Genomic DNA, 57,671 nt, shown 5'->3' with positions numbered 1-57,671 from the left:
AGATGCAATTAAGCAAAGTTGTTTTTCCTGAGCCTGATGCCCCCATAATTGCAACAAATTCTCCTTTTTCCACTTCAAAAGAAATCCCGTCAATTGCTTTTGTAAGACTTGATTTACTTCCGTAATATTTTTCGATTTTATCAATAGTTAAAATATTATCCATTGTTATCTCCCTTCCACATGTTTTATGTAATTCATAAAGCTTTATAATCTTCACATTACATAAACAGTGTATACTTTGCCTTGAGATTTGTCGCATTTCTAATATTACTAAACATTACAATTTTGTAATATTAGTTTTTTATGTTTATATTTTAATAATTCTCATATTTGCTCTTAATGTTAGATTTTTAATATTAATTTCTTAAATATTATTTTTTAGCATTATATTCTTAACATTATTTAAATCTAAAACCTATAATAATCATTCTTACCAAACACGATTTTTATTTCTGTATATTCATTTTGGATAAACCAGGCAGAAACCTGATGACCTAATTTGCTACATAGATTTTTTACTATGTACAGCCCCATGCCTGTAGACTTTTGTCCCAGTCTTCCATTCTCACCTGTAAATGATTTTTCAAAAATCTTTTTCAAATCCTGATTTGGAATTCCGATTCCGTTATCATAGATGGATAATATGACTTTTTCTTTTTCTTCTGTGGCACTTATTTTCAGCACAGCCTTTGTATCATTATGAGACATTGCAATATTTTTGCAGTATTTAATACTGTTATTTACTATCTGATTAATAATAAATTCCAGCCATTTTTTATCAGATTTTACTGTTATGTTTTTAATGTTTATTTGTGGTTCAATATTTTTTTCCAAAATATCGTCCTTGTTATTCATAAGAACTTTTCCAACAACCTCTTCCAAATTCACGTCTTTTATTATGTAATCTTTTTCACTGCAGCTACTTCTTACATAATACAAAACCTGTTCAACATAATTATCCAGACGTTTGATTTGCTTTATGTATTTTTCGTCCAACTCATTTTTGTGATTGTGACACATTAAAACAAGACTTGCTATAGGAATTTTCACTTCGTGAATCCACATTTCAACATATTCTTTAAAATCTTCCACGTTTTCCCTGTAATCACTTACGTTTTCAGTCATGGATTTATTAATTTTATAAAGACTTTCCCAAATAAGTTCCCCCTCATAAAAATCCGGTTTAGTTAAGGTTTCCAAAACTAAATATTTTTTGTCCAATCTTTCCACATTAAGAAGAAGTCTGTTATAGAATTTTCTTTTTCTTAAATAATTAATTAGTAATTGCAGCCCGCCTGTAAAAAAATACAAAAATGTAATTATTGCAACTATTTCAACAGGTAAAGCAAAAACTCTCATAACCATTAAAATAACAAAATAGCTGACAGCACTAATTGTTATTGTCAGCCATTTATCTTTTATGTATTTAATTAATTTCATAATAATATGTAACCCTGTCCCTTTCGAGTTTCTATTGCATCTGCGCATCCAAGAGATGCCAGTTTATTTCTCAATCTGCTAATATTGACAGTAAGCGCATTGTCATTAATATATTCCTCATTGTTCCACAAATCTGTCATTAACTGATCTCTTGAAACAATTCTGCCTTTGTTGTTTAACAGCAATGCAAAAATAATCATTTCATTCTTTGTTAAAACAACCTGCTTAGTCTCTGATTTTATTATGCCCCTGCTTAATTCCACATTAAGATTATTGTATTTAACATTGTCAGTTTTTACTTCCATTCTTTTAAAAATATTTTGGATTCTTAACAGAAGAACTGTAGGGTTATAAGGTTTTGTAATAAAATCATCAGCCCCGTAGGACATGGACAAAACTTCATCTACTTCACTTGTTCTGCTGGTAACCATAATTACCGGCACATCTGATTTTTTTCGTAGCTCTTTTAAAACCATTTCTCCATTTAGAATTGGTATATTTATATCAAGCAATATTAAATCTGCTTTGCTTTCTAAAATAAATTCTATTTGATTTTCAAAGTTATCCATTACTATTGTTTCATAGCCACTGTTTACAAGTAACTTCTGCAACTCATTCCTTATGGATACATCATCTTCAACAATTAATATTTTTTTCATTCTATTCCTTTTATCTGTTTACGGATATTATTGATTTTATGACTTTTTGCTTCAATCATTTTCTAAATTTTACTTACCCCGGTTCTTGCATAACTACTTTTTTCTTATACTAATTCTGCCTCAACTATTTTTTTATCAATTAATTTAACTTTATTTTTACTCAACTATCTACATAATTAGATTACTTTAGCAGCCATAACAAATTCTCTGATTTTCTCTCTGCTTTTGCCAACTCCGTTGTCGTTTTCAACTCCTGATGAAACATCTACGCCATCAGGTTGTACTGCTTTTATGCCATCTCTTACATTATCTCCGTTAAGTCCGCCGGCTAATATAAATAACTTATCGTCTCGTTTAATGTTATTTAATAAGCTCCAGTCAAAAGTTTCTCCACTGCCGTATGTTGGGGCATCAAAAACATAGCCTTTTATATTTCCTATGTTTTTGTACTTTCCAAGTTCTTCTAAATCGTTTACATTAAAAGCCTTTAAAACATCAATTAATGTTTCATTAAACAAACCATCCGGCAAGTCTTTATGAATCTGTACAAAGTCAAAGCCTGCATTTTCAATGCTTTTTACCTGCTCAATGCTAGGCGACACAACCACTGCAACTTTTTTTATATTTTCATTTAGAGAAGCCATGATTTCTTTTGCCTTCTCCAAAGTTATATTTCTTTTACTTTTTGGAAAATATAAAACCATGCCAGCCATGTCTACATTATTTTCATTTAAATATTCTGTTTCTTCAACATCTGTAATACCGCAAATTTTTACTATCATATTCCTATTACTTTTAATTTAAATATGGAAACACTTTTGTATGTTGTGTGTTTTTCCAAGTACCAATAAGTTAGCCCCTTCTTTTAGGACAGTATCAGGCATAACCTGCAAATTCATATCATTTTCCTTCTTAATTGCCAAGACATTTATTTTGTGTTTTCGTCTTAAATCTAAATCCTGTATTTCTTTTCCAATCCACTCTTTTGGAATCTCAACTTCAATTATTGAACAGCCTTCTCCCACGTCAATGTAATCTGAAATATGATTAGCTGTATATCTTATTGCTGTCCAGTTAGCAAGTTCACGTTCAGGATAAACTACCTGGTCTGCTCCATTTCTTACCAAAAACTTGGCGTGTACATCTCTTGCAGCTCTTGAGACAACCATCTTGGCACCTTTTTCTTTCAACAAAGATGTTGTCTCTAAAGAATTTTGAAAATCGTCTCCAATTGCCACAAAACAAACATCAAAATTATCCACACCTAATGTATCCAAAAATTCTTCATTTGTCGCGTCTCCTATTTGAGCACTTGTGACGTAAGGTAATACCGCATTAACCCTGTCTTCCTTTACGTCAATTGCCATTGTCTGATGACCTAATTCATCTAATGTTTTAGCAATATGTCTGCCAAATCTACCTAATCCAATTAATAAAACTGACTTCATTTTCCCTCCATACAATTTATATACATTTCTATTTCTTGTATTTTTACGCCTCATTCATTTTCATTCCTGATTCTTCATTTATCATGACGCATTATAATTCTTTACTATTTTACTTTATCCTACCATAATTTTCTCTTCAGGTAATCTAGATACATTATAATTCTTATTTGATAAAGTTGCAAAAATAACTGTTAAGCCACCAACTCTGCCTAAAAACATTAACACAATTAATACTATTTTGGAAACCATGGACAAAGATGGTGTAATTCCCAAGCTTAAACCTACTGTTCCAACTGCCGATGCTGTTTCAAACAAAGATTTCATTATAGGAATGTTATCTGCAATACTAATAACAATACCGCCAAACATAAACAAAAATGTGTACATTAACAGTGTTGCCGAAGCTGACCTTGCCACTTCATTGGACAGTCTTCTTTTAAATAAATGTGCATCCTGCCTTTTCCTAAAAACTGCTACGGCTGTTGAAAATAATACTGCCACTGTAGTAACTTTCATACCACCAGCTGTTGAACCGGGTGCTGCACCTATAAGCATTAAAATAATAGTAATTAACTGTCCCACACCTGATAATTGGTTTAAATCTACTGTGTTAAAGCCTGCTGTTCTAGGTGACACAGCCTGAAATAAAGATGCCAAAACCCTGTCTTTTTCTGAATCGAAATTCCAAGTTGATTTTCCAAATTCAAAAAAATAAAAATATAGCACCGGTACAATTATTAATATTGATGTTACTCCAAGAATAACTTTACTTTGCATTCTGTATCTTCCAAAATGAAGTTTGTGCTTTTTTATGTCATCCCATGTAACAAAGCCAATACCGCCAATTATAATTAAAAGCATTATTACAACATTAATTAAAACTGAAGATGAAAATGTTGTTAGTGAAGAATAATGCTCTCTTACACCCATTAAATCAAAACCTGCGTTACAAAAGGCTGATATTGAATGAAATAATGAATACCATATACCTTTTATAATGCCAAACTGTTTTGCAAATTCAGGATACATTAACACCGCGCCTGCCAATTCAAAAATAAGCATCATCTTCACAATAAAACCTGTTAGTCTTACTATACCACCCATTTTATGTGCTGATATTGCCTCCTGCATAAGTGTTCTCTGCCTTAAACCTATTTTTCTACCTGACATTCTTGTTAACAGTAGTGCTATTGTTATAACACCCATGCCGCCAATTTGAATTAAAACTATAATAACACCTTGACCAAAGGCTGACCAGTAAGTAGCCGTATCGTGAACTACAAGTCCTGTTACGCATGTAGCTGATGTTGCTGTAAATAAGGCATCCACTACAGATGTAAATTCTCCTGAGCTACTTGAAATTGGAAGTGTCAAAATGAAGGTTCCTAAAACTATAACGCCTAAAAACCCGAAAAATATAAATCTTGATGTTGATATATGTCTACTCTTCTTCATGTTATCTCTTTCTACTCCATGTGGTTTTTGACAATAAAATTAAGATTGGGAATATTTCCAATCTTCCTGCAAGCATGTCACCTATTAAAACCAGTTTAGACCAATCGCTAAACATTGAATAGTTTGATGCCGGACCAACCATATCCAGTCCCGGTCCTATATTGTTAAAGCATGATGCTACACTTGAAAAATTAGTAAGTATACTGTAACCATCAACGGAAATGAAAATGAAACTTAAGAAAACAATAACTATGTATGCAACAAAGTAACTATTAACCGCCGAAACAACTTCTTCTTTTACAACATTTCCACCCATTCTGATAACTTCAACTTTTCTTGGATTTAAAGTCTTTCTAATGTTTCTTTTTACACTTTTTAAAATAATAAGTAAACGGCCACATTTAAGACCACCGCCTGTACTTCCGCCGCAGGCACCAACAAACATAAGCATAAGTATTATTGTTTTTGAAAAATTAGGCCACAGATTAAAATCTTCTGTAGCAAAACCTGTTGTGGTAATAATACTTGATACTGTAAATGCCGCATGATGTAGTGCTTGTCCTACTGATGAAAACATACCCGAAATGTTTATTGTTATAAGAGCTACGCTTGATAAAATAAGAACAACGTATGTTCTAAGTTCACTATCCTTTATTATTGACTTGAATCTTCTTAATAATACTAAATAATAACAACTGAAGTTCACGCCAAATAACAGCATAAAGATGGTACAGACATTCTGTATGTATGGGCTGTAGCCTGCCATACTGTCTCCTTTAATACCAAAGCCACCTGTTCCTGCAGTACCAAATGCTGTACAGACTGCATCAAAAACAGGCATTTTACCAATAATTAAAAAGATAAAATTAAGTCCCGTAAGTCCTATATACATTAAATACAAAATAAGTGCTGTATCTCTCATTCTTGGAGCCAGCTTACCAACTGTTGGTCCCGGACTTTCTGCTCTTAACAAATGCATTGTGAATCTGTTGCTTTTTCCATCAGCCGGTGCAATGGCAAGTAAAAATACAAGGACACCCATCCCCCCAAGCCAATGACTAAAACTTCTCCAGTAAAGCATACCTTTTGACATAGCTTCAACATCTGTTAAAATTGAAGCTCCTGTTGTTGTAAAACCTGATACTGTCTCAAATAATGCATCTACAAATGAAGGAATTTCTCTTGAAATAAAAAATGGTAAACAGCCTAATATACTAAGAACAATCCAGCCTATACCCACTGAAACCAAACCTTCCTTTGCAAAAAATCGCTTATTTGCCTTTCTACATAATACATATAGCAACGAAGCAATACCTAATATAATTACAATAGAAACTATAAATCCTATAACTGCATTCAAATTCTGACATGCTGCACTAATAATTAATGCCGGAAGCATAAATGCCGCTTCTACAGCTAAAATCTGTGATACAAATTTTCCTACAACTTTATAATTCATAATTTCCTCTCAGTCATTGAAATATATCATTTAATTGATGTAATACTATATCCCCTGTTGCTACCACAATAACAGTATCTCCATTTTGGAAATATGATTCACCATTTGGAATTTCTGTTTTTCCTTTATGTGTTATACATGCAATAATAACATTATTTACTAATTTCATGTTTTTAAGTGGAACACCACAATTTTTTGTTTTCTCATCTGCAATGAACTCTACTGCTTCCGCCTGTCCATCTGCAATATTGTGAACTGATATAGCCATTCCTGTCTGTGCCCCTAAGGCTCTAACATAACTGACTATTGTATTACAACATAATTCCTTTGGGCATACTACACTACCTAAATTAAGGCTGTCCTGAATACTGCTTCTGTCAGTATGTCCTACTTTTGTAATAACTTTCTCCACGCCACATGCCTTAGCATACATGGAAATAATTATATTTAACTCATCCATTCCTGTTAAGGTAATAAAAGCGTCACAGTTACTTATGCCCTGGCTTTCAAGTAATGTTTTTCTACTTGCGTCACCATGAATTACAGTAACTTCAGGAAGAAGTTCAGCTAACTCCCTTGCTCTATCTTCGTCTTTTTCAATTACCTCTACGGCTACTCCCGAGTCAATTAATATCTTTGACAGATAATAGCTTACTTTTCCACCACCGCAAATAATTGCATGTTTTACCTTGTGAGATAAAAAGCCTAAGTTTTTCAATAAAATAGTAAGGTTCTGTGATGGTGCTGTAACGTAAATTCTATCTCCTTCTTTTAAGATAAAATCACCATTTGGAATATGCACTTCACCGTTTCTTCTAACGGCACAAACCAATACCTTGCATTTTACAATTCCATAAAGATCATTTAATGAAATATCTTTTATAATGCTGTCACTATTTATTCTAAGTTCTACTAATTCCACTCTTCCTTTTGCAAAAGTATCTCTCTGTAAAAATCCCGGATATTTTAACAATCTTTCAATTTCCACTGCTGACTGCTTTTCCGGATTAACTGTTAAAGATAAGCCAAAGGCATCGCGCATGGTATATATTTGTTCACTGTATTCAGGATTTCTGATTCTTGCAATAGTATGTAGTTCAGGATTCATCTTATGTGCTGTCATGCAACAAAGCAAATTAATTTCATCTGCACTTGTAGATGCAATTAAAACATCAGCTCTGTCAACTCTTGCTTCAGACAAAACAGACATTAAGGCACAATTTCCATTAACAGCCATAATATCGTATCTCTCCAAGCTTGCGTCTAATACTTCTCCATTAGTGTCTATTAAGGTTATGTCATAACCTTCCGCTGATAACTTCCTAGTAAGATTTGCACCTACTTTTCCATCTCCAGCAATAATAATCTTCATGAGATTTTCCTCCACATTCTTATCGTTAATGCAATGAATAACTTTATGGCAACATCTATAGTATAGCACTATTATTTATAATCTCAACAACTGTTAAAAAATAGTTACAACTTTTAAAAATAAGTTACAACCTTTGACAAGTCCTCAAAGATTTCTTCAGTCATTTTTCTGTATTCTTCCTCAGGATATTTCATGTCAGGTATACATATAACTTTAATTCCGCCGTCATGAGCCGCTTTTATGCCTGCCTCTGAGTCTTCTAAAACAAGTGCTTCCTCAGGCTGTACATTCACCTTCTTACATGCCTTTAAAAATACCTCAGGATTAGGTTTTCCATTAACAACCTCATCACCACAAATTTCGCCGTCAAAATACTGTGCAATTCCTGCCTGTTTTAAAATCACATCAACTCTGTCTCTATTACTGGAAGTTGCAACCATTGTTTTATAATTGTTTTCTTTAAGATATTTAAGTAACTGAACAATTCCTTTTTTTAATGGCACTCCCTTTGTTTCAAACTCTTCTGCCATTCCCTTATGAACATAATCTATACATTCCTCATAAGGGAAATCCTCGCCATATTCATTAGCTATAATGCTTTTGCAGACAGGTTGTATTTTTCCCAGTAGATTTTTGTAAAAATCCACTGTCATGTCTTCTCCTCTTTTTTGTAAATATCTTCGATGCCACTCATAAGTAACTCTCTCGCTGTCAATCATGAGCCCATCCATATCAAAAATTACTGCCTTAATCATTTATCTTCTCCTTCAAAAAAAGTCCTTAGTGTTCAACTATTTTAACACTAAAGACCTATTTTATTCAATGGTTTTATATTCTATTTTCAAAGCCTTCTTTAAAACTTTTCAAAATACGTCTGCCAATTTTTAACTCTCCGAAATCTTCCTTTAATTTAATAAGATAATTGGAATAATCTGCAAACTTAACATAGTCGCAATTAACTATTTCACTTTTGTTACACTTCAAAAATTTCGTTGAACCTAATTCAAGAATTAACTGTTTTGTCGACTTGTAAGGTGCTTCTACAATCTCTCCATTTTTGCAATAAATTGACAATGTAGAAATTTTGTTATCTATGTAAACAATATCATTTATTTTTACCGGGCATACAATACCATTTGTTTTAAAATAAATATATTCTCTTTCCTTTTTCGCTGTGTAATTTTTAAGAGTAAACTGAACTGCTTCTTTGAATTCATCTTCTCTGTAATATTTATCAAAATACTGATAGCAATGTAAATGTGCATAGGCGTGTAGTTTTGGATCCTCCAGCGATGTTGTAAAAATAATTGGCGTTGCCTTGTATCTTTCTATTTCTCTTATATTATCAGCAAAAGTCATACCTGACATATCACCGTTTTTTGTTTTTTCCAAAATTATGTCTACAATAAATAAATCGATACTATATTCCATGGCATATCTGTAGGCATCAGCACAATTATCTGCCTTAAAAATCACAACATCTTCAAGCTGTTCTAAAATATCGCAGGCTCTATCCATGTGTCTCTTGTTATCTTCCACTATCAATATTTGTTTATCTGTTGATTGCATTTGTTTTTCAATCCCCTTTTTCTTATTTTTTAGTTAATTATTCATTTTAAAAATTTCAAATTTAATTATTTTTATTTTCTATCAAAACCTAGTTATTTTGATTGAATTATTTTGATTTATTAAACTTAGCTATTTTGATTGAATTACTTCAATTTAGTTATTTAGCTTTAATTATTTACTAAATGTTTTGTTTAACAATATATCAAATTCTCTTTTCTTCTCTCTGCCACTGAGGCTTTCAAAATACAATTGAAACTCCCTACAGTCGCTAACCTCGCCTTTTAATATGTAATCTGTACTAACGTCAAAATACTTACTAAGTTTTATGCATCTGTCTATTTGTAAATCATTTTCACCTTTTTCAATATTCTGATAAAAAGGAACTGACTCAATCCCCAATATTGATGCCATTTTTTCCTGAGACAGATTATGCTCTCTTCTAAGTGCCTTAACACGCTGACCTATTTCAATATTTTCTTTCGTTATTTCCTTTTTCTTCATTTGTCATCTCCATAGTTATTCTATATGAATTTTATATGGTTTAAATGTTTTATTCTACATCCCTTGGTAGTTTTACTGCATACCTTAGGTGTGTATTTTTCTTTTATGGCAAGAATATTGTTTTGTTTTTATCTCTTTTTAAAGAATAAAAATAGCACTTCCATAATCCTATATAATAGGGTTATAAAAATGCTATTTTTTATGTTTTATATTCTTTTGTAAATTAAAGCGGGATTGAAATATTATCCCCAAACTTCTTCGGCAATTTCTTTTACTAATTTTATCTTTGCCCACTGCTGTTCTTCTGTTAATTTATTTCCAATTTCACAAGAAGCGCATCCGCACTGTGGACTTAAATATAATCTGTCTAAAGAAACATATTTAGATGCTTCCTTTATTCTGTTTATTACTGTTGTTTTGTTTTCTAATTCAGGAGATTTTGTTGTAATTAATCCAAGTACAACTTTCTTATTCTCACCAACTGACTTAAGTGGCAGGAATCCACCTGAACGTTCATCATCATATTCTAAATAATATGCATTAACATTTTCCTTTGCAAATAATGTTTCAGCTACACTGTCATAAGCTCCTGAGCTTGCGTAAGTTGAATGGAAATTTCCTCGGCAAACATGAGTATTTATTGTCAAATCTTCCGGAGCTGAATCAATTGCTAAATTATTTATATCTAATAACTGTTTCTTGATTTTTTCTAAGCCTTCCTCATCTGTATCAAAAATTGCACAGGCATTTGGATCAACAACCATTCCCCATGAGCAGTCATCTAACTGTAAATTTCTGCAGCCCTTGTCATATAAATCTTTAATGAATTTCTTATAACCATCTGCAATGTCCTTTACTAATTCTTCCTTGCTATCATAATACTTTTTAGTATTTTCCCATGCAAAAGGCATAATCATCTGTTCTAAGAACTGAGCCGGTGCAGGTATGGTAAGCTTTGCTACAGTGTTCTCATCTTCAAACTGTTTTAAAAATTCATAATGTTCAATAAAAGGATGCTTGCCACTTAACTTGATTTTTCCAACTACATAAGTGTCATCAATCATAGCATCTTCTCCATGGAATGGAAGACCATGTTCTGTCTTGCTGTGACCTACACCGTCAAAAGCCCACATGAAATCTAAATGCCATGTGGCTCTTCTAAATTCTCCATCTGTAATGGCATGTAAGCCAATTTCTTTTTCCTTGACTACAAGTTCAGTAATTGCCTTGTCTTCAACTTCTGTTAACTGTTCTTTTGTAATCTCACCCTGTTCGTACTGCTTTCTTGCTTCTTTTAAATATTCAGGTCTTAAAAAGCTACCAACGTGGTCGTATCTAAATGGTGTTTTATTATACATATTTTTCTCCTATTCGTTTATATATTGCTAATTGCTATGATGTTAATATATCAACGATAAAAAAAATTGTATAATACATTTTTCTTTTACTTGGTTATAGTTTTAAACTATGGCTGTGATATTTAAATTACTACTTTTCAATGCATGTTTTCTAATATCTTTCTTACCTGATTTAAAATATAATTTTGTTTTCTAATCTATTTACTACTTACTTTGAAATAAATTTTTGTTTTTTAATTTATTTACTACTTATTTTGAAATATATTTTCTTATTTACCAATATATTTCTTCAAAGCTTCCACATATATTTTTCCCAGTGGGCTTAAACCTGATTTTTTGTGGGTAATATATCCGATTCTCATGTTTTCATTCCCCTCAAGCGGTACTGCGATAATGTTTGCTCCATTTAATTCCTTATCAATTACTCCACTGCAAACAGTATAACCATTAAGACCAATCAAAAGATTAAACAAAGTAGCCCTGTCTCTTACACGAATATTTTTCTTTTTTTCCTCACTTGAAAAAATTTCTTCAGAATAATAAAAAGAGTTATGTTCACCCTGTTCAAAGGACAAATACGGATATTCTTCCAAATCTTTAAAAGTAACCTTTTTCTCTTTCGCCAAAGGATGTTTACTGCTTATAAAAACATGTGGTTTTGCAACTAAAAGTTCCGTAAACTTTAGCTCATTTGACTTCAACTCCTTATTTAAAATCACCTGATTAAAGTCATTTAAATAAAGAACGCCTATTTCACTTTTCATTTTTGCCACATCTTCTATGATTTCGTAAGTCTGTGTTTCCCTTAAACAAAAATCATATTTTTCTTTTCCATATTCCTTAATAAGTTCTACAAAAGCATTTACAGCAAAAGAATAATGCTGTGTAGAAACACAAAACTTTAATTTTCTGCCACTTGTGCCCTTGTATCTTTCCTCTAAAAGTTGTGACTGCTCTAAAACCTGTCTTGCATAGCCTAAAAACTCCTCACCCTCTTTTGAAATAACAATGCCTTTATTGGTTCTTCTGAAAATTTCAATGTTCATTTCTTTTTCAAGGGCATGTATGGAATTAGTCAAACTGGGCTGCGATATAAACAACTGTTTTGCAGCTTTTGTCAAAGTTCCCGTATCTGCAACTGCTATCACATATTTTAACTGCTGTAAAGTCATATTTGTAAATCCTTTCTTTTTCAATTATAAACGAAATTGTAACATATATCCAACCACGCCACCAATTACTGAACCAACCATCCAATAGCACCAGCTAAAAAGAGCCACAAAAAACATTACTTTACGACCTCTTTTGGTTTCACCGTCAACAGTACAGTTTACAGCATAAGTTTCATCTGTCATAGTCATCTAAGAAGTGATGTTTCTCCCCTGATTTCTTGTATGAAATAACTGTATCTAAATTTACATTTTCAACGCTTTTGAAAATATTGCTCTCCACATAAGGATTAACCTGTTTTAAGTTTTTAATAAGTTCTTTTATTTCCACACGCTTTGATCTGTTTTCTTCATTGTTACAGGTTGTGCAAGTGTCTGTAAACTTGCACGCACACTGTATGAAATGTAAGTCGTTATAGTCTCTCCATGACTTAATGTCATCTTCACGAATTAAATATAACGGTCTGATTAATTCCATGCCTTCGAAATTTGTACTGTGAAGTTTTGGCATCATTGTCTGAACCTGAGCACCGTACAACATACCCATTAATATTGTCTCAATAACATCATCATAATGGTGACCTAATGCGATTTTGTTGCAACCTAATTCCTGTGCGAAACTATATAAATGGCCTCTTCTCATTCTTGCACATAAATAACATGGTGACTTTTCCACATTAAATACTGACTCAAAAATATCTGACTCATATATATCAATTGGGATGTTTAGTTTCTTTGCATTGTCTTCAATGACTTTTCTATTTTCAGGACTATAACCTGGATCCATAACTAAAAACTTCACATCAAAATCAAATTTGTTATGTCTCTTTAATTCCTGAAAAAGTTTTGCCATAAGCATTGAATCTTTACCACCTGAAATACAGACAGCAATTTTGTCTCCCGGTTTTACCAGTTCGTAAGTGTTTATTGCCTTGGCAAACTTAGACCAGATAGTTTTCTTATATTTTTTTCTAATACTCTGCTCTACATCCTTTGCTTTGTTTTCTGCAATTTCTTCGTTCATTGTGTCCATAAGCCACGCAATGTAACCACCTTCAAGATTCACTGCATCATAGCCCTTTTCACAAAGATTCTCTGCTATTTCTAAACTGTTTTTTCCTCTTGCACAACATATAATTAATTTTTTTGAAAAATCTATATTCTCATTATTCTCTATGTTATCAGGGGAAACATGTATTGAACCAGGTATGGCACCATAAGAAATATCCAATTCACTTCTAATGTCTATAACCTGATATGAATCTTTATCCAATGCTTTCATTTCTTTTGCTGAAATGTTCATAATTTTCCTCCAAATATTATATAAGTATCATTTGATTACTAATAATCTTTTATAATTATCTTTATAACTACTTTTTTTGTAATTTTTTTCTACTTTGTCCAAAATATTTTTCTGTAGAAAACATGTGCTAAATAACCTACATCAAAATTATACCGATAAATCTTTGACAACTTCACCTGCAATAATCAAGCCAACTACTGATGGTACAAATGCCACACTACCCGGAATTGCTCGTCTTTCAGTGCATTTGTGTTTTGCTTCCGGTGGGCAGATGCAGTTTGCTCTACAACTAATTGCCATGTCTTCAACAGGTGTCATTGCAGGCTCTTCTGAATATACAACCTTTAATTTTTTTACACCACGTTTCTTTAACTCTCTTCTCATTACCTTGGCTAAAGGACATACCTTTGTCTTGTATATATCAGCCACCTTAAATGCACTAGCATCAAGTTTATTTCCTGCACCCATGCTACTGATGATTTTTACATTTTTCTCCTGGGCTTTCATAACTAATGAAATCTTTGCCGTAACAGTATCTACAGCATCTACAATGTAGTCATATTCATCAAAAGGGAACTCATCAGCATTTTCAGGTAAAAAGAAACACTTATAAGTGTTTACCTTTGCATCAGGATTAATTTCTAATATACGTTCCTTGCAAACATCTACCTTATATTTTCCTACAGTTTTTCTTGTAGCTATAATCTGTCTGTTTAAATTAGTTAAACAAACCTTATCGTCATCTATTAAGTCAAATGTTCCTACGCCACTTCTAACTAAAGCTTCTACAACGTAGCCGCCTACTCCACCTACTCCAAAAATAGCAACTCTTGAGTTTTTTAACTTCTCCATTGCTTCTTTTCCCAGTAATAATTCTGTTCTTGAAAATTGTGTTAGCATTATTTTCTCCTTACATATAAACAGCGGATGCACTGCACCCGCATTGTTATAATTCCTAGTAATAATATAGGTAAATATTATAAATGTGGTAATTATCTTTGTCAAACATTTTATTTTAAATGAGTTCCTTCGTGGTCTCTCAAGAAGAACATTAATTCAATTTTTGCTCTGTGATAAGCAATAAACTCATCTTTTTCAATTAAATCAAGAATTTCCTCTTTTGTAGCCCACCTTACAGCTTTAACTTCTCTTAGAGCAATTGTTACATCCTTAATGTCTACATCTTTTTCAACTAAGTAACAATCATCAAAGCCTCCATGGAAATTAATTGTAAAGGCCGGTCTGACTTCACTTAAGTCAAGCTCAATTCCAAGTTCCTCCATAGTTTCCCTGCTTGCAGCTTCACTACTTGTCTCTCCTGCAATCACACTGCCACCAACACTTACATCCCAAAGATTTGGCCACAACTTCTTATCTTCCTGTCTCTGTTGAATAAGCATTTCACCTTTACTGTTAAAAATAGAAACATGTACCACTGTTCTGTAAAAGCCTTCCGGTACCTCTTCGTTTTTGTTAATTGTGTTGCCTGTTCTAATTCTGTCCTTTGTGTACAAATCCCATTTTTCCATTTGCTTATAAACCTTTCCTAACTCATTTTTGTTATTAACAATTGATGATTTCTTCTGCAAGTTTTTCCATCTGTTCTATGTTTTCTTCCTTCATAACAGACTTAACTGTTACCATATTCTCGCATACTTTAACATCCTTCATTGGCTCTAACAGCCCCTTCATAACTTTTCCGGCTAATGGAGCCCAGGAGCCATTTTCAATAAGTCCTACTGTTCTCTTCTGGTAACTCTTATTAGCTAATCTGTTTAAGAAATCTTCCATAACCGGGAAAACTCCGCCGTCATAAGTAGCTGCTGCAAGAATCATTCTGTCATATCTGAAAGCATCTTCAATTGCTTCAGCCATGTCATCTCTTGATAAATCCATAACTGAAACTTTTTCAACACCCTTCTCTTTTAAGATTTCAGCCATTTTTTCACCGGCTTTAATAGTGTTTCCATGTATAGATGCACATGCAATTAGAACACCTTTGTCTTCTGGTTCATAACTACTCCATGTTGCGTATTTGCCAATGTAATATGAAAGATTCTCTTTTAAAATTGGTCCATGAAGTGGACAAATAGTATTAATTTCAAGGGCTGCTGCTTTTTTAAGTAAAGTCTGAACTGGCATACCGTACTTACCTACAATATTAAAGTAATATCTTCTTGCTTCACATGCCCAATCTTCATCCGCTGATAGGGCACCAAACTTTCCAAATCCGTCTGCTGAGAAAAGTACCTTCTCTGACATTTCGTATTCCACCATAACTTCCGGCCAGTGAACCATTGGTGCCATTACGAATTTAAGTGTATGAGATCCTAAATTAAGTTCTTCGCCTTCTTTTACAACAATGCTTCTTTCCTGTAAGTTTTCAATTTCAAAAAACTGTGGTAACATTGCCAACGCTTTTGCACTTAGTACAATTTTTGCTTCAGGATATTTTTCTGTAACTTCCTTAATACTTCCCGAATGGTCAGGCTCTAAATGTGAAACAATTAAATAATCTACACTTCTGCCTGCTAATGCATTAGATAGATTATCTAACCACTCACTTGTTTTTCTTTCATCAACAGTATCCATTACTGCTGTTTTCTCATCTATAATTACATAAGAATTGTATGAAACACCATTTGGAACTACATACTGACTTTCAAATAAATCTATGTCTGTGTCATCAACTCCTATGTACTTAATTGCATCTGAAATATATGTATCGCTCATATTCTTCCTCCTTTGAATTCAAAACTATTTTATAGTATATCACGTCACAATATATGTGAAAAGAAATTCTGAAGCAATTTTTATTACACAAAAAATGAGGTCTGACATTGTCATAACCTCATTATTTTAATTTTCTATTTTCTTCCACAACACTGTTTGTATTTCTTTCCTGAGCCGCATGGACATTTATCGTTAGGATAAATTTTCTTACCATGTGTAACACCTGTGTTCTTTGGTTTTGACTGATTACTCTGTGTATTCAAGTCAACTCTTCTTGGTGCTTCAAGTGGTGTAAAACCACGATTTAAAATCATTCTGCTGTTGTTCCAAAGATTCTGAACATACTGTGCCAAGGCACTAATCTGAAGGTCACTGTCTAAATGAACGCCCTCTTCGTTTTTAATCATTTCAAAAACTTCTCTAATTTCTGCCCCTGACATAATCTCAGACTGTACACGCTGGCATAAGTTAGTTGCATGTTCTTCTGTCATGTTCATCTTGCGAATCATATAATCTTCAAAGTTCTGGGCTTCCATTGTTTCAGGTAAAATACCGTATGTTCCAAGAGACATAATTTCCTTCTTTGTTGGAATATAATATGCTCTGTCACCCTGTGCCTTTATTAAACCTCTGTCATTTGGATAAAAGAAACTATAGTAAACTTTTCCATCGTGAACCTGGTATAAACTTAATTCATAAGGGATACTTTCAATTCTCTCAATAAGCTGTTCTTCTGTTTCATCGTACTTAACACCTTTTTTCATCATGTCAAGAATAACTGAAACAGGTGCTATACCGTGTAAAAAACCTGAAGTCTTTAAGCAACAGAAAAGAAAACTGTTAATTTTTCTTTTTGCTTCAAACTCTTCGTCTGAAATTTCTTCATATCTTTTAACTACATCTGCCGGTGCTGTATACTGTTTTTCAGAAATTCTACCCATGTATGAAGCACCATATAATTTACTATATAAAATCTTGCTTGTAGTATCATCTTCTTCGCTATTATCTCTATTTCTGAATGCTTCGATTTCCTCATCAGTCATATACTGGAAGTATTTCACCATTTCTTCAGCACTTAACATTTTTTCAATAATTGTTTCAATTAATGGACCTTTATTTAGTTTAGATATGCCTTTAATGCCTTTCATTTTTGCAATATCTTTTAAATCATCTTTATTAAAATCTTCAAAAATATCTTTTAATAATATTTCCTTACGATTTTCTGACTTAGCAACTTTCATATAAACTCCTTTTCTCTTAACTTTAGTATATTAATTATATTTAAAGTATTCTTACCATAAATATTTAATTTCTAAATCAGGTGCTATGCACCATAAAACAATTTCAATCCACACATTATATTACTTTGATTTTTTTATATTGTAAACTAAAAAATTTAAGTTTGAAAAAATTTTAAGTATTTTTCATAGATTTTCCTGTATTTTTCTCTTTGTTTTTGCACTTTTGACAATATACTTCTTACAATAAACCAAGTTTTTCAAAAGCATTATAAATGCCATCGTTGTTTATGTCTGTTGTTACCATGTCTGCTTTGTCTTTTAAATCAGGAATTGCATTACCCATTGCAATGCCTGTTCCTGCAAACTCAATCATTTCAAAATCATTTGGGCCGTCACCAACTGCAACTGAATTGACAACCGATACCTGAGCGGCTTTTAAAAATTCTCTCATGCCTATAGCCTTATTAACACCTGCAATGGTAATCTCACCACCGTTTTTCTGATTGTTATAACTAAGTGGTGTATTTTCAAAATCAGGTGCCAAATCAGCTGCCACCTTGTCTCCCGGAAAAGGTCCTGTCTGATAAACAGCTTTCTCCTGATTGTCCGGTGTCCAAACATCTTCTCTTATTTCCATTTTACCAAAAGTATTTTCTATATGTTTCTTACTTGCACCTGCCTTAACAAAACCTTCTGTTAATTTTTCCTTGCAGTTTTCCGTTGTAATAAGTCTTGTGTCCGTTTGAATACTGAAAATAAAATTGTTATCTTTTAAATAATGACCTAACTTTTCTCTCTGCTCTTTTGTCATACATTTGTGATAAACAACTTTTCCTTCATATTCCACATACGCTCCTGCTGCTGCAACTATACCGTCTATCCCTAAGTCCAGAACTTCCTTCGCTATCTGGAATTTACTTCTACCTGAGCAGACAACCATGTAATGTCCATTTTCTCTTGCTTTTCTAATGGCTGTTTTGGTTGATTCAGGTATGTTACCAAAGAAATCAACTATTGTTCCATCTATATCTAAAAATACAACTTTTTTGTCCATTTTCTACCTCATTCTATCTTTTACTTAAAAGCTTTCCTGTCTTTTTGCTGAATCTATAATATTTTTTCTTTATTTTCTGTTTACCTTTTAGCATGCCCTTTTTCTTTGAAAAATAGTAAGTAGCATTTTTGTAGGTTACCCAACCGTTTTTCTTATAACCTTTTGAGTTAAAATAGTAGCTGCTAACACCGTCATTATAAATTTTACTTCTTAATATAACTCCATTGCCTTTTGCCAGATATTTTTTGTTTTTAACTATAAACCAGCCTGTTTTTAAAACACCTGTTTTGGAGTTAAGATAAAACTTATTTTTTCCTACAGTTATGAAACCTTTATCCATTTTGGCATTTTTGCTGTTAAAATGATACCAGCTGCCATTTACCTTAACCCAGCCTGTAATCTTCTTACCGCTAGAGTTAATGTAATATGTAGATTTTCCCTTTTTATTTAAGGTGCCTGAAATGTTCTTTTTACTTAAAGTATAATAAGCAACTATACCTTTTGCGTCTGCTACACCTAATTTTTTTCGTTTTGCAGTTGTTTTCAAAAACTTTTTGCAGTCACTTTTGTTGGTAATAAATCCATGTTCAACAATAATACTAGGTATCTTGTTATAAATGCCTTCTCGTACAATTGAATAGTAATCTGCTCTAGCTTTGTTTGGATAATAATAATCATCGGACTTTCTTAAAAGGAAACCACCGTTATACACCCCTGCCAGCTGAAGATTATCCAAAATTTTTTTTCCTAATTTCGTTGTTTTTATACCTACAGAAGTTCTGTAACCCGAATTATATGCAGAAAGCAAAAGTGCTCCTTTTCTGCTTGGGCTTGGGTCTGAATTAATGTGAAGACTTACTAAAAAATCTGCGTCTAGTCTTTTTGCCATATTATTTCTTGCTACAAGACAACCTGCAAGACTTGCAGTTGATAAACAATTACCATTTGTTCTTGTCATGTAAACTGTCACGTCACCAAACTTATTAAGATAGTCTCTGCAGGCAAGTCCAATATCCAATGTGATTATTTCTTCCTTTAAACCATTACCATGAGCTCCTATATGTACTTTGCAATGTCCCGGATCTAACAAAATTATTTTGGACTTAACAGGTGAAAGATTAGACTCTGTGTATTTTCCCACAGTTGTTGTTTCCTGCGGTTTCGTAGTTTCAGCGGGTGTTGTCTGTTCCGGGGTTGTTGTTTCATTTGGTGTAGTCTCTTCCACAGTTGTTGTTTCTACCTGTGTTGTAGTTTCCTGTTCCACTGCGGCTAAAACATTGTTAGAAAAAACAATTCCCAAACCTAATAAGAATGTAGTTGTTCCTATATAAAATGTTCTTTTTAATTTTCTCATAATTATCTCCTGTATTCTTAAAAACTGTAGAATATATTTAAACAATAAATTCTACAGTCTTACTTTTATCACTTTCAATCAAGCTACAGGAAACATTATAACACAAATGTTTCTTATTTATTTAACTTTTATAAACTCTGAGTTTATATTCTCAGATGTATTTGCCTTTGGAACATAAATTACAACACGATAAGATGTTGTATATCTGCTTATCATTTCTTTAAAATCGTCCAAGTCATCATCAGAATCTTTAACTTTATTTCCCATGAATCTCTGTATATCTGCATTTTGGGATCCATAAACATTTAATGCTATATATTTCTTATTTAAAGATTTATTAGTTATAACGAATTTATTGTTTTCTACAGAAACATTAATGTCTGAATCAGCAAAAATATCATCTATCAAAGAACTTTTAGTAGTTGGGATATATTTTCTAACAACTACTTTTGCTTTATCTCCCTGTCTTATTTCTACATTTTCAACTCCAATGGCATCCATGTCGCTATGTCCGTATCCCCCCTCTACTACTTTCATGCCTGCCGGTATATTAATACTATATTCCACCTTTTCAGCTTTTTCTTTATTTCCCTTAACATAATCTTCCATCTCTTCTGTTCCCGATAATCCATAAAAGAGTGGTGTCACTGCAAGTAACATAATCATCATTGCAATTACAATACCCATGAGAATGTTTCCGTAGTTAATTGTAAACTTGCTGTCTTTTATGTATTTTTCAAGTAAAAAGCCAATTACGAAAAAGATTACACATATAATTAAAATTTCTAAAATGTCTTTTCCCGCCACATTAAATTGGGCATCTGAATCTGACAATACTATAACCCCGTTTCTTATTAAAAGTAGTATTCCCATAACTATTGCCAGCAATACTAATATGCTCTTTCTTGCAATGGTTGCTGTAAGTTTAATCACCGCTGTTAAGAACAGGAAGCCAGCCAAAATGTAAACTGTTATACCTAAGATAAATTTTGCATTTATTTTTGTGAAAACAGAAAAGTCTGTAGTAGCGCAAATAATAAATATAACAAATTTTATAATTAGTACGCACACAACTTCAAGCAATGAAAAAATTCCTAAAACAGTAATGTCGCTTAACCAGCTTGCAACATATCTTGTTACTCTGTTTTGTGGATACATACCAGTTGATTTCTTAAAAATATTTGTATTATAGGAAAACACAATCATTAATATTAAGGCTGCAAAAACAAATACCCCTTTCGGAAATTCCACTGCATAACAGTGATTTGAAGTATTTTTCATCATTAATACTATTTCCCAAAAATTCAAAATAAGCATACCTATGGTTATTACTGCCAGACCTTTAATGTAACCTGATAATTGTCTTATTCTTAATTTGTATAAATCCTTTATATTTCTTAATTCTAATTTTTCCATAATTCCTCCATATTTTCACTATCCGTTTTTGTTGTCTTAAACACGTAATATTCTTCAGCTGTAAGATTTTCAAAAGCTAACTCTTCTTTAACTAATGCTTCCCTTATGTTATCAGTTATTTCTTCTTCAACTACTGCCATTGAATTTAAAGCCCCGATGTTTTTGTATAATACATTTTTTCCTACTATGTAATTCTCAACTTTTTCTTTCTCCCCGGTAACTTTGTATGCCTTGTTTCTTATTTCATCAAGGTCCCCATCATATACAATATTGTTATTATCCAAAATCACAATATGGGATAACATATTTTCCATTTCCCCTAACATATGACTTGAAACTAAAATCGTTCTTGGGTGCTCAATGTAATCTCTTAAAATCACATCATAAACTTTTCTTCTGCTTACTGCATCCACTCCCGCAACCGGTTCATCTAAAATTGTAAGTTCTGATCTTGTTGCCATTGCCAGACAAAAATTAAATAAACTTTTCTGACCTTTAGACAAATGTTCAATTCTTACCTTTTTATTTAATTCAAATAATTCCAATAATTTTTCTGCAAATTCCAAGTCGAAATTTTTATACATTAATTTATAATCTTTAACTATACTTTCTAATTTTCTATTTATATAACCTAATTCATCTGAAGCATAAACTATTTTGTTTATTACATTTATTTTATTTATTTCTTCGCCATCATATAATATTGTTCCCTTATCAGGTAGATTCTTTCCAGCCAACAATTTCATTAATGTTGTTTTTCCCTGACCGTTTCTGCCAATTAAACCAATAATATTATCCGGCTGTAATTGTAGCGAAAAATCTTCTAATACTTTTCTTCTTTTTGACATATACCAAAAGGATATGTTTTCAATTTTTATTTCCATTATTCACTTCTCCTTCTACATAATTTGATTTTCTAATTAGTCTTCATATTTTCTTGTTATGATTTCTATTAATTCATCCTTTGATAACGACAATTTCTTTCCAAGTTTTATTAAATTGTCAACTACCAGGTCGATTTCTTCATGTCGCTTACGCTTTGTAATCATTTCAATTGCATTTTCTGATACAGTCATAGCCTGCCCCCTATGTTTTATTAAAATTCCACGATTTACTAAAAGATTAATTCCTTTGGCAGCCGTAGCCGGATTAACACGTAGTTCCTTAGCTAAGGTTACCTGGGAATAACATGTGCCACCTTCTTCTATCCTGCCTGTTAGAATGTCATCTTCTATACCATCAGCGATTTGTACATAAATGGGAATCATGCTGTTTTCATCAATTCTCAAGCTTTCTCCTCCTCTCCACTACATTACTGATATAATGTAGTATAGTTGTACTGTTGTTTATTGTCAAGGAAAAAGTTTCCTTTCAAGCGAGTGCCCCTATTGGAACGTATTTTATGTAATAAGAAATTCTCAAAGGATTTCTTATTACATAAAAAAGAAGCCTTATAAACTCTGTTTCCTTAAGAATCAAAAGTTTACAATGCTTCTTTTAATGCTAGATAACGTCTGCACATTACCTATAATATTCAGTTTTTAGTTAAATACTATTTCCTATAAAGAAAAAATTAACTATTATTTGTTTTATTCTACACCTGAAATAATCCACTTGCCATTTTTAGTTGATGCAGAAACAATAAAACCGTCAAAGTAGAATAAACCGTCGTATTCTCCTTCGTCAAGACAGCTCTTGTATTTTTCCATTTTCTTGTAGCTTCCTACTTTTGCTGTTAATGAATCAAGTGACTTACCAACATACTTTTTAGCAATGCTTTTGTTTGAGCTACCTTTGTCTTTAGCTTTCTTTGTTGTCTTTGTAGTTGTTTTTTTCTTTACAACTGTTTTCTTTTTAGCAACTTTCTTTTTTGTCTGCTTTTCTACCTTAGCTGCTGTTGTTGTAGGTGCCACTGTTGTTGTAGGTGCCTCAGTTGTTGTTTCTTCTGTTGTTGTTTCTTTTACTTTTTTCTTTTTCTTCTTTTTTGTAGTTTCCTGAACTGTTGTCTGCTCCTGTGTTGTAGGTGCCACTGTTGTTGTTTCCTGTGTTGTTGTTACAGCAGTTGTAGCTTCTTCTTTGTTCCCTCCACATGCAGTCATAAATACCATTGTGGCAATTACTGTTGCCATTACACAAATTTTTCTCATTTTCTCTCTCCTCTTAAATCTTTAGTTTTTATTTACACAAACTCATATTACAAACTCCCCTTAGAGGTAAATGAATCTGTTATTTTACTCCTCAAGTTCTAGCTGTGTTTTCACACCTGAACTATAATACTGATTGTTCTTTGTAGTTATAACATCAATATCGTATGTGCCACCATCTATTAAAGAAGTGTCCAAATACATACCATAATTGTAACCTTTATTTTTTATTTTACTGTTAATTGGTGCCGGAAAAGCTTCAAAAACATACTGTTTATTCTTGCTCTTAAGTCTAATCAAAATCTTGCCATTGTCATCAATGTACTTCTGGTCAACCTGACCGCTTATTGGGAGATAATCTTCCATGTCACCAATATTTACAGTACCTGAATTTTCTTTTTCTACAACTTCTCCATTTAAAATTCTTGTAGGGGCTACCATGTATGGAGCTTCCTCAATTAATGAAGGTATATGTCTTTCGACTAACTCAATTACAACTGCCTCAGCATTATTTTCACTTTGCAAATTCATGTCATAAGGAACAGCCTTTGTAAAATAGCCACTTCCATATTCATCAGCTACAAACGGAATTAACGCATTTCCAAAAGAATCTCTATACATAACAATAGAGCCTTTCTTTTCCTTGTTTTCAGTTGCCATTGATATATCTGTTACTTTCTTAAAGTGAGATGTTACTTTATAAGTATGCTTTTTATCATACTTAACATTGTAATCCTTCTCACTACCTTTAGGAAACAGCATTTCATACAAATCTCCCGAAAAATCTTTTGTTACGCTGTACTTTTCATCTGAATAATTATAATGCTTCTTTCCTAAATTATTAAGTATAAAATCACATGCCATTGTTGCACCTTCATTGTTCCAATGACTGTCAAGTTTATGATATACTTTCTTACCCGATTTAAGGAATTTCCCTTTTAAATCAACAGTATTAATTTTCTGTTCCTTAAGCTGTTTCTTTAGGTAATAATAGTTGTTTTTATCTGATATCTTTACAAATCTGCCAGGCATAAATTCAGGATATAATGAATTCTTATTAGGTGCTACCACAAACAAAAATTTACCATTATTATTTTCTACATGCTCCTGTAACAGAGATAAAACTCTGCCACAAGCATATATTTGTCTGTCGGACAACACGTTCTGACCTAAATAATCATTAAGGGTTTCGCTAAAAAACAAATAACCTTTATTTCCCACTATTACTTCACTGTTTCCTGACTCCTTGAAAACATTCTTTTTTATTACTGCATCAGTCTCAATAAGCTGTTGACGAAATGCGAAATTATCCGAAAAATAATCACTTAACTGATTAAAGAAATCCATATTTACTTTTCCATTTTCTTTTACTTTTGGGAAAGTCTGAACTTCTCTTTTTTCTGCACTTATATCAGTTTTATAAAAGAACATTCCAAGTGATGGTAAACATATCATAATAAAAAATATTGCTATAAATATCTTTTTCTTCATGTTCACTCCTGTTAAAATCTAAAATAAATAAATGGATTGTAGGTTGCTGTTGCAAGTGCCACAACACATATTAGTAAAAATAAAATGTCTGCAACATAGATTAATGTTCCTGATATATTCTCACCACATTTATTTTTGATTACATTAACAATTTTTTCTCTTAACGGATAAGCAAAAGCAATTGCTAACAATATTATAAATACATAATATGGACTTAGTAACTGACCAACATAGCTTATTGATTTTAGCCCCATATTAAATCCTGTAAACATTGTCTTTAACATCTTAAGACCAATCATAACACTATCTGCCCTAAACATAACAAAGGCACAAATTACAACAATCCACGTAATAATGTTGCTTACTATTTTGTTTTTGATTTTGATTACCTGTCCAATTGTATCTTCAATTACATTTGCAACACCATGAATTAAACCCCATATTACAAATGTCCAATTTGCTCCATGCCATATACCTGTTAAAAAGAATACTATCATTTTGTTTAATTCAGTTCTAAACTTACCTTTTCTGTTACCGCCTAAAGGTATATAAACATATTCTTTAAACCAGGTTGATAAGGAAATATGCCATCTTCTCCAAAAGTCTTTTATACCCTTGGCTGAATAAGGGTGATTAAAGTTTTCCCTAAATTCAAAACCGAAGATTTTTGCCATACCTATTGCCATGTCAGAATAACCACTAAAATCATAGTAAATCTGAAGTGTATAGGTAATTGCTCCTACCCATGCCACAATAAAATTATAGTCACTGATATCTAGTTTAAAGATTGCATCTGCAACATAACCTGTCGCGTTGGCAATAATAAGTTTCTTTGTTAAACCTATGATAAATCTTCTAATCCCCTCTGCTGTTTTGTCAATTGTACTTTCACGCTTATTAATCTGCTTTGCAATTTCATTATATCTGATAATGGGACCTGCAATAAGCTGTGGAAAAAATGAAACATACAGCATTAGATTAAATAAATTCTTCTGCATTAATTCAGGATTTCTGTATACATCAATTACATACGATAAAGCCTGAAATGTAAAAAATGATATACCAATTGGAAGTGCAATTGCAGGAATTTTAATTTTTAAGTTACCTATGTAATTAACATTCTCTAATATAAAGGATGTGTATTTAAAAACACACAACATACCAATATTAACAATTACTGCTAACACTAAAACTATTCTTTTTCCAACAATACTTCCACTGTCACTAAACTTTCCTTCAAAAAGCCCAAATATATAATTAAATATGATTGAGGCAATCATAAGCAATACATAAACCGGCTCTCCAAAAGCATAGAATATTAAACTTGCTATAATCAGCAATATATTTTTTGTTTTTATACCCGGCAGTATAAAATACAACGCACATACAACCGGTAAAAATACAAAAAGAAAAATTGCCGAACTAAAAACCATAATTTTCTCCCGTCTGTATTTTATCTATTTTTGTAATTAATTAAATTTTTCTTTTATCTACAGGATGGCAACTAAAATTGCTATATGACAAATTATAATATTTATTATAATCTTTTGCTCTTGCAAAAAGGGCATCATACACTCTGCCGTTTAATTCCACCCAGGCGTGTTCTGAATCATGGGCAACATAAACTGTGCTATAACCACACTCATGAAGCATAAAAGCTAATGCTGCTGACATTGATACACAACAGCCGCTGTCCTTGTCAAAAACGTCATCTGCAAATGCAGACTCCCAACCTTTTTTGTGATAAATAGGTTTTAAAAATCTGTATCTTCTGTAAGGGACCTTTGCAATATAGTCAAAACATTTTCTTAACTTCTGAGCTTTTGTGTCACTTACTTTGCAAACTTTGTTTACAGTTTTTCTTGCCTTTATCATTGTGTTAATTTTGGCAACATTTAATTTGTTTTTCTTTGCCCTTCCATACTTGTCCAAAGAAATACCATCTACTTTTTTCTTAATTGCCATTTTGCCACTTGTTCTGTCAAAATAATAGTATTTTCCTTTGTACTGTTTCCATCCGGTAACTACCACACCGTTTTTATCAAGTAAATATTTGTACTTCTTTGTTTCAAGAATTATGCTTTTTAGCTTTTTACCTGATTTTAAATAATACTTCTTACCGTCTTTTGTTACAAAACCTGTTTTTCCTTTTTTCTTTTTGCTTACTTTTTTAGCCTTTGTTTTTTTGTTTGCACTTAAAGTCTGAACATTTTTTGTTACTACACCTGCATTATTATTTTTTACGTTAGCCAATGTAATGTTCAACATGCCAATGCTCAGGCATAAAGACATTAATAGTGCAATTTGTTTTTTTCCTTTCATTTTTCCTTTCATTTTTCCTTTCAATTTATTTATAAAACAGGATACCTGTTATATACAGAATATACTCCCGGCATTCTTGCATATGATGTATAGTAGAAATGCCACATACTTCTTCCTTTTCTGTATCTTTCAAAACCCTTGTTAGGATCAAAAATATAGCTTCCACCGCCAATTTTCACTTCAGTCCATGCATGTGGTGCGCTTTCAATCACGCCTCTTACTACAGTAACATCAAAGCCAATTTCTTTTGCCATTAAAGCGAATTCTGCTGCATAACTGTAGCATCTTCCTGAATGTGTAACCAACATATTATAACCATAAGCTTCTACCCAGTTAGCTGCTGATGGCTGTACAAATCCCGGTTTAATTCTATATGAACTACTTCTTACCACATAAGAGTAAGCTTTTCTTATTTTTGTCATCTTAGAATCTTTAGAATTTGTGATTTTCTTTAAAGTAATGTAAGCCTGATATCTTGCAAGACTTCTTGGAATTGCTTTTCCCTTCTTGTCAAAAACATAGTATTTTGAAGCAACTTTCTTTGTCTTATTCTTAACCATCTTGTAAGTTTTCTTGTCAAAATAGTAATAATAAGATTTTACTTTTACTAAGCCCTTCTTTAAAACACCGGCTTTCACATAATATTTGTTTTTCTTGTACTTAATAATTCCTGTTTTTGTGCTTAATTTACCACTTTTTGTAAAATAATAAGTTTTCTTTCCGATTTTCTTAATTCCTTTTACCTTATATCCATTTTTGTCAAAACCATATTGTGCCTTTCCTACTTTGACCAATCTGTTTTTGGCGTATGACTTAGAATTAAAATAATATCTTGTTCCTTTTTTTGATTTTACCCAATAACTTTTCTTCTGATTGCCAGTTGTCTGATTATTAATTTTTGTAGTTTTTTCCGTTACCGGCTGTGTTGTTGTAGGCTGTGTTGTTTCCGCTTCTGTAGTTGTCTCTGCCACTGTTGTTACCTGTGGTGTTGTCACCTGTTCATCGGCGAATACTAACTTGTTACTAAATCCCATTCCTACCACAAATGCCATAGAAACGATTGCTGTGTAAAGTGCTTTTTTCATCTATCTTCTTCTCCTCTTTTTGTTCTTTATACTCTGTGTGCAAATTGTATAAATTTGCCACATAATATAGTAGCACTTTGATATGTAAAAGTCCATAAACTCAAAGAAAAAGCTACATACTTTTTAACAAAACATGTAGCTTTTCTGTATTTATAATTATATTATTTAAAACCCTCTATGGTCTCTGTCCAAGTCCACCTTCAAGAGTGATTGTTTCACCTGTCATAAATTTAAAATCAGGCGATGCCAGCTGTATGCAGACTCTACCGATTTCTGTTTCAACATTTCCATAATGCCCCATTGGTGGCATCTTAACGTTTGCCTTAAATGCATCAGGATATGCTTTTTCAAAATTCTCTAACTGTGCTGTCCAAGCTAAAGGACAAACAACATTTACATTAATGCCGTCAGGTCCCCATTCAGTAGCTGCAACTCTTGTAAGTCCACGAATTCCTTCCTTGGCTGCTGCATAAGCACACTGACCATAATTACCAAAAAGACCTGCACCTGATGCAAAATTAATTACAGAACCTTTTGTCTCTTTTAAGTAAGGATAACATTCCTTCATGTAATAAAATGCTGCATATAAGCCTGAGTAAACTGCCAAGTCAAACTGGTCCTTTGTGTGATCTGCCAATGTTACGCCTGATGCTGAAGCCTGAGCATTATTTATTAAAACATCTATATGTCCAAATTCTTTAATTGCTTTATCAACCACGCTCTTTACCACCGCCTCATTATCTGCTGATGCACTTATGTCCGCCTGAACCGGTAGAACTTTTATACTATATAAACGCTCTAACTCTTCCTTTGCATCTTCAAGCTTTTTAACATTACGACCGGTAAGTACAAGATTTGCACCTTCTTTTGCATAGGCTGTAGCTATGCCATAACCAATTGATCCACAACTGCCATCACTTAAAACCGCTCTTCCACCACCTGTAATAATTACTGTCTTGTCTTTAAAAAATCCCATATTAACATCTCCTCTCTTTTGAAATAAATATCATTTATTGACTAATTTTTCATATTCTTTAAAGTTTCTAACAACTCTAAATCTTCTTTTGTAACTTTGATGTTAGTCTTAATAGGCGTTCCATCTTTTGGTGTTATTACAAGGTCTATAACTGTATCCTCTTTAATTTCCAAAGCTGCTCTGTTAAAAAATTTAGGCAACATAGGATGTCTGTTTGTGAATTCAGTCATTTTATTTTTCATTTTCATCATTTCTAATGGGTTCATAATACTCACAATAGCAATAAATGCTATCTCTCCTTTCAATTTTTCTCAAATTACTTGTTATACTCAAATTCTTTTGTTTTCATTATTAATATGATTACATTTTCCTGAGACTGCTCGATTTACTTACATTGGACAGCTTCTACTATCTTCTCTATCCATATTTCCTTTAACATATCTACTGTTAAATTCCATGTTAATATCTCTTATTTCTCTTTTTCCATCAATGTAATCCTCATACATTTCAGCCAACCCTGACATACAGCCATCGCAATTAGCCTCAATGTTACCAAGAGATTCCTCTACAATTTTTCTTCTCTCTTCCTTTGTTGTATCTTTAATTAAATATCCTGCCATAAGTCCTTCCTTCTTCTTTAATTCCTACCGCTACAGTATACTCTCCTTTTTCCCGTCTGTAAATGTAATATAAGCACATATATAACATAAAATCGTTTTCTTTTTTCACTTTATTCAGCAAAAGAAGAAAACGATTCCATAATTTATTTATTTTTCTGTTATTTTATTGTAGTCTTCCAAAAACTCATCAACTAATTTCTGATTGTTTTTCATTTCATTAATTTTCTTTTCATACTTCTTAATAAACTTTTTGTATTTATTATTTTTAGCCTTATAGTCTGCTGCCTGTTTAATATATTTATCGTCAATAGAATTAATCATGTGTTCTGCCATTTGCTTTTTCTTTATTGATTTTTCATTTTCTTTCCTCATAATACCCATCCTTTCTCAGACAAATATTTCTTTAACCTTGTCCTTAGTCTGTGCAAATGAACTGTGACATAATTTTTAAATCATAATAACTGTTTCTTTTCTTTGCTGTATTGGTGTGATATTTTTTCAGGGCAAGATTTTTTGTAATTCTGAAAACATACGCACATAAAGGATTGGGCTTGTTTGGCGGTATCTGATTCCACACTGCAAGGAAGGTATCATTAACACATTCTTCTGCATCTTCTCTACTTACCAATTTCATAGCAATGTTCATGCAAGGCTTTTCGTATTTTTCTTTTAGAACTTTTAAGGCTTCTTCTGACCTGTTAAAAAGATCTTTAATTATTCTTTCGTCTTTCACTTTTTACCTCCTTCACCTTATACTACGAAATTGATCTGTATTATTACACTTGATTTTAAAATATTATACCATGGGTATTGGATTTCTAATTGTCAATTATAACATAGAACTTATTATATAAATTTCCCATATTTGCATATATAGACGTAGCGTTTCTCTCTTTGAACTGACAAATTCAAAAAATGTAGCCATGTTACAACTTCACAATAAACCTCCAAAAAGTTAAATTTTTAGGTTTAAATTTTTTGTGGTTGCTGTAACACAACTACATTTTTGTTTTCAATTATTTACTTTATTCGATTGCAAAAAATTATTTATATAATTTTACAAAATATAATAAATTTGAAAAAATAATATTTTTAAAAAATTATTCTATTTTACCATAAGCTTCTTCAAAGAAATACTCCTGTGAATCTGTTAATATTTCACCCTCTGTAATTTCAGGTCTGTAGTATTTGCCATCAGATTTCATGTATCTGCCCTTAATATTGTCCTGAAGCATTATGCCAAACATTTTGCTAACTCTCTTTTTTATGTTTTCATCATAAATTGGAGCTGCCACTTCAACACGTCTCACAGTGTTTCTTGTCATTAAGTCTGCTGATGAAATGTATATTTTTCTGTCATCTTCAGTTCCAAAAATATATATTCTTGAATGTTCTAAGTATCTGCCAACAATACTTTTTACAGTTATGTTTTCTGTATATCCCTTAACTCCTGCAATTAAGCAACAGATGCCTCTAATAACCAAGTCGATTTTTACACCTTTCTGTGATGCTTCAATTAACTTTTCAATAAGGACTTTGTCTGTTAAGGAATTAAATTTCATACCAATGTATCCTTCTTTGCCCTCTTCAACTTTTTTAATTTCTCCATCAATTAAATCTGCAATTTTATTTTGCATGCATTTAGGAGATACAAGAAGATGTTTTGTTTTTTCCATAACCTCTTCCATACAGATTTTGTTAAACACTTTGCCAACTTCTTTTGCTATTTCTTCATTGGCTGTCATTAATGATAAATCTGTATAAAGTTTTGAAGTTTTTTCGTTGTAATTGCCTGTTCCAATCTGACTAATATGTTTTACCTTGTTGTCTTTTGTGTAAGTAATCAGGCATATTTTTGAATGTACTTTTGTGTGGTCAATTCCATAGATAATTCGACAACCTGCATCCTCCATTCTTCTTGACCACTCTATGTTGTTTTGCTCATCAAATCTTGCTCGCAACTCAACCATTACAACAACTTCTTTTCCATGTTCTGCGGCATCAATCAGTGCTTCTACTACCTGTGAGTTTTTAGCCACTCTGTATAATGTCATTTTGATGGAAACTACATTTTCGTTATGGGCAGCCTCTTTTAGCAAATTAATAAAAGATGTCATACTCTCAAAGGGATAGCTTAAAAGAATGTCCTTGTTTTCAATTTGTTCCATCATTGACTTATTTTCATCTATGTTTTTAGAAATCTGTGGCACTCTTCTTTTGAAAAACAGTTCACGATTATTTCTGAGAATATCCTGTATTTTAAATACAAAAGATAACTCAAGTGGTGCCTTGGAATAAAATGTCTGCTTTTTGTTTAAGCCTAATTCCTTACACAGACTTTTAATAACCTTTTCATCTAAAACTCTTGAATATTCCATTCTTATAGGACAAAGTTTCTTTCTCATCCTAATTAATTCTTCCATTGACTCTCTATAACTAATGTCTTCGTCTGCAAAAATTTCATCAATATCAATATCAATATCTGCGTTTCTTGTTATTCTTATTAAAGACTTACTTTCCACATTATAATTTTCGAAAATCTGTGGCATAAAGTGCAGAATAACTTCTTCTATTAACATGTATTTGTTTTTGTTTGGGAACACCTGTATTAATCTGCTAAACATTGAACCACCACATGGTACAATACATATTTTTTCTCTGTTTTTGTTTGAAACTAAGGCTACTGCATAAATCTCCTGATTATTTAAAAAAGGAAAAGGATGTTTCTTTCCAATTATTTGTGGAGAAAGTAATGGCATTACATTAGTTCTAAAATAATATTCCATATACTGTGTTTCTTCTTTTCTTAATTTATCAAACCCTACAACCTGAATATTATATGGCTTAAGTTTATCTATAAGTTTATCGTAAACTCTGTCCTTTTTCTTTAAAAGTTCTTTTGTATTTTTATAAATACTTTCTAATTGTTCACTGGAGGTCATGTAAGTTTTGTTCTCTCTTTTCTTGTCAGAAATTAGCATCTGATCATAAATTGAGCCAACTCTTACTCTGAAAAACTCATCCAGGTTAGTTGAAAATATATTAACAAAAGTTAATCTTTCACATAAAGGTACTCTTTCATCTTCTGCTTCCTCTAAAACTCTTTCGTTGAATTTTAACCATGATAACTCTCTATTGTCATAACATGGAAGCACTGTATTCTTATTTTCTTTCATATTACTTCTTCTTTCATTTTTTATAATAATTTTTATTTTGAAAATTCTTTCAATTAATCTCCTAAGCATATTCCCATCATTCTCACTTGTTTTACAATTTCATCATTTGAATTAACTCTCTTCGGCTTTTCCACAGCTACACTTAATGGCACACTGGAAATTTCGTTATTTACAACAGCCACCATTTTTCCATATTCTTTATTTAAAATTAGTTCTGCGCCCTTTGCACCAAGTCTTGAGGTTAGAACTTTGTCGTAGGCACATGGACTGCCACCTCTTTGAATATGACCGGGAACTACTGCCCTAATTTCCCTGTTTATCTTTTCGCTTAATTTTTTCTCTAAATACACTGCTGCTGATGTATAATTTTCCGCAGCACGTTTCTGTTTTAACTCTTTCTTAGTTAGTTTACTTTCATCTTTAGATATAATTCCCTCTGCTGCCGCAATAATAATGTGGCGTCTTCCCTCGTCTAATTTCTTATTGATAAAATCAACTATTTTATCAATTGAATAAGGAATTTCAGGTATCAAAATAATGTCTGCCTCACCGGCAATTCCTGAATAAAGAGTTAAAAAGCCTGCTTTGTTTCCCATTATTTCGTCAATAATAATTCTCTTGTGTGACTTGGCTGTTGTATGCAGTTCTTCAAGTGTTCTGGTTGCTATATCAATTGCTGACTGAAAACCAAAAGTCATTTCTGTCCCGTTAATGTCATTATCAATTGTTTTTGGCAAAGTCACCACGTTTACCCCCTGCTCACTTAAAAGATTTGCTGTTTTGTGGGAACCATTTCCACCTAACACAACAAGGCAATCTAAATCCATATTTTTATAATTTTTAATCATGGACTGTACCTTTGTAACGCCATTTTCATCTGCATCATTTATTCTTTTAAATGGCTGTCTTGAGTTGCCAAGTATAGACCCACCCATATTAAGAATTCCTTCAAATTCCTCAGGTTTCATTTTTTTGTAATCACCATTAATCAAGCCTGTATAGCCTTCTAAAATTCCGTATATCTCTAATTTCTCCTTGCAATTGAAATTAAGAGCTTTTACCAAGCCATACATTGCACCATTTAATCCCTGGCAATCACCACCACTTGTAAGTATTCCTACCCTCATCACTTCTCCTCCTTAATATTTCATTTCACAAATATTTTGTATTATTAATACATTGTTTTAATTGTATTTTTTCCCTGTAAATATTTGTGTCATTTAAAGTAAAATTCACGTTAAGTGTAAACTGTCTATTGATTATTCTATTCATATTATTAATAAACATTCTAAAATAATTACATTCTACGCACCGAGCGCATGTTGCTTTAGAGATATTTTTCCTTTTGCGCGAGTGTGCATAAAAAAAAACGATAACCCGACGCATATATCGCTTACGAGTTATCGTTTTTTATTATGTATATGTTCTTGTCTGCAAAAACACACCTTACTTATTACTTATCATTTTTCCTACTTGAGCTAACTATAGCATAAGCTACAATTGCCATTGAGCAACCAAATGCCAAACCAAAGGCTAATCCTACAATTAAACTTTTTAAAACAATTGCAAAAACAACTGCCCATATTAAAGCCATGGCTAATGCTATCATAATTACTATTGTTAAACTTTTCTTCATTGTAACCCTCCTAATTCAGAGTAATCTAAATCATAAATAATATCTTTACTCTACCACATTTTCAAAGTCAATTGCACTGTTTTTTTTCTGACCGGCTGGTTTATTTGTTGTATTAACTTTCTTTGATGACGGTTGCGCTGACTTATTTATGTATGCATTATTTGATTTTGTTGAAGGCATGGTTGTTACTTCTTGTGTTGTCTTCTCTGAAGCTACCTGCCTTTTCTTTTTTCGTTTTTTCTTAGTAGTTTTCTGTACTTCTGTTGTCTGGCTTACTTTTGTTGTCTCAGTATTTGATTCTGTATCTTTTGCAGAAGATTCCATAACTGTACTCTCTTTTATTACTATTGATTTCTCAGTAGTTGTTATGGCTATATTTTTCTCAGAAGTATTTTTAGAATTTGTACAACTGCTAAGATACACAATTAAAAACAACAATATTGCCACACCGATAACACCAGCTATAATTAACCATTTTCTTTTGTTATTCTTTTTGGATATTATAACGCTTTCATCCATGGTTACGCCCTGCTCCTGAAAACTGATGCTGTTATAGTCTTTTCCCATTAAGTTCTGAACTAACAGATGTTCCTTTTCGTTTTCGATTTTGTTATTATCAGCAAAAACCGGCTCAAAACCAATTTGTCTACTCAACTGTTTTTCGCTTAATTTTGATTTTGCCACAATTAAGTCCTTTTCAATGGCAACTGCACTTTGATATCTTTCGTCAGATTTTGAAACAGCTTTTTTTATTATCTTTGCAATGCTATCCGGAGCCTCCAATGGATTTGGGAGTTTATCATACTGCATTCTTTTGTAAAACGCCTTATCTTCATCTTCCCTTGTATATTCCTTTGGGTACTCAGGATAATATGGAAAACGCTTTTTGTTAAATAGATAATACATTAAAATTCCTAACGAATATATATCTACAGTATTGTCATATTTACTTTTGCCAATATAAATTTCAGGAGCAATATAATTAGGTGTTCCTTTTATGGTATGTGCCATTGTTGCGTTAGTAATATTCTTTGATACCCCAAAATCACCTAGTTTAAACGCTCCATCCTTAGAAACAAATATGTTACTTAGCTTAATATCCCTGTGAACAATATTGTTCTTATGACAAATAGCAAGTCCGTTTGCTATACCAATCCCAATATTAAGTCCATCCTCTACAGTAATATTATTTTGCTGTAGCCATTTATTAAGCGGTGTAAGAAGTTCCATTAAAATATATATGTTATACCTATACTCACCTATTTGTTCTACGTCGTTTTCATAATAGGAAACGATATTATGATTGTCCTTCTCCGATATAAGTGAAAAAACTCTTATCTCATTAACTACGCGATTAAGTTCTTTTTCAAAATATGCATTTGTCTTGTTTTTGTCTCCACCCATGGAGTTTAATATTTCAAGGTATTCATCATCCCTTGGTAATGTAATTACTTTTAAAGCTCTTGTAGTCTTTCCTACAATGTTGCTTCTCTCAACTTTATATACATCGCCAAATCCACCTGAACCTATTTTTTCTATTACATTGTATCCTAATATTGTTCTGCCTAAAATAGAATCCATTATTGTCTCCCCTTTTTATTTTTTATCGTAATTGCTGTACTATCTCATATTTTTTATTTATAAATATTCTAATCACAAAATACCTTATTAATTTCCATATAAATTTTAATTTTCTTTACCAATAAACAATTTTAAAATTCCATAATCTTCCTTATCCATTTCAAGGTTTCTTAAAGTATCACTTATGTAATACTGCATATCTTTTTCAATTTCATCTGAATTTTTTAACCCTGTTAATTCTTTTAAAAGATGTGAACACTGTTCCTTAATTTGTGGGTTATTGCTGTAACTGGTAACTAACGACATATGATTTGTCTGATATTCAGGATTAGAAATATCTATGTTAGATAGTACATAAAGTATTATACACTCTATTTTGTCCTTTGGGCATAGTTTTTCCATATTTGCATAATCAAGTAACTGATTGATTTCAACATAAGACATATTAAGTTTTATTCCTAATGCAATTAACCTTTGTCTGTTAGGTACTTCCCCCCAATTCTTCAAATTAGAAATCATTTTTTCAAATCCCTTATCCAGATTTTCGGCTTTTACAAGGCTATGATAGGAACCGCCAAAATTTTCAGCCTTTATATATGCTTCAATGTAGTCCACCAAATTGTAATAACTGTTAATATATTCAACTTCATTTTCCCTTATAAATGAGACCAGCTCATTCTCATTTTTCAGACTTACTAATTTTTCTTCTACTTCAAAGGTTTCATTTTGAGAATTAGCCAAATACTTTCTTCTGTTTTTTGTTTTTAAAATATCTAAAAATTTTCCCTTAAGCGTAGTGCAATATTCATAGGGATTAATGCTCTCTTCTTTTGGATAGTGTGAAATTACATAAATACATATAGCATCTTCTAATGATTTTGAATATAGTCTAGGATATTTTCCATATCGCTGTAACATATAATTAATTTCCTGTAAATTAAACCTTAACCCCATGCCAAGTTTTATGAAGCTTTTCCTTGATTTTGGCACTTTATTATTTTTTATCCAGGATTTTATTGTATTTTTACTAAAGCCACATTTTTTTCCTAACTTTTCATAAGACAATCCCCTTGATAACATTATATTATTTATATAATCTCTCCATTTTGAATAGTATGGACTGTATGCATTTAATATTTCTTTTAACTCATCTACTTCTTCACAATTTATAACTTTATAGTACATCTCAGTAGTATTTATATGTTCCATTTTGTCACCCTTTTTCATTTGCTTTTTGCATAATTAAACGTTTGTACATTCTTTCTGCTACTTTATCCCCGTATTTCATGGCTTTTTTATACCAATACAATGCCTGTTCTATATCGACTTTGCCCTTTTTTCCTGTTTGGTACATTATTGCAAGATTTAAGCATGCCACACTATCTTTTTGTTTTGCTGAGATTTTCAAAAGTTCTTCTGCCTTTTCAATACTCTTATCTACCTGTATTCCCTTTTGATAAAAATACGCCATATTATTAAGTGCTTTCGTGTATTTTTTTGTGGCTGATTTTTCATACCAGTATTTTGCTTTACTCATACTTCTTGGTACAGCTTTTCCATGTTCGTACATATAGCCAACAATATATTGCGCCTTTTTATCACCCTTTTTGGCTTTCTTTAAATTATTCTCATATTTGTTTTTATTTTTTTCTTCTTCTTTTTCACAAGATTTAATTTCCCTTAGACAAAACTGTCTAAACATTTCTATATTTTCTTCCAATAACGGAATATTAACATCAATATTTAAACCTTTTGCAATATTTTTTCCAATATATGCAAGTTCATAAGCTTCATTATTAGTCGCCATTTGATTTTTTACCAAATCAAATAACAAGAGCTTTCCTTTACCGTTTTCGTTAATACATAATTCTTCATTATTGATGTATATATTTAAATTGCTGTATTTATTTTTCACATACACTATGGTATCGCAAATGTCAGCAAGCAAATTAAATAAACATATCTTTTTCTGTTCTTCTGTCTTGTCAGAAAGAATTATTTTTCCATCTAAAATCATGTCAATAATTGAATTAACATTCTCTGTAATTATATAGATTAATTTCCCATTATCAACTATTTCTTCTTCAATTGTTTCACACTGAATTAAATCTTCATTAAATCTGCTATCATTATATAAATTATAAATTTCTGCCTGTAATTTAAAATCTTTTTCTTCCAAATAAATAGCTATCAGTGAATAGAATCCGGCAAAGTTATCGCCGGATTTCTTTACAGTATATACAATAGCACCACTATTCCACATACTTTTTTCCACTAATTCTAAGTTTTTATCTTGAATATAATCCATTGTTTTCTGTTCTAGAAGATATTGAAATTCCATATTGCTTCCTCTTATCTTTATGCAAATATTTATTGACATACTACCAGCAATTCTAAAGTATTATAACACATGCACTTATTGCTTTTTTTCACAAACTGACCTTTATTTACAGAATTTCAAGTTAGTCTTTGCCACAATCATAACAGCTGTAAATGTAATCACTTCTGATGACAGAAAGGATATCCACACTCCATTTTAAAAGTTGTTTAATATTTTTAGTTTCTTTTCTACCGTAACACTGACTAATTAACGGCTGACTACCCTGGGCCAAACCATTAAAAATAGAAATAGCAACTATAGCCAAATTGGCAATTACTCCGTACGCAGCCACACCAATATTCCCTGCAATGTTTAAAAGCAACATGTTAAACACTACTGTTATAACTGCTGATGATATTTCGCTTACCAAAGCTGAAATTCCTAATTTACAGCAGGAAACCAGATGGGTAAATGATAATCTTTTTATTTTAAATTCTACCTGAAAATAGTCTGCTATTCCACATAATGCTGCAGACAGAAACATTGTTCTTACCATAAAGATTCCAACTGAAGTAAATCTTTAACATATACCATACCTATATTTTTCTCCTAATTTCTAACATAACAAATATTGCTATATTGCAATATTTTCTCAGTCCATATACATTCTTTGCAATTAGCAACTAACTGTAATTTTTCATTAAATTATCTAAACAAGTTCGTGATAATATGGGCAAATATCCTCGTAATGTCCATCCTTCATTCTAAAACCTTTTGGTATTACACCTAACTGAGTAAAACCAAGTCTTTCATATAAATGTCTTGCATAGGTATTAGTTGCAACAACAGCGTTAAACTGTAACACTCCATAGCCCTTGTTCTTACCCTGCTTCAAACAATCAAGCACCAGCTTTTCCCCTATATGTAGCCCTCTTGATTTTTTACTAACAGCATAGCTGGCATTACAGATATGTCCACAACGTCCCACATTATTAGGATGCAAAATATACAAGCCATACACTTTTCCTGTATCCTTATCCTCCGCCACTGCACTGTAAGTCTGCGAGTCAAAAAATTCTTTTCCTGTATCCTTATTTAATAATTCTTCCTGTGGAAATGCTATTCCATCTTCTACAACCTGATTCCAAATTTCAATCATTGCTTCTAAATCATTCTGATTATATTCTCTTATGAGTATGTTCATTTATTATGCCTCCTAACTCAAAATGAATGTCATCATTTTTAACTCTTAAGTCACAATCTATGTTGCAAGCTTTTCTGCTCATTTTATCAAAATATATAATACAAACTTTTCTGCTCATTTTATCAAAATATATAATACAGTTTTTCTCCAGCCTAAATTTTAATTATTATTTTCAACTGTTTTACCACTTTAATTGTGACATATCAAATAAGTTTTATTTTTTATATTTTCTAATGTATTGGTATAGCTCGATATTAGTTTTTGAATTTTTCTCCTCTGCCTCTATGTATTCAGGAAAAGGCAACCCACTCTGGCATTCTCCACATATATCGATTCCAATAATCTTTTTGTCTTTAATAAAAAACTGTAAAAGATGCTCAAGCATATCAAGTGGCATGTGGCCCTGACTCCAATTTGTTTCAATATAATTTTTATCCAGAATATCTTTATCAATTGAAATGTAAAAAGGTACATCTGTCATTATTTTGCTAAGCTTATCTTTTCCTCTGCCACTCCTAAGTTCTTCTGCTGAAAAAGTTATAAGTTTTTCGCGATTCTTAATATGAATTTGCTCTATGTCATTTTCAGTTGCACCTACCAGAATCAATTGAACAAGATTTTTATTTTCATTAATAACCTGCGCTGCCCAGTCTCCACAACTGGTCATTTTGTTAATCATCGGTTCCTGCATATCGGTATGATGATCATACAGAACTAATGAAAAGGGCTTCATTATTCTGTCTGTATTTATTTTTGTTATGTAATGAAAATTACCTGAATCAATAAAATGTATCCCATGAATTCCATACTGCTCTGTTCTTTTCTTTATTTCTATTTCAGCAGCCTTGGAGCAATAAAGGTCACAGCCTTCAATGTCCGAACAATCAATTAGGCTTATACCACTTTCTTGTTGTATGTCCTCATCAATATATACATGTGTAAAATCTAAAATGTAATTTTTGCTTCTAATCAATGTTAAACGCCCCCTTACAAGCAAATGTGATTCTAGCAACCAAATAGTTTTGCTGTTTTCTCCATTCTTTCTGCGATTTTTACTCCAAATGGACAACGTACTTCACAAGCATGACAAGCAATACATTCAGATGCTTTATGTTCAAGAAGTTCATAATGTGATTGTACTGTTGCAGGCACCTCAGGTTGCATTGTCGCCAAATCATAGAATTTGTTAATCATTGCAATATCTAAATTCGCCACACAAGGCTTGCAATGTCCACAGTATGTACATTCTCCTTTGTATGAATGGAACGGAGCATTGGCGATTACTGATGCATAATCTTTTTCCTGCTCTGTAGCTGTTTCATATGCCAAAGCATCATCTACCTGTTCTTTTGTGTCATAGCCGCACATAATAGATGCTGTTGCAGGTCTGGTTAATGCATAATGAATACACTGAACAGGTGTTAAACTTACTCCAAAAGGAGAACGTTTTTCGTCAAATAGTCTACCGCCTGCGTAACCTTTCATAACTGTGATTCCAACATTATTCTGTTCACATATTTTGTATAACTTTGCACGTTCAGGATCGATTCCTTTAAGATTGTTATCAAATTTTTCTGCAAACATTGTGTCAATATCTTCGCTTGCAGGTAACATGTCAAATGCCGGATTTATACTAAATAAAATCATCTCAACATATCCTGACTGTGCTGCTTTTATGGCAACTTTTGGGTTATGGGAACTCATGCCAATGTGATGTATTATGTTCTTTTCTTTTAACTCCATTACATAATCCATATAATCTGAATGCTGAATCTGTTCCCATTCTTCTTCTGAATCTATGTAATGTATCATGCCAATATCAATATAATCTGTTTGAAGTCTTTTAAGTAAATCTTCAAAAGCCGGTCGAACATATTTCATGTCTCTTGTTCTAAAATACTGTTCATCTTTCCAGGTAGAACCAATATGTCCCTGAATAAACCAGTCACTTCTATTATCCTTGATACCTTTTCCAATAATGTCTCTTGATTTTGGATCTGCCATCCAGCAGTCAAGAATATTAATTCCTTTAGAAGATGCATATTTAATTAATTCGATTCCCTCTTCTTCTGGGTGTCGTTCTAACCATTCACCACCAAACCCGATTTCACTTACGTCAAGTCCTGTCTTTCCTAACTTACGCGTTTTCATTTTATCATTCTCACTTTCATATGAATTGAAATTTGTCTTCACGTTAATATGTAATACTTAATCCTATAGTTAATTTACATTAGAAATATTGAACCGTCAACTTTTGAGGTATCATATCAACGTGTTAGTTGTGGTATTGCTATTGCGTGGGATACTTATTGTTATTGTGGGGGCTTGTTATTGTGCGGAAAAATTTTTGTATTGAATTGTTATTGTGAGGGATACTTTTTGTTGTTGAATTGTTATTTTAAAACATATTTTGTATTGTAGAAATCTGTTTTTTTAGGAAATACACCCTTTTGACTTGTTTTTGACTAAAAGGGGTGTACTTTTGGGAATTATCTTTGTTTTTTCAATTTCATACTTGGAAAAATACATCCTTTTTGCTTGTTTTTTGCTAAAAGGGGTGTACTTTTGGGAATTATCTTTGTTTTTAAAAATTTTCTGCTTGGAAAAATACATCCCTTTTGCTTGTTTTTTGCTAAAAGGGGTGTACTTTTGGGGAATTATCTTTGTTTTGTTAATTTCATACTTGGAAAAATACATCCCTTTTGCTTGTTTTTGCCTAAAAAGGGTGTACTTTTGAAAAAATTTCTAAATAACCACTCCATTACAGTGGTCGATTTCATGTTGAATAATCTGTGCTGTAAAACCTGTATACTTGTCATGTTTTTTATTAAAGTTTGAATCTAAATAATCAACTTCAATTTCTTCATATCTTATACAAGGTCGTATACCATCCAAAGAAAGACATCCCTCTTCCGTTTTGTACTCTCCTGATTTCTTTGTAATTACAGGATTTATCATTGCAAATTGAAATGGTCCTGTTGCCACAACTATTATTGATTTATTAACTCCTATCATATTAGCTGCCATACCAACGCAGGTTTCTCTATTAGCCTTAAGTGTATCTAATAAATCTGTTATAACTTGTTTATCTGCCTCTGTGGCACTTTGTGCTTTTCTTGCAAAAATCTGTTTGCCTTTTATAATCTTTTTAACCATACAATATTACCTGTCCTTTATATATTATTTTCTATCCTTTGGTGCATAATATTTTCTATTATTTACTGTATATCTTATTCTGCCCTTTGTTGCATTATATTTTCTATCTTTTACTGTATATCCTATTCTGCCCTTTGTTGCATTATATTTTCTATCTTTTACTGTATATCCTATTCTGCCCTTTGTTGCATTATATTTTCTATCTTTTACTGTATATCCTATTCTGCCCTTTGTTGCATAATATTTTCTATTATTTACTGTATATCCTATTCTGCCCTTTGTTGCATTATATTTTCTATCTTTTACTGTATATCCTATTCTGCCCTTTGTTGCATTATATTTTCTATTATTTACTATTTATCCTATTCTGCTCTTTGCTGCTTAGTATTTATTTACTTTGCTGTATACTATACTCTATTTTTTACATATTTCTTTTTATCCACGTCATAATCACATCAACCAGATAGTCCTGCTGTATCTGACTTAATTCTACTCCCGGTTTTATTTTATGCCACTTGCGAATGCACTCCCTGCAACATGTTGCCGTTGCATGCTGTGCAATAAATACCGGGTGTCCTTTCATTGGAGTTTGCTTTCCGTCATTTGGTATGTTCGCCAGTGCTTCTCTTTTAGCAATAAAATCCTCAGCATGCTTCCTGATTGTTTCTAATCCTTTTTCGTTAATGTAATCTATGTCCTTTTGTTTTAGGTGAAAACTACTGCGAAATTTTGATTTGCCTAGACGTTCAAATAACTGTTTATACCATTGTTCTTTAGTCATTTTATTTCCATTCCTATTTATACATTAAATGAATTTTTTCTTATTTTCTATTCATCATAAGCATTTCCATTCTTTGCTTCTTCTATCTTACTCAATAATATCTTTTAAATTTACTTTCACTCTGTCTTTTTTCACTTTTTACATAACCATCCTTAACACAATAAATAAGACAATAACTATTATTATTAATGCCATTAATTCTTTATTGACTGTATATTTTTTCCTTCTTCCAGCTATATGATTTTTATTGGGTTTATTTATATCAACTGTCTTACTACTTTGTTTTCTAAATTGATTTGTATCAACTGTCTTACTACTTTGTTTTCTAAATTGAGCTATTTTTCCCTTATTAATTATGGAAAACGGATCTTCCTGTTTCATAATTCTTGTATAGAAATTTCTGGCATACGCAATGTCTCCTTCTGTACATTCTGACTGATAATCACTATGTGCAATATCGTTTCTTACCCACCTAATATGCTTAAGCATTTTATAATCACTATCCCAAGAATTAACATATCGTCTTTCGAAAGCAGGTGTGTTTTCCATCTGAGCTATATATGTTGAAACTCCCTGTTTACTATTTAGCAAATCTTTGCATAAATTATCTAATTTTTTATATTGTTCAAAAAATCTGTTTTCAATATCGTTCATACTAAATTACCTTTTCTAATTTCTCATAAGTTAAATTAAAAACCATACGATTTTGGTGGTTTAAATACTTTACATTATGTTATATAAGTGTTAATGAAAGCACTATATCACATTAAATATTTTGCAGTTTCATATACAAAAGTGGGTACGGATTACCCTCTTCGTCAAAATCAGTTCTTCTATATGTTTCAAAACCTAAATGCTCATAAAATCCTACTGCCTGTGGATTTTGTTCATTTACTGCCTGTGGCACATACTTTTTAATCTGCTCTACTTCTTCTCCGGAAAGAAATAGATGTGTAGCCCTGACAGACTGTTCCCAAACTATTAATAGCTGGTCTGTTAGCTTTTCTTTTCTGTTCTATTTTCCGCCTCATATATCTTCATTTACTTTCCTGCACAACGAACTTTATAACTGGTCTATGCGCTCCTTAAGTTCGATTATTTTTCGTTCTATCTCCTTAATAACTATTTCAAATTCCTCATCACTTTTTCCCGTTGGATCATCAAGCCCCCAATTATCATCAAAACTTCTTCCTATAAAAGGACAACCTACATTACATCCCATTGAAATAGCTATATCAGGTTTCGGAATCTCACTAATAAGTTTAGAATATTGATTTTTTTCCATATCGATTCCATACATTTTTTTCATAATTCTCACTGCGTCCTGATTAATCTGTGGCTTTGTTTGAGTACCTGCAGAATAACTTTCAAAAACATCAGAAGCCAGGTATTTTCCCAGTGCCTCTGCGATTTGACTTCTACAGGAATTATGAACACATATAAATGCTACTTTCTTTTTTCTTCTTTCTTTATCCAACATTGACTTTCTCCATATATTTTCAAATATTAATTACAAATCTCTTTCAATAAACTGTTCATTATAATATAATACTGTATTTCACTCACTCATGACTTGCTCTCCTAAAATCTTTCTAAACATTATAACTTTAATGGTAAAGAAAATCGAGACAATTAAAAATAGATAACCATGTTTCAGGTTATCTACTCTTTGAACCTTATCCCAATAAATCCAGTATCTTTGTTCCTATCTATTATCAACCTTTTCCGGATACATATCATGATTTGCCATTCTATTAAATGCAATTTCTTCCCATTTTGTTCCAGGCTTTCCATAATTACAGTAAGGGTCTATTGATATTCCACCTCTAGGAGTAAATTTCCCCCATACCTCAATGTATTTTGGATCCATAAGTTTTATCAAATCTTTCATAATTATATTCATACAATCTTCATGAAAATCACCATGATTTCGGAAACTAAATAAATATAGTTTTAATGATTTACTCTCCACCATTTTAATGTTGGGTACATATGATATTGTAACAGTGGCAAAATCCGGTTGACCTGTTATGGGACACAAACTTGTGAATTCAGGGCAATTAAATTTTACAAAATAATCATTTCCCTGATGTTTATTCTCAAAAGTCTCCAACATCTCCGGTGCATAATCACATGGATACTGTGTTTTCTGATTACCTAATAATGTTATGTCTGCTGTTTCTTCTTTGCTTCTTCCTGTCATAATTCTTCTCCCTTTTATTCCATTGCCGGATCTTTAATTCCGTTTAACTCAAACGCTTTAGCTCTGTCTATACATGTTCCACATTTACCACAAGGTTTTTCGCCACCTTCATAGCAGCTCCATGTGTATTTATATGGTACATTTATCTCAAGCCCTTTTTTTACAACCTGATCTTTAGTTGCATTGATAAATGGTGCTACAACCTTAATCTGCTTTCCACTTCCAAGATATATTGCTTCATTTATTGCATTGTTAAAATCACTGCTACAGTCAGGATATGCACTTCCAGCTGCATCATCTGCATGCGCACCATAATATATTACACTACAGCCTTTTGAAATTGCTATACTTGCAGCACTTGATAAGAATAATCCATTTCTAAATGGAACATACGTTGACACAGGTGAACCATTTGTACTCTTAATCTGGTCATTATATGATTCTTTAGGTATTTCCTTATCAGAATGTGATAATAGTGAACAATCGCTATATTGAAATATTTTTGCAAGGTCAAGATAAATATGTTCTACATTATAATATTTTACAATTTTATCTGATGCTTCTATCTCTTTTGTATGTTTCTGACCATATGCTATTGATAATGCAATAACATTTTCTGAACCATATTTTTCTACTGCCATACCAAGGCATGTTGTACTATCTATTCCACCACTGAATAAAACCATTGCTTTCATTATTAAATCTCCCTCTTAATGTTTGTGTGTATGTTTTTGTGTTAGTTTTTTTAATTCCTCTCGCAGTCATGCAACTATGACATCCTTCAATAAGTACTGCTATATCTTCTGCTCCAGTAACCATCTGCATAATATCTGCAATATCGCTTCCTATTCTTTCCTGAAGCTGCAATCTTTTTGATACCATATCTGCTATTCTTGCTATCTTACTAAGACCTATCACTCTTCCCTTTGGAATATAAGCAACTGTTACCTTCATATCATACATAAGTGCAAGATGATGCTCACAATAACTGAAAAGTTCTATGTCTTTTACTACTACCATGTCAGAAGTTCCATTTTGACTTTTACATTCTACATTTTCGGACGCTTCTTCCAGTCTATCAAGCGCAAATGTTTTGTTAAACATATCTGCAATTTCTTCATTTGTATAATTCATTCCTTCAAAAACTTCTTCGTACATTTTTGCAACTCTTTTAGGTGTGTCTTTTAATCCCTCTCGTTCAGGATTATCACCCAGAGCTTTAAGAATACCAGCTATATGATATTCAATTGCTTTAGTATCTATTTTCTTATGTTTTTCCATATTAGACTCCTTTTTTATCTGGTGACCATATTATTTTATGTAACTGAATCTGCATATTAACATCATTCATTAAATTCTCTTTCATAAAATCAACTATTTCCTCAAGCTCTATCAACCCAAATACCGGACTTATATAAAGATTACATTTTCCATACAGATTATATTTTTTTATAATCTGTTTTGTCTTTATAAGATCCTCTCGGTTTCCTACTACAAATTTAACAGTATCATTTTTATTTAAAACTTCAAAATTTTTCAGGTTCATGGACTGTTCCATTCCACTACAGGAAAGCTTATAGTCCATTGTAAAAGTTACATTTTCTTTGTTAAGCTTACGGATTTTGTCAAGATAAATGCTACCGTTAGTCTCTATTTCAACATTCAGATTGTTTTCTGCAAGAACTGTAATAACTTTTTCAATGTCATTTCTTAACAATGGTTCTCCACCTGTAAGAGTGACATTTTTAACTCCCGTTGATAAAACATAATCAAGTATTTCTTCTTCCGTCATTGTTTGAGAAAGTGCTTCTTGCTCATTAGCCCATTTGGTATCACAATATTTACAATTAAGATTACAACCTTTAAAACGTATAAAAACTGCAAGTTGTCCGGCTTTAGTTCCTTCACCATTGATACTTACAAATTTTTCAACTACTTCATATTTACTCATATATAACTCCTTTCAGATTAGAAAATTATTTATAATTATTCCATATAAGTTGCACTATTGACAGGAGTTTCATATACCGTTACAGCTTTCATATTGTATCCAAGTATTCTTATTTTCTCATAAAAATACTTTGCCATATTCTCTGCTGTCGGACGAAAATCAAGTTCAATAATCCTGAAATTCTCGCTTTTTAAAGCTTCCAAAGTAGTCTGCTTCAATGAATTCTTTTCTATAATTAAGGCATGATCCATTGAGTCTGCAAGGTTTCTTAAATCTTTTTTCAATTCTCCAAAATCTACGTACATCCCCTTATGTTGAATGTCGTCCTTTAGTTCCTCAGCTTGAACTTCAAGAACAATCTTCCATCTATGTCCATGAAGATTGCTACATTTTCCGTTGTATCCTGCAAGAAAATGCGCTGAGTCAAAACTAGCCTCCGTTTTTAAAATATACATAAAACTTTTCTCCATTTGCTTGTATTGTAATTGTATAATCAAGAATGTCGCTTGCGATATTCTACGCACCGAGCACGTGTTGCTTTAGCAACATTTTTCCTTTCGTGCAAGTGTGCATCCATAGTGGAACGTTTTTCCATTCGCGCGAGTGCGCATCCATAGTGGAACGTTTTTTATGTAATAAGAAATTCTGAAGGAATTTCTTATTACATAAAAAGACACGGATACATCTGTACCCGTGTCTTAATAGATTACTTTTCTAAAAAATTCCAATTATGAATTATAAAATAATAGTCCTGGTTTTATTTAGAGACAGGATGGTACAAACGAACTGTCTTATTTATATACGGCTCAATAATAGCAAATGATTCATTGCTTGTCAATTATATACTCTTGGTTATCTTGCATCTACAAATTCCGATTTATTCTTTTATTATACACATCCTCTCCATTTAGATGTTCAATACTTTTTTTGTTTTTGATGCTGTAAACTGAATAACCGGTCCTGATATAATGATTGTAAAAATAGTACATAAACCAAACTTTCCACCAAGAGCAATGCCTATAACAACCATTGCAACATCAAGTATCATTCGCACAACTTTTACCTGCCAGCCATTCTTATCTGCCAGCGAAAATGTTAATGCCTCATACGAACCACGTCCTAAAGATGCTGCCCCATAAACTCCCGTTCCCACTGCAAAAAAGATTACTCCCATTACCATGATAAGTGCATTTATCCACAAATGCGTACTATATACATGCATATTTGCAAATAAATCCACGCAAAAGCTATATACAATCTGATATAAAACAGTACCAATATGTATCTGAAATCTGTCATAAAAAAATGCAAATGCAATCATAACTATCGCAACTATCATTGATGCCATCCCTATACTTACATGAAAAGTTTTAGAAATTCCCTGCCACAAAACTGCAAGAGTCGCACCACCAAACCCGGCATATAGGGCAAGGGTGATACCATATGCTGCCACTACTGAACCAACCATTATTATAATTATTTTCTTTGTCCATTCTAATCTGCTCATTGCTACAGTCCCTCTTTCTGATTTAATTCCTTCATTGCTACAACCACACTTTCTGTTTTATCAAGGCAATTCTTATATTTGCATTTTGCCACAAAAACAAAAAAGACTATAGACGCACTGTTGTGTTCAGAAACAGTAAAATCTATAGTCTTCATTTATGCCGAGACAAGCTCTAAATCAATTTAATTACGATAATAAACGTGTTATCTTTATTTGTCAAGATTGTGTATATTTACGCTATAAACTGGAAGTTAGCATAAAACTACAATAAATTATGATTTTTAAAAGCAACTTTTCAGATCATAAAAATTCCATTAAAAGAATATTTCCACTATACAAGAATATCCCTGTAGTATTTTGGAGTTTCTTATATCCGAATAAACTATTACTATTTGGTTTTTTTTACTTTAAACTTAGACCAATCAGAATATATCTTCTTTCTATTGGAAACGATATATGTTCTAATTCTTACATAATACTTTTTCTTACGTTTAAGTTTTTTTATAGCAACAGTAGTAGTTGATACTTTTTTTATTGTCTTTGTTTTTGCGCCTTTAAAATTTTTCTTGAGCGAATATTGTAATTCATACCCTTTTATTCCCTTAACTTTTTTCCACGTCACTATTAAGCCGTGTTTTTTTTTCTTAATTTTCTTAATAGAAGATTTAGCAGGCTTATTATTCTTTTTCATCAATTTAGCAATATTTTCAGTTTTTATATTTCCACATATATCACATATATACGTTTTTAATCCGTTTTCTGCATATGTAGCTTGTTTTGAATTTGTAAGAACATATTGATGCGTATGATTTTTATATATATTATCAACAGAAATATATTTACTTGAAGTATTATATGTCTTCGTTGCTGTTTTCACACCTACATAATTAGATGTATATATATCGTCCATACCATTTTCATTTGTTACATCTACATTTGTATTATTAACAGATAAAGTCGTTTTCCCTTTTGTTTTCGCAGATACAGATATAAGATTATTTTCATTTTCTGACACTTTTTCATCTGTTGTTATAAAAGTTTTAAACTGGTACTCTGCATTATTACTATCAATAATAACACCTTCATTCAAATTCATTTTAACTAAAGATACATTAGAAGCTTCTATTGATTGATACTTGTCATCACCTTCAATACTTGCATTAAGTTCTCCTGTTATGTCACAAAATGTAAAGTACTCACTATTTTCAACCTCTAAATTAACCATTGCCTCAGAATTACTCTCCGAAATATTTTTATATTCATAATTCTCAGATAATATCTCTAAATTTCCCGAAAAAGAATTTCCATCCCATGTTAAATATTCATTTTCATTATTTCTAATTGTAAATGAATCATCTAAACCAACTGTAACAAAACTATGCCCTTTTCCCTTTTTTCCAGACGAAGAACCATTACCATTTAATTGTTTCATCAAATTCCAATCAATAATTTGCATTTGCATATAATTCTCATTTGTCAACCCTTCATCTTTCCAAGAAAAAGATTTATAATCGGATGAAATATCAAAATAACTATAATAACCTGGTTTATGATTATCATTATATGTATTTTCATCATACATTTTAATCCTATAGCCTTCATCTGTTTCTTCACAATTAATCATTAACACTGCATGTCCTGACTCTTTTGTTGCGAATGTGAATAATGATACTCCTTCTTCTTTTACTGTTTTTACAACAGCTTTCAAAAATTCACTCAAACTATCCGCTTCATCATTCTTCCCTCTCGTGGTAAAAGATTTACTGGCTGCATACGACCCTCCATATTCTAAAGATTGAGATAATTGAAAATACTGAATGGTATTCAATAACTTTTTATCTTTATAAGGATATGGTAACTTATAATAACAATTTGCTGAATTACTATTAATTTCCGATATATTTATCATATTTTTATATACCATCCCCATGGTTGTAGCAATTCCATAGCAGGAACCTCCCCACGAAGAATTCATGCTTTGTTTAATTCTATTTTTCTCTCCCTTTGTACTATATTTTATCAGTTTATTGAAATATGATTCATCTAACTTATAGTCTTTTACTCCCTTAAATCCAGCTGTTAAATATTTATTACTATTTGAAGAATGTGTAAAACTATTGGCATCATAATTAAGCATAAATTTATTTTCGTCTTTGTCATCTTTGTCGTTGTCTATCTGTGTGTCTTCTTTTCCCAAACTTTCCCACTTTAAGTTTTCATCTTCACCATTTTTTAAATAATAGTCATGTGCACTGGAACCATCATAGCCTTTTATTGTAAGGTATGGTTGTTCTACAGCCCCTTCCCAATGCCACCATCTCGTTTCTGCAATTGTGTCAAAAATTAAGCAATCAGGAACATATATTCCCGTAGGAATGACAAGCGTTTTTAATTGACGTATTGCATCATTAAACGAACAAAAAGCATAATATTCTATTTCATCTACATCAGACGGTATTGTATATTCAGTTCTCTTATTTGCTATTGGATACTGCAATAATTTTGTTTCGCCATAAACAATCTCAAATAATACTCCATCTTTTGAATAATAATATTTATTTCCCGCATCAACGATAATTTCATCAATCATTGGTGATTGTATTATAGGAACATTTCCCTCATAATTTGATGGAATATATAGCTTAGTTAACTTTTGACTATTATAAAAAGCACCATCGCTTATGCTGTTCACAAATAAAGGAACAGTGTAATCACCTTCTTTATCACTTGGATATAAATATAACCTATCATCATCTTGTATTAATATTCCATCCCTAACGCTATATTTATTGCACTTATCCCCTACGCTAAAATCATTCAATTTTGAACATGACTCAAATATTCCATCATCCAAATATATATTACTATTTATTACTAATGTACTTAGATTTTTGCAATTGCAAAATGCATGGTAGCCTATTTCCTCTAAATTCTCTGGTAATGTTATACTTGTTAAGTCTGTGCAACTGTAAAATGCCGTCCCTCCAATTACTTTCAATGTCCTTGGTAATTCCATTGAATCTAGTGCAGTACAATCCCAAAACGCTCCATATCCAATCTCTTCTAATTTATTTCCTAAATGTATTTTCTTTATACTCCCTTGTACAAATGCTTCCTCTCCTATTTTCACAATTGTATTTGGGCATTCCACATTTCTAACATAAGAATACGCAAATGCGTAATTATCTATATAAACTGTATCATCCGCCACCTTAAAATCACTCTTACCACATGGAGGAAATGCTATTAGATGTTTTCCATCTTTTGAATATATTACTCCATCTATAGATTTTAAATAATTGTTATTCACATCAATATCATAATATGATATATTAGTTACTCGTCCCAAATAATATGCGTCTACTTTCTCTAAAGTAGACGGAAAATAATTATAATATTTTCCAAGTTTACCGCATATATTTGAGTCAACTTCTTTTACGCCTTCTGGTATAATAAAATTTTGAGAATACTCACTAACATCTTTTAATACACCATTCTCAATTGTAAATAAATCTTGCAAACCTTCTTTAAACAAATTAATTGATACATTTCCAGCAAATCCCTCATCGTCATCAATCAACGAAAAAGTAAATGAATATCTTTTATAGTTAAATAATTCTAAATGATCATTTCGTGCAGTTGCCCAATCACCTGTTGTACTAGAAATAATTGTTCCCGTAGAAATATCCTTTACCGTCAATAAAACCCTATTCCAATAGGATCCTTTCGTATATATCTGATATATTCCATCACTCTTTGGTTCGTACATAAATGTCATACTGGTGTTATTCGATGATAAATCTATTTCCCAGCTTTCTTCATTTCCTGTATCACCTCTGACTATTCCTACATTTTGTAATGTTCCTAAAAATAAGGTAAAAATTAACAGATATGATATTATTTTTTTGTACATAACAATACTCCTTTCAGATAAACTTATATTCCTTGATTGCCCGATACAAAACATTGCAATATGCGTTTCATCCGACACAAATCAATCACTGAATACATAAGTTTTATAATAGTTTCGTCCAATTTATCTAATCTTATTATATCATATCCACAATGTAAAACTCAACATTTACTCATCCAAAAATGTTGTGCCAATTCCGATTTGTTAAATTCAATGCATATACTATACCTTATATCGACAGATTCGCATATCCATTTTATGTCATACTTTTTTTCTTGACATTAGTCCTATATAGGACTATAATTCATTAGTACGTTATCGTACCATTTTTTTTTTGGAGGTAAATATGAATAGCAAAAAAGATAAATTTGAACAATTACAAAGATTTTATGCTCTTTGGAAGGAGGGAAATGCCATGTATGAGGATTGGGCAAAGAAGCATGGTCTGTCATCTAACGGCGTGCTTGTACTCTATTCTCTTTATGAAGCAAAAGATAATTGCACCCAGAAAAGTATTTCACAAAATTGGTCTATTCCTAAACAAACCATAAATACAATTCTAAAAGATTTTTCTTCAAATAATTATATTGAATTATCTACTGATGAAACAGACAAACGTAATAAATTAATAAAACTTACACGGGAAGGGAAGATTTATGCCGGTGAAATTATTGAAGCTCTGCATAAAAGAGAGCTGTTTGCCATAAATCACATGGGGGTAGATAACGTTACCAGAATGAATAATGATACAGAACTTTTTATAAACTTATTTCGAAACGGATATTCAACAGAAAATGAGTAATCGTAACACTTTTTTTAAATTTGTCATCCCCTCTATCATTGCATTTGCCCTGTCAGGTATTTATGCAATTGTAGATGGTTATTTTGTTGGCAATACCATAGGTGATGCCGGTCTTTCTGCAATCAATATAGCTTATCCAATTGTTGCACTGATACAGTCAGTGGGAACCGGCATTGGCATGGGTGGTGCTGTTTACTACTCTATCAATATGTCAGAAGGAAACCATCAAAAAGCAAAACAGTTTATTGCTGCTTCATGGTGGCTACTTATAGCTGCAAGTATTATTTTTACTTTACTTACTTTCTTTTCTGCTCATACTGTATTAACTCTTTTAGGAGCAGATGGACTGATACTTGATTATGCAACAAGCTATATTAAAATCATTGCCTTGGGTACTATATTGCAAATTGGAGGAACCGGACTAATTCCTTTTATTCGAAACTTTGGAAATTCTTCTTTTGCAATGATTGCCATGCTTGGAGGTTTTGCCACTAATATTATTCTTGATTTCTTATTTGTATGGGTTTACAGCCTTGGAATAACAGGGGCTGCACTTGCTACGATTATCAGCCAAGGTGTGACCTTACTTATTGCTCTCTTATATTCTATATTAAAAAAGAATTTGGTTATTAGTGTAAATAAAGTGGAATTTAGTAACCTTTGCAAATCAATTTTCAAAGTAGGTTTAGCTCCTTTTGGGCTTGCACTAACACCTAATATTTCTTTGGTAATCATCAATCGTTTTTCTGCATCCTATGGTGGAGAACAAGCGATTGCCACCTATGCCTGCATATCCTATATAGTCTGTATTATCTATTTGATTTTACAGGGGGTAGGTGACGGCAGTCAGCCACTTATGAGCCAATATTATGGTGAACATAAGGAAAAAGATTTAGCTGAAGTTAAACGTATGGCATATATTTTTGCTATTATTCTAGCTTTCATCGGCTGTGCCATCATGTACCTTGGCAGATGGCATATAGGAACGTTATTTGGTTCTTCAGATGCAGTAAATGCAGAGACTGCTAAAATCATTCCTATCTTTTTGATTTCTGTTCCATTTGTTGCAATTACAAGAATATCAACAGCCGGATTTTATGCAACAGAAAAAGCAGTATCATCCTATATACTGACATTTATTGAACCTGTCCTTATGCTTGTATTAATGCTTATATTACCACCACTTTTAGGTGGACAGATAATGATTTGGTGGAGCACCGTTTTTGCTAGAATTATTTCAGCAGTGTTAGCTATATTTATGACAAAATTAAGCAATAGAATTTTCTAATTTATGATTTTTTAATTATTATTTATTATGAAAAAAAGCAAGATTAACTATCACTTTCAAGTTATCCTGCTTTTCTCTTTACCATTATATACTGATTTTCTATAAACTGCTTATTATTTCTGCAATCCACTGCTCTATCTTGCTCTCTGATGTTTCAAGTTTTGGACCACCCTGTGAGTCAAACTGAATTTCCATAGGATGCACAATTTCTGCCCCTTTACATTCTTCTGCCATTTTTTCGGCAATTCTTTTTGTATTTCCATTTGACCATGAATAATATACTACGAATGTTTTTGACATTTTTGTACCTCCGTTTTTTTACTTATAAACCTATATCAACATAAATCTTAACAAGTTCCACGTCATAACCTGCATTGCTCATAATTTCTGCAATTGTCTTTGCATTCTTTATATTTTTATCACCCTTTCTAAATCAAAATAAATCCAACATATTATCTAAATATATTTTTTCTCTAACATTGATTTGGTACTCCGGCTTTGTCATGTAGTATAGTAGAAATTCCAAAATCAAAGCACTGCCCAGTCCTCTTCCTTCTATTTTAAAATTAGTAAATTCCATTGGCAAATACACATTTTTAATGTCATCCACACTGATAAATCCCTGATTTTTCATTGCCTTCGAAAACTGATAGCCACTACTGGAATTTGGTGCTTTGCAATTATGTTCAAAATCTTCTCCAAGATTTTTGTGGCTCACTGCTTCATAACAGACTTTTCTGTCCTTGCATCCAAACCAACAACATTCGTTACACAAAAACTCTACTTTATCCTTTTGCTTTTCTGATAATGTTTTTAGTTTATCAAATTCTTTATTTAATCGGAAATCAGGTACAACATACCTAAAATCTTCTCTATTTAATTCTTTTAAAAATTCCTGAAAATCTGTTATGACCTTTGTAGTTGATGATACAAAATATAATTCAGGATAATTCTTTTTCAGGTAATTAAGTAACAAATCTGAATGAACTATTACGCCATTTGAAACATAGCTATTAATTATTTTTTGATTTTGAGTACCACAACTTTCCATTGATGTATTTTGTATATTAATCCGAGTCTGGTTGGTTTTTTCACTTTTGTTTTGTGCAAACAAAGAACAAATGTCATTGCATATTTTATCTGAAAGATGTTCCTCTTTTAACAATGAATTACTAAAAGTAAGTCTTGCCGAAATGCCGTATTCCTGCATTAAATTAAGCACCTTCCACGTTTCTGCTTCTCCAACTTCAACACGACCACCACTCCAGATACAATCCATAGGTGAGCCATATATGGAACCTATATCACACCAATCATAAAAGTATTCTCTATGCTCTCTGAAAATTGGCAGGAACACTTTATATAGTTCGTAAAATTCAAATAATCCCGGTAGGTGAAAATATGCTGTTTTACTGCTCAATGTATTTTACCTCCTAAATTTCCAACCTATAAACATAGTCGTCCATATAAAATTCCATATTGTCTTCCTCTTTTTCTTTTAGTCAAACAGTGCTCCCCCTGTTTTTGTTTTTCATGGCTTTAAAGCACATAACAATTTTATAATAGATAACTCTTGTTAAAATATAACAATACCAATGATTAAAAGCAATATTACAACCTTTTATTTGTTCTAAACTTTTAAATTAGTTTCTTTCTCATCCACACATGAGGGCAACCCTCATCGTCACATATTTCAGCTGATTTGATATACCCGTTTTTTTCATAAAAATCAGACGCTCTTACCTGCGCCAATAACTCAGCCCACTTTCCCTGATTATTAACAATTTCCATAATTCCTTAATCTCCTTTCAAAAAAATAAGCATTCAAAACTAAATCTTATAATGCCGAAACACCGTACCTACGATTTAGTCTTGAATGCTTTATTACCACTCATCCGGTGATGAGTGAAAGCTTTAATATAGTTCTTAAATAAATTATATTTGATTATAACTTTTATGTCAAACTTTGCGACTTTCCTGTTAT

Annotated in this window: 62 protein-coding genes (1 of these 62 running past the window's edge); 2 read left to right on the top strand and 60 right to left on the bottom strand. The window is 31.9% G+C overall.

The features are described from left to right. The 57 genes from ACQY63_RS01035 to ACQY63_RS00755 all read right to left on the bottom strand — a co-directional run. A protein-coding gene (locus ACQY63_RS01035) for an ABC transporter ATP-binding protein (RefSeq protein ID WP_428244594.1) crosses the window boundary here: on the bottom strand, positions 1-163 show its beginning. 605 nt of this gene lie to the left of the window's left edge; only the first 163 of its 768 coding nucleotides appear in the window; its start codon is at positions 161-163; its stop codon lies off the left edge, out of view. A gap of 245 nt (positions 164-408) precedes the next feature. Beyond that, positions 409-1,440: a sensor histidine kinase gene (locus ACQY63_RS01030; protein ID WP_428244593.1), complete on the bottom strand. Its 1,032-nt coding sequence runs from the start codon at positions 1,438-1,440 to the stop codon at positions 409-411. Beyond that, entirely contained in the window at positions 1,437-2,099 is a 663-nt protein-coding gene (locus tag ACQY63_RS01025) for a response regulator transcription factor (RefSeq protein WP_117999141.1), read from the bottom strand. Before ACQY63_RS01025 ends, ACQY63_RS01030 begins: the two co-directional genes overlap by 4 nt. Positions 2,100-2,275: 176 nt before the next feature. Further along, positions 2,276-2,881, bottom strand: coding sequence for a phosphoribosylanthranilate isomerase (locus ACQY63_RS01020; protein ID WP_301956149.1), 606 nt, complete (start codon positions 2,879-2,881; stop codon positions 2,276-2,278). Between the two features lie 18 nt (positions 2,882-2,899). Further along, positions 2,900-3,547, bottom strand: a complete 648-nt coding sequence (locus ACQY63_RS01015; protein ID WP_428244592.1) for a potassium channel family protein — start codon at positions 3,545-3,547, stop codon at positions 2,900-2,902. A gap of 114 nt (positions 3,548-3,661) precedes the next feature. After that, positions 3,662-5,002, bottom strand: a complete 1,341-nt coding sequence (locus tag ACQY63_RS01010) for a TrkH family potassium uptake protein (protein ID WP_412621860.1) — start codon at positions 5,000-5,002, stop codon at positions 3,662-3,664. Position 5,003: 1 nt separating this feature from the next. Next, positions 5,004-6,461, bottom strand: a complete 1,458-nt coding sequence (locus ACQY63_RS01005; RefSeq protein ID WP_428244591.1) for a TrkH family potassium uptake protein — start codon at positions 6,459-6,461, stop codon at positions 5,004-5,006. Between the two features lie 13 nt (positions 6,462-6,474). Then, complete coding sequence (trkA, locus tag ACQY63_RS01000; RefSeq protein ID WP_428244590.1) at positions 6,475-7,833, bottom strand: Trk system potassium transporter TrkA; 1,359 nt, start codon at positions 7,831-7,833, stop codon at positions 6,475-6,477. A gap of 113 nt (positions 7,834-7,946) precedes the next feature. Continuing rightward, a complete protein-coding gene (locus ACQY63_RS00995; RefSeq protein WP_412335511.1) occupies positions 7,947-8,588 on the bottom strand; it encodes an HAD family hydrolase in 642 nt (213 codons plus the stop codon). Positions 8,589-8,661: 73 nt separating this feature from the next. Then, positions 8,662-9,402, bottom strand: coding sequence for a LytR/AlgR family response regulator transcription factor (locus ACQY63_RS00990; RefSeq protein ID WP_412335513.1), 741 nt, complete (start codon positions 9,400-9,402; stop codon positions 8,662-8,664). A gap of 171 nt (positions 9,403-9,573) precedes the next feature. Continuing rightward, the gene (locus ACQY63_RS00985) at positions 9,574-9,903 is read right to left on the bottom strand and encodes a helix-turn-helix domain-containing protein (protein WP_022165423.1); all 330 of its coding nucleotides are present in this window, start codon (positions 9,901-9,903) and stop codon (positions 9,574-9,576) included. Between the two features lie 242 nt (positions 9,904-10,145). Continuing rightward, on the bottom strand, positions 10,146-11,261 hold the full coding sequence (locus ACQY63_RS00980; protein WP_022165424.1) for a 5-methyltetrahydropteroyltriglutamate--homocysteine S-methyltransferase: 1,116 nt from the start codon (positions 11,259-11,261) through the stop codon (positions 10,146-10,148). A gap of 269 nt (positions 11,262-11,530) precedes the next feature. Further along, positions 11,531-12,433, bottom strand: coding sequence for a LysR family transcriptional regulator (locus ACQY63_RS00975; RefSeq protein WP_302689243.1), 903 nt, complete (start codon positions 12,431-12,433; stop codon positions 11,531-11,533). Between the two features lie 24 nt (positions 12,434-12,457). Next, entirely contained in the window at positions 12,458-12,622 is a 165-nt protein-coding gene (locus ACQY63_RS00970; protein ID WP_022165426.1) for an AzlC family ABC transporter permease, read from the bottom strand. After that, positions 12,606-13,733 carry an ATP-binding protein gene (locus tag ACQY63_RS00965; protein WP_022165427.1) on the bottom strand — a complete coding sequence of 376 codons (1,128 nt, stop codon included), beginning with the start codon at positions 13,731-13,733 and terminating at the stop codon, positions 12,606-12,608. The genes ACQY63_RS00970 and ACQY63_RS00965 overlap by 17 nt, the downstream gene beginning before the upstream one ends. Positions 13,734-13,880: 147 nt before the next feature. Next, positions 13,881-14,633 carry a tRNA threonylcarbamoyladenosine dehydratase gene (locus tag ACQY63_RS00960; RefSeq protein ID WP_022165428.1) on the bottom strand — a complete coding sequence of 251 codons (753 nt, stop codon included), beginning with the start codon at positions 14,631-14,633 and terminating at the stop codon, positions 13,881-13,883. A gap of 110 nt (positions 14,634-14,743) precedes the next feature. Continuing rightward, on the bottom strand, positions 14,744-15,322 hold the full coding sequence (locus ACQY63_RS00955; protein ID WP_022165429.1) for an NUDIX hydrolase: 579 nt from the start codon (positions 15,320-15,322) through the stop codon (positions 14,744-14,746). Next, complete coding sequence (locus tag ACQY63_RS00950; RefSeq protein ID WP_428244589.1) at positions 15,297-16,466, bottom strand: FprA family A-type flavoprotein; 1,170 nt, start codon at positions 16,464-16,466, stop codon at positions 15,297-15,299. Before ACQY63_RS00950 ends, ACQY63_RS00955 begins: the two co-directional genes overlap by 26 nt. Before the next feature lie 134 nt (positions 16,467-16,600). Beyond that, complete coding sequence (locus ACQY63_RS00945; RefSeq protein ID WP_428244588.1) at positions 16,601-17,707, bottom strand: SEC-C metal-binding domain-containing protein; 1,107 nt, start codon at positions 17,705-17,707, stop codon at positions 16,601-16,603. A gap of 238 nt (positions 17,708-17,945) precedes the next feature. After that, positions 17,946-18,761, bottom strand: a complete 816-nt coding sequence (locus ACQY63_RS00940; RefSeq protein ID WP_022165457.1) for a Cof-type HAD-IIB family hydrolase — start codon at positions 18,759-18,761, stop codon at positions 17,946-17,948. Between the two features lie 13 nt (positions 18,762-18,774). Further along, positions 18,775-20,115, bottom strand: coding sequence for an N-acetylmuramoyl-L-alanine amidase (locus ACQY63_RS00935; RefSeq protein WP_428244587.1), 1,341 nt, complete (start codon positions 20,113-20,115; stop codon positions 18,775-18,777). A 117-nt stretch (positions 20,116-20,232) separates the two neighbouring features. Continuing rightward, positions 20,233-21,531 (bottom strand): hypothetical protein, encoded by a 1,299-nt coding sequence (locus ACQY63_RS00930; protein WP_428244586.1) that lies wholly within the window; start codon positions 21,529-21,531, stop codon positions 20,233-20,235. After that, positions 21,519-22,415, bottom strand: coding sequence for an ATP-binding cassette domain-containing protein (locus ACQY63_RS00925; protein ID WP_022165461.1), 897 nt, complete (start codon positions 22,413-22,415; stop codon positions 21,519-21,521). The genes ACQY63_RS00930 and ACQY63_RS00925 overlap by 13 nt, the downstream gene beginning before the upstream one ends. 36 nt (positions 22,416-22,451) lie before the next feature. Continuing rightward, positions 22,452-22,820, bottom strand: coding sequence for a GntR family transcriptional regulator (locus ACQY63_RS00920; protein ID WP_022165462.1), 369 nt, complete (start codon positions 22,818-22,820; stop codon positions 22,452-22,454). Between the two features lie 300 nt (positions 22,821-23,120). Further along, complete coding sequence (locus tag ACQY63_RS00915) at positions 23,121-23,678, bottom strand: hypothetical protein (RefSeq protein WP_428244585.1); 558 nt, start codon at positions 23,676-23,678, stop codon at positions 23,121-23,123. Positions 23,679-23,762: 84 nt separating this feature from the next. Then, the gene (locus ACQY63_RS00910; RefSeq protein WP_428244584.1) at positions 23,763-25,166 is read right to left on the bottom strand and encodes an alginate O-acetyltransferase AlgX-related protein; all 1,404 of its coding nucleotides are present in this window, start codon (positions 25,164-25,166) and stop codon (positions 23,763-23,765) included. Positions 25,167-25,177: 11 nt separating this feature from the next. Beyond that, entirely contained in the window at positions 25,178-26,599 is a 1,422-nt protein-coding gene (locus ACQY63_RS00905) for an MBOAT family O-acyltransferase (protein ID WP_428244583.1), read from the bottom strand. A 40-nt stretch (positions 26,600-26,639) separates the two neighbouring features. Beyond that, positions 26,640-27,488 carry a hypothetical protein gene (locus ACQY63_RS00900; protein ID WP_428244582.1) on the bottom strand — a complete coding sequence of 283 codons (849 nt, stop codon included), beginning with the start codon at positions 27,486-27,488 and terminating at the stop codon, positions 26,640-26,642. Between the two features lie 29 nt (positions 27,489-27,517). Beyond that, positions 27,518-28,573 carry a transglutaminase domain-containing protein gene (locus ACQY63_RS00895; protein WP_428244581.1) on the bottom strand — a complete coding sequence of 352 codons (1,056 nt, stop codon included), beginning with the start codon at positions 28,571-28,573 and terminating at the stop codon, positions 27,518-27,520. Positions 28,574-28,748: 175 nt separating this feature from the next. After that, complete coding sequence (locus ACQY63_RS00890; RefSeq protein ID WP_117999161.1) at positions 28,749-29,549, bottom strand: SDR family NAD(P)-dependent oxidoreductase; 801 nt, start codon at positions 29,547-29,549, stop codon at positions 28,749-28,751. A gap of 41 nt (positions 29,550-29,590) precedes the next feature. Beyond that, a complete protein-coding gene (locus ACQY63_RS00885; RefSeq protein ID WP_412621848.1) occupies positions 29,591-29,854 on the bottom strand; it encodes a hypothetical protein in 264 nt (87 codons plus the stop codon). Positions 29,855-29,938: 84 nt separating this feature from the next. Beyond that, positions 29,939-30,169, bottom strand: a complete 231-nt coding sequence (locus ACQY63_RS00880) for a hypothetical protein (RefSeq protein WP_022165933.1) — start codon at positions 30,167-30,169, stop codon at positions 29,939-29,941. A 147-nt stretch (positions 30,170-30,316) separates the two neighbouring features. Then, complete coding sequence (locus ACQY63_RS00875) at positions 30,317-30,541, bottom strand: hypothetical protein (protein WP_302689255.1); 225 nt, start codon at positions 30,539-30,541, stop codon at positions 30,317-30,319. A gap of 43 nt (positions 30,542-30,584) precedes the next feature. Then, the gene (locus ACQY63_RS00870) at positions 30,585-30,902 is read right to left on the bottom strand and encodes an RNA polymerase sigma factor (protein ID WP_412621846.1); all 318 of its coding nucleotides are present in this window, start codon (positions 30,900-30,902) and stop codon (positions 30,585-30,587) included. Between the two features lie 367 nt (positions 30,903-31,269). Next, a complete protein-coding gene (gene ppk1 / locus ACQY63_RS00865; protein ID WP_428244580.1) occupies positions 31,270-33,345 on the bottom strand; it encodes a polyphosphate kinase 1 in 2,076 nt (691 codons plus the stop codon). A 53-nt stretch (positions 33,346-33,398) separates the two neighbouring features. After that, a complete protein-coding gene (locus ACQY63_RS00860) occupies positions 33,399-34,472 on the bottom strand; it encodes a 6-phosphofructokinase (RefSeq protein ID WP_428244579.1) in 1,074 nt (357 codons plus the stop codon). A gap of 326 nt (positions 34,473-34,798) precedes the next feature. Beyond that, a complete protein-coding gene (locus ACQY63_RS00855) occupies positions 34,799-34,981 on the bottom strand; it encodes a hypothetical protein (protein ID WP_117999167.1) in 183 nt (60 codons plus the stop codon). A 45-nt stretch (positions 34,982-35,026) separates the two neighbouring features. Beyond that, complete coding sequence (locus tag ACQY63_RS00850) at positions 35,027-36,562, bottom strand: serine/threonine-protein kinase (protein WP_428244578.1); 1,536 nt, start codon at positions 36,560-36,562, stop codon at positions 35,027-35,029. Positions 36,563-36,667: 105 nt separating this feature from the next. Then, complete coding sequence (locus ACQY63_RS00845; protein ID WP_428244577.1) at positions 36,668-37,771, bottom strand: hypothetical protein; 1,104 nt, start codon at positions 37,769-37,771, stop codon at positions 36,668-36,670. A 4-nt stretch (positions 37,772-37,775) separates the two neighbouring features. Further along, positions 37,776-38,903 carry a tetratricopeptide repeat protein gene (locus tag ACQY63_RS00840; protein ID WP_412621837.1) on the bottom strand — a complete coding sequence of 376 codons (1,128 nt, stop codon included), beginning with the start codon at positions 38,901-38,903 and terminating at the stop codon, positions 37,776-37,778. A 121-nt stretch (positions 38,904-39,024) separates the two neighbouring features. After that, the gene (locus ACQY63_RS00835) at positions 39,025-39,438 is read right to left on the bottom strand and encodes an MATE family efflux transporter (protein WP_412621835.1); all 414 of its coding nucleotides are present in this window, start codon (positions 39,436-39,438) and stop codon (positions 39,025-39,027) included. 153 nt (positions 39,439-39,591) lie between these two features. Next, on the bottom strand, positions 39,592-40,086 hold the full coding sequence (locus ACQY63_RS00830; protein WP_412621833.1) for a GNAT family N-acetyltransferase: 495 nt from the start codon (positions 40,084-40,086) through the stop codon (positions 39,592-39,594). 214 nt (positions 40,087-40,300) lie between these two features. After that, positions 40,301-41,059: an arginase family protein gene (locus tag ACQY63_RS00825; RefSeq protein ID WP_412621831.1), complete on the bottom strand. Its 759-nt coding sequence runs from the start codon at positions 41,057-41,059 to the stop codon at positions 40,301-40,303. Between the two features lie 32 nt (positions 41,060-41,091). Then, positions 41,092-42,237, bottom strand: coding sequence for an aldo/keto reductase (locus tag ACQY63_RS00820; protein ID WP_412621829.1), 1,146 nt, complete (start codon positions 42,235-42,237; stop codon positions 41,092-41,094). A gap of 594 nt (positions 42,238-42,831) precedes the next feature. After that, positions 42,832-43,242, bottom strand: a complete 411-nt coding sequence (locus ACQY63_RS00815; protein ID WP_412335544.1) for a peptide deformylase — start codon at positions 43,240-43,242, stop codon at positions 42,832-42,834. Positions 43,243-43,663: 421 nt separating this feature from the next. Then, the gene (locus ACQY63_RS00810) at positions 43,664-44,023 is read right to left on the bottom strand and encodes a DUF4186 domain-containing protein (RefSeq protein ID WP_022164728.1); all 360 of its coding nucleotides are present in this window, start codon (positions 44,021-44,023) and stop codon (positions 43,664-43,666) included. Positions 44,024-44,161: 138 nt separating this feature from the next. Continuing rightward, positions 44,162-44,677 carry a DUF6548 family protein gene (locus ACQY63_RS00805; protein WP_428244576.1) on the bottom strand — a complete coding sequence of 172 codons (516 nt, stop codon included), beginning with the start codon at positions 44,675-44,677 and terminating at the stop codon, positions 44,162-44,164. Between the two features lie 112 nt (positions 44,678-44,789). Continuing rightward, positions 44,790-45,005 (bottom strand): hypothetical protein, encoded by a 216-nt coding sequence (locus ACQY63_RS00800; protein WP_412335859.1) that lies wholly within the window; start codon positions 45,003-45,005, stop codon positions 44,790-44,792. 81 nt (positions 45,006-45,086) lie between these two features. Then, positions 45,087-45,503, bottom strand: a complete 417-nt coding sequence (locus ACQY63_RS00795) for an arsenate reductase ArsC (protein ID WP_412335546.1) — start codon at positions 45,501-45,503, stop codon at positions 45,087-45,089. 225 nt (positions 45,504-45,728) lie between these two features. Beyond that, the gene (gene queF, locus ACQY63_RS00790; protein WP_055214233.1) at positions 45,729-46,226 is read right to left on the bottom strand and encodes a preQ(1) synthase; all 498 of its coding nucleotides are present in this window, start codon (positions 46,224-46,226) and stop codon (positions 45,729-45,731) included. 14 nt (positions 46,227-46,240) lie between these two features. Then, positions 46,241-46,921 (bottom strand): 7-cyano-7-deazaguanine synthase QueC, encoded by a 681-nt coding sequence (gene queC / locus ACQY63_RS00785; protein ID WP_118437094.1) that lies wholly within the window; start codon positions 46,919-46,921, stop codon positions 46,241-46,243. Beyond that, entirely contained in the window at positions 46,884-47,507 is a 624-nt protein-coding gene (folE, locus tag ACQY63_RS00780) for a GTP cyclohydrolase I (protein WP_117999180.1), read from the bottom strand. The genes queC and folE overlap by 38 nt, the downstream gene beginning before the upstream one ends. Position 47,508: 1 nt before the next feature. Then, positions 47,509-48,177 carry a putative 7-carboxy-7-deazaguanine synthase QueE gene (gene queE / locus ACQY63_RS00775; protein ID WP_412335548.1) on the bottom strand — a complete coding sequence of 223 codons (669 nt, stop codon included), beginning with the start codon at positions 48,175-48,177 and terminating at the stop codon, positions 47,509-47,511. Positions 48,178-48,212: 35 nt separating this feature from the next. Then, positions 48,213-48,632, bottom strand: coding sequence for a 6-carboxytetrahydropterin synthase QueD (gene queD, locus ACQY63_RS00770; protein WP_117999182.1), 420 nt, complete (start codon positions 48,630-48,632; stop codon positions 48,213-48,215). A 452-nt stretch (positions 48,633-49,084) separates the two neighbouring features. After that, positions 49,085-49,684: a YczE/YyaS/YitT family protein gene (locus ACQY63_RS00765; protein ID WP_412335550.1), complete on the bottom strand. Its 600-nt coding sequence runs from the start codon at positions 49,682-49,684 to the stop codon at positions 49,085-49,087. A gap of 2 nt (positions 49,685-49,686) precedes the next feature. Next, positions 49,687-49,839 carry a hypothetical protein gene (locus ACQY63_RS00760; RefSeq protein ID WP_158561064.1) on the bottom strand — a complete coding sequence of 51 codons (153 nt, stop codon included), beginning with the start codon at positions 49,837-49,839 and terminating at the stop codon, positions 49,687-49,689. A gap of 233 nt (positions 49,840-50,072) precedes the next feature. Next, entirely contained in the window at positions 50,073-53,597 is a 3,525-nt protein-coding gene (locus ACQY63_RS00755) for a leucine-rich repeat domain-containing protein (RefSeq protein WP_158561065.1), read from the bottom strand. A gap of 346 nt (positions 53,598-53,943) precedes the next feature. Between ACQY63_RS00755 and ACQY63_RS00750 the strand changes: the two genes are divergently transcribed. Together ACQY63_RS00750 and ACQY63_RS00745 are read left to right on the top strand one after the other, a co-directional pair. Then, on the top strand, positions 53,944-54,399 hold the full coding sequence (locus ACQY63_RS00750) for a MarR family transcriptional regulator (protein WP_117999185.1): 456 nt from the start codon (positions 53,944-53,946) through the stop codon (positions 54,397-54,399). Then, positions 54,392-55,687, top strand: coding sequence for an MATE family efflux transporter (locus tag ACQY63_RS00745; protein ID WP_412335552.1), 1,296 nt, complete (start codon positions 54,392-54,394; stop codon positions 55,685-55,687). Before ACQY63_RS00750 ends, ACQY63_RS00745 begins: the two co-directional genes overlap by 8 nt. 99 nt (positions 55,688-55,786) lie before the next feature. On the opposite strand, the gene ACQY63_RS00740 is transcribed toward ACQY63_RS00745, so the two are convergent. The 3 genes from ACQY63_RS00740 to ACQY63_RS00730 all read right to left on the bottom strand — a co-directional run bounded on the left by ACQY63_RS00740 (position 55,787) and on the right by ACQY63_RS00730 (position 57,478). Continuing rightward, positions 55,787-55,987, bottom strand: a complete 201-nt coding sequence (locus ACQY63_RS00740) for a hypothetical protein (RefSeq protein WP_412335554.1) — start codon at positions 55,985-55,987, stop codon at positions 55,787-55,789. Positions 55,988-56,120: 133 nt separating this feature from the next. Next, positions 56,121-57,107 carry a hypothetical protein gene (locus tag ACQY63_RS00735; protein WP_428244575.1) on the bottom strand — a complete coding sequence of 329 codons (987 nt, stop codon included), beginning with the start codon at positions 57,105-57,107 and terminating at the stop codon, positions 56,121-56,123. A 218-nt stretch (positions 57,108-57,325) separates the two neighbouring features. Further along, the gene (locus ACQY63_RS00730) at positions 57,326-57,478 is read right to left on the bottom strand and encodes a GNAT family N-acetyltransferase (RefSeq protein ID WP_301956389.1); all 153 of its coding nucleotides are present in this window, start codon (positions 57,476-57,478) and stop codon (positions 57,326-57,328) included. Positions 57,479-57,671: the final 193 nt, after the last annotated feature.

Origin of the sequence: Eubacterium sp. Marseille-QA0814 (genome assembly GCF_965119675.1) — a bacterium.
In the GTDB taxonomy this organism is placed as follows: Bacteria; Bacillota; Clostridia; order Lachnospirales; family Lachnospiraceae; genus Eubacterium_G.
The sequence above is the reverse complement of the archived record's forward strand: the minus strand, read 5'-3'. Positions and strand labels throughout refer to the sequence as shown.

What these genes read in the sequence shown, in the direction of transcription:
- ACQY63_RS01010 (WP_412621860.1), bottom strand. Translation starts at nt 5,002, where the DNA reads ATGAAGAAGAGTAGACATATATCAACATCAAGATTTATATTTTTCGGG.
- ACQY63_RS00755 (WP_158561065.1), bottom strand. Translation starts at nt 53,597, where the DNA reads ATGTACAAAAAAATAATATCATATCTGTTAATTTTTACCTTATTTTTA.
- ACQY63_RS00890 (WP_117999161.1), bottom strand. Translation starts at nt 29,549, where the DNA reads ATGGGATTTTTTAAAGACAAGACAGTAATTATTACAGGTGGTGGAAGA.
- ACQY63_RS00845 (WP_428244577.1), bottom strand. Translation starts at nt 37,771, where the DNA reads ATGGAACATATAAATACTACTGAGATGTACTATAAAGTTATAAATTGT.
- ACQY63_RS00875 (WP_302689255.1), bottom strand. Translation starts at nt 30,541, where the DNA reads ATGAGGAAAGAAAATGAAAAATCAATAAAGAAAAAGCAAATGGCAGAA.
- ACQY63_RS00765 (WP_412335550.1), bottom strand. Translation starts at nt 49,684, where the DNA reads ATGAGCAGATTAGAATGGACAAAGAAAATAATTATAATAATGGTTGGT.
- ACQY63_RS01005 (WP_428244591.1), bottom strand. Translation starts at nt 6,461, where the DNA reads ATGAATTATAAAGTTGTAGGAAAATTTGTATCACAGATTTTAGCTGTA.
- ACQY63_RS00915 (WP_428244585.1), bottom strand. Translation starts at nt 23,678, where the DNA reads ATGAGAAAAATTTGTGTAATGGCAACAGTAATTGCCACAATGGTATTT.
- ACQY63_RS00900 (WP_428244582.1), bottom strand. Translation starts at nt 27,488, where the DNA reads ATGAAAGGAAAAAAACAAATTGCACTATTAATGTCTTTATGCCTGAGC.
- ACQY63_RS00925 (WP_022165461.1), bottom strand. Translation starts at nt 22,415, where the DNA reads ATGGAAATAAAAATTGAAAACATATCCTTTTGGTATATGTCAAAAAGA.
- ACQY63_RS00935 (WP_428244587.1), bottom strand. Translation starts at nt 20,115, where the DNA reads ATGAGAAAATTAAAAAGAACATTTTATATAGGAACAACTACATTCTTA.
- trkA (WP_428244590.1), bottom strand. Translation starts at nt 7,833, where the DNA reads ATGAAGATTATTATTGCTGGAGATGGAAAAGTAGGTGCAAATCTTACT.
- ACQY63_RS00795 (WP_412335546.1), bottom strand. Translation starts at nt 45,503, where the DNA reads ATGTTGGATAAAGAAAGAAGAAAAAAGAAAGTAGCATTTATATGTGTT.
- ACQY63_RS00965 (WP_022165427.1), bottom strand. Translation starts at nt 13,733, where the DNA reads ATGAACATTTCAGCAAAAGAAATGAAAGCATTGGATAAAGATTCATAT.
- ACQY63_RS00945 (WP_428244588.1), bottom strand. Translation starts at nt 17,707, where the DNA reads ATGAAAGTTGCTAAGTCAGAAAATCGTAAGGAAATATTATTAAAAGAT.
- ACQY63_RS01030 (WP_428244593.1), bottom strand. Translation starts at nt 1,440, where the DNA reads ATGAAATTAATTAAATACATAAAAGATAAATGGCTGACAATAACAATT.
- ACQY63_RS01025 (WP_117999141.1), bottom strand. Translation starts at nt 2,099, where the DNA reads ATGAAAAAAATATTAATTGTTGAAGATGATGTATCCATAAGGAATGAG.
- ACQY63_RS00910 (WP_428244584.1), bottom strand. Translation starts at nt 25,166, where the DNA reads ATGAAGAAAAAGATATTTATAGCAATATTTTTTATTATGATATGTTTA.
- ACQY63_RS00930 (WP_428244586.1), bottom strand. Translation starts at nt 21,531, where the DNA reads ATGGAAAAATTAGAATTAAGAAATATAAAGGATTTATACAAATTAAGA.
- ACQY63_RS00815 (WP_412335544.1), bottom strand. Translation starts at nt 43,242, where the DNA reads ATGGTTAAAAAGATTATAAAAGGCAAACAGATTTTTGCAAGAAAAGCA.
- ACQY63_RS00820 (WP_412621829.1), bottom strand. Translation starts at nt 42,237, where the DNA reads ATGAAAACGCGTAAGTTAGGAAAGACAGGACTTGACGTAAGTGAAATC.
- ACQY63_RS00880 (WP_022165933.1), bottom strand. Translation starts at nt 30,169, where the DNA reads ATGGCAGGATATTTAATTAAAGATACAACAAAGGAAGAGAGAAGAAAA.
- ACQY63_RS00940 (WP_022165457.1), bottom strand. Translation starts at nt 18,761, where the DNA reads ATGGACAAAAAAGTTGTATTTTTAGATATAGATGGAACAATAGTTGAT.
- ACQY63_RS00810 (WP_022164728.1), bottom strand. Translation starts at nt 44,023, where the DNA reads ATGACTAAAGAACAATGGTATAAACAGTTATTTGAACGTCTAGGCAAA.
- ACQY63_RS00970 (WP_022165426.1), bottom strand. Translation starts at nt 12,622, where the DNA reads ATGACTATGACAGATGAAACTTATGCTGTAAACTGTACTGTTGACGGT.
- ACQY63_RS00895 (WP_428244581.1), bottom strand. Translation starts at nt 28,573, where the DNA reads ATGAAAAAAGCACTTTACACAGCAATCGTTTCTATGGCATTTGTGGTA.
- ACQY63_RS00805 (WP_428244576.1), bottom strand. Translation starts at nt 44,677, where the DNA reads ATGAACGATATTGAAAACAGATTTTTTGAACAATATAAAAAATTAGAT.
- ACQY63_RS00990 (WP_412335513.1), bottom strand. Translation starts at nt 9,402, where the DNA reads ATGCAATCAACAGATAAACAAATATTGATAGTGGAAGATAACAAGAGA.
- ACQY63_RS00980 (WP_022165424.1), bottom strand. Translation starts at nt 11,261, where the DNA reads ATGTATAATAAAACACCATTTAGATACGACCACGTTGGTAGCTTTTTA.
- ACQY63_RS00760 (WP_158561064.1), bottom strand. Translation starts at nt 49,839, where the DNA reads ATGAAGACTATAGATTTTACTGTTTCTGAACACAACAGTGCGTCTATA.
- ppk1 (WP_428244580.1), bottom strand. Translation starts at nt 33,345, where the DNA reads ATGAAAGAAAATAAGAATACAGTGCTTCCATGTTATGACAATAGAGAG.
- ACQY63_RS00905 (WP_428244583.1), bottom strand. Translation starts at nt 26,599, where the DNA reads ATGGTTTTTAGTTCGGCAATTTTTCTTTTTGTATTTTTACCGGTTGTA.
- ACQY63_RS01020 (WP_301956149.1), bottom strand. Translation starts at nt 2,881, where the DNA reads ATGATAGTAAAAATTTGCGGTATTACAGATGTTGAAGAAACAGAATAT.
- ACQY63_RS00975 (WP_302689243.1), bottom strand. Translation starts at nt 12,433, where the DNA reads ATGACTTTACAGCAGTTAAAATATGTGATAGCAGTTGCAGATACGGGA.
- ACQY63_RS00950 (WP_428244589.1), bottom strand. Translation starts at nt 16,466, where the DNA reads ATGAGCGATACATATATTTCAGATGCAATTAAGTACATAGGAGTTGAT.
- ACQY63_RS00995 (WP_412335511.1), bottom strand. Translation starts at nt 8,588, where the DNA reads ATGATTAAGGCAGTAATTTTTGATATGGATGGGCTCATGATTGACAGC.
- ACQY63_RS00850 (WP_428244578.1), bottom strand. Translation starts at nt 36,562, where the DNA reads ATGGATTCTATTTTAGGCAGAACAATATTAGGATACAATGTAATAGAA.
- ACQY63_RS00835 (WP_412621835.1), bottom strand. Translation starts at nt 39,438, where the DNA reads ATGGTAAGAACAATGTTTCTGTCTGCAGCATTATGTGGAATAGCAGAC.
- ACQY63_RS00855 (WP_117999167.1), bottom strand. Translation starts at nt 34,981, where the DNA reads ATGAAGAAAAGTTTAACAATAGTAATTATGATAGCATTAGCCATGGCT.
- queC (WP_118437094.1), bottom strand. Translation starts at nt 46,921, where the DNA reads ATGAAAGCAATGGTTTTATTCAGTGGTGGAATAGATAGTACAACATGC.
- ACQY63_RS00740 (WP_412335554.1), bottom strand. Translation starts at nt 55,987, where the DNA reads ATGTCAAAAACATTCGTAGTATATTATTCATGGTCAAATGGAAATACA.
- ACQY63_RS00730 (WP_301956389.1), bottom strand. Translation starts at nt 57,478, where the DNA reads ATGGAAATTGTTAATAATCAGGGAAAGTGGGCTGAGTTATTGGCGCAG.
- queD (WP_117999182.1), bottom strand. Translation starts at nt 48,632, where the DNA reads ATGTATATTTTAAAAACGGAGGCTAGTTTTGACTCAGCGCATTTTCTT.
- ACQY63_RS00960 (WP_022165428.1), bottom strand. Translation starts at nt 14,633, where the DNA reads ATGCTAACACAATTTTCAAGAACAGAATTATTACTGGGAAAAGAAGCA.
- ACQY63_RS01015 (WP_428244592.1), bottom strand. Translation starts at nt 3,547, where the DNA reads ATGAAGTCAGTTTTATTAATTGGATTAGGTAGATTTGGCAGACATATT.
- ACQY63_RS00985 (WP_022165423.1), bottom strand. Translation starts at nt 9,903, where the DNA reads ATGAAGAAAAAGGAAATAACGAAAGAAAATATTGAAATAGGTCAGCGT.
- ACQY63_RS00830 (WP_412621833.1), bottom strand. Translation starts at nt 40,086, where the DNA reads ATGAACATACTCATAAGAGAATATAATCAGAATGATTTAGAAGCAATG.
- queE (WP_412335548.1), bottom strand. Translation starts at nt 48,177, where the DNA reads ATGAGTAAATATGAAGTAGTTGAAAAATTTGTAAGTATCAATGGTGAA.
- ACQY63_RS00840 (WP_412621837.1), bottom strand. Translation starts at nt 38,903, where the DNA reads ATGGAATTTCAATATCTTCTAGAACAGAAAACAATGGATTATATTCAA.
- ACQY63_RS00860 (WP_428244579.1), bottom strand. Translation starts at nt 34,472, where the DNA reads ATGAGGGTAGGAATACTTACAAGTGGTGGTGATTGCCAGGGATTAAAT.
- ACQY63_RS00750 (WP_117999185.1), top strand. Translation starts at nt 53,944, where the DNA reads ATGAATAGCAAAAAAGATAAATTTGAACAATTACAAAGATTTTATGCT.
- queF (WP_055214233.1), bottom strand. Translation starts at nt 46,226, where the DNA reads ATGACAGGAAGAAGCAAAGAAGAAACAGCAGACATAACATTATTAGGT.
- ACQY63_RS00745 (WP_412335552.1), top strand. Translation starts at nt 54,392, where the DNA reads ATGAGTAATCGTAACACTTTTTTTAAATTTGTCATCCCCTCTATCATT.
- folE (WP_117999180.1), bottom strand. Translation starts at nt 47,507, where the DNA reads ATGGAAAAACATAAGAAAATAGATACTAAAGCAATTGAATATCATATA.